General features: G+C 50.8%; 55 protein-coding genes (2 of these 55 only partly in view). 20 read left to right on the top strand and 35 right to left on the bottom strand.

Features of this window, described 5'->3' with window-relative positions:
- On the top strand, positions 1 to 1002 hold the 3' portion of the coding sequence (locus SAQUA_RS24050; protein WP_380674226.1) for a glycosyltransferase family 9 protein. Its footprint begins 96 nt before the window's first position; 1002 of the gene's 1098 nt are visible here — the last part of the coding sequence; its start codon lies off the left edge, out of view; it ends in the stop codon at positions 1000 to 1002.
- Positions 1003 to 1195: 193 nt separating this feature from the next.
- Here the strand turns inward: SAQUA_RS24050 and SAQUA_RS24045 are convergent, their stop codons facing one another.
- Genes SAQUA_RS24045 through rfaD form a run of 5 tightly spaced genes read right to left on the bottom strand, consistent with a single transcriptional unit; the run spans position 1196 to position 6308 of the window.
- Entirely contained in the window at positions 1196 to 2407 is a 1212-nt protein-coding gene (locus tag SAQUA_RS24045) for an O-antigen ligase family protein (RefSeq protein ID WP_380674227.1), read from the bottom strand.
- Positions 2395 to 3318, bottom strand: coding sequence for a glycosyltransferase family 2 protein (locus SAQUA_RS24040; RefSeq protein ID WP_380674228.1), 924 nt, complete (start codon positions 3316 to 3318; stop codon positions 2395 to 2397). Before SAQUA_RS24040 ends, SAQUA_RS24045 begins: the two co-directional genes overlap by 13 nt.
- A 2-nt stretch (positions 3319 to 3320) precedes the next feature.
- A complete protein-coding gene (gene rfaC, locus SAQUA_RS24035) occupies positions 3321 to 4304 on the bottom strand; it encodes a lipopolysaccharide heptosyltransferase RfaC (protein ID WP_380674229.1) in 984 nt (327 codons plus the stop codon).
- A gap of 2 nt (positions 4305 to 4306) precedes the next feature.
- Complete coding sequence (gene rfaF / locus SAQUA_RS24030; protein WP_380674230.1) at positions 4307 to 5353, bottom strand: ADP-heptose--LPS heptosyltransferase RfaF; 1047 nt, start codon at positions 5351 to 5353, stop codon at positions 4307 to 4309.
- A gap of 22 nt (positions 5354 to 5375) precedes the next feature.
- A complete protein-coding gene (gene rfaD, locus SAQUA_RS24025) occupies positions 5376 to 6308 on the bottom strand; it encodes an ADP-glyceromanno-heptose 6-epimerase (protein WP_380674231.1) in 933 nt (310 codons plus the stop codon).
- A 239-nt stretch (positions 6309 to 6547) separates the two neighbouring features.
- Between rfaD and kbl the strand changes: the two genes are divergently transcribed.
- A complete protein-coding gene (gene kbl, locus SAQUA_RS24020) occupies positions 6548 to 7744 on the top strand; it encodes a glycine C-acetyltransferase (protein ID WP_380674232.1) in 1197 nt (398 codons plus the stop codon).
- A gap of 9 nt (positions 7745 to 7753) precedes the next feature.
- The gene (gene tdh / locus SAQUA_RS24015; protein WP_380674233.1) at positions 7754 to 8779 is read left to right on the top strand and encodes an L-threonine 3-dehydrogenase; all 1026 of its coding nucleotides are present in this window, start codon (positions 7754 to 7756) and stop codon (positions 8777 to 8779) included.
- Positions 8780 to 8968: 189 nt separating this feature from the next.
- On the opposite strand, the gene SAQUA_RS24010 is transcribed toward tdh, so the two are convergent.
- Genes SAQUA_RS24010 through gpmM form a run of 3 tightly spaced genes read right to left on the bottom strand, consistent with a single transcriptional unit; the run spans position 8969 to position 12816 of the window.
- Positions 8969 to 9925 carry a divergent polysaccharide deacetylase family protein gene (locus SAQUA_RS24010; protein WP_380674234.1) on the bottom strand — a complete coding sequence of 319 codons (957 nt, stop codon included), beginning with the start codon at positions 9923 to 9925 and terminating at the stop codon, positions 8969 to 8971.
- Between the two features lie 2 nt (positions 9926 to 9927).
- Positions 9928 to 11262 carry a murein hydrolase activator EnvC gene (gene envC / locus SAQUA_RS24005; RefSeq protein WP_380674235.1) on the bottom strand — a complete coding sequence of 445 codons (1335 nt, stop codon included), beginning with the start codon at positions 11260 to 11262 and terminating at the stop codon, positions 9928 to 9930.
- A gap of 9 nt (positions 11263 to 11271) precedes the next feature.
- Complete coding sequence (gene gpmM, locus SAQUA_RS24000) at positions 11272 to 12816, bottom strand: 2,3-bisphosphoglycerate-independent phosphoglycerate mutase (RefSeq protein ID WP_380674236.1); 1545 nt, start codon at positions 12814 to 12816, stop codon at positions 11272 to 11274.
- A 302-nt stretch (positions 12817 to 13118) separates the two neighbouring features.
- Here gpmM and SAQUA_RS23995 point away from each other — a divergent pair, with 302 nt between their 5' ends.
- The 7 genes from SAQUA_RS23995 (at position 13119) to SAQUA_RS23965 (ending at position 18508) form a co-directional block, all read left to right on the top strand.
- The gene (locus SAQUA_RS23995) at positions 13119 to 13553 is read left to right on the top strand and encodes a rhodanese-like domain-containing protein (RefSeq protein WP_380674237.1); all 435 of its coding nucleotides are present in this window, start codon (positions 13119 to 13121) and stop codon (positions 13551 to 13553) included.
- Between the two features lie 27 nt (positions 13554 to 13580).
- A complete protein-coding gene (grxC, locus tag SAQUA_RS23990) occupies positions 13581 to 13829 on the top strand; it encodes a glutaredoxin 3 (protein WP_380674238.1) in 249 nt (82 codons plus the stop codon).
- Between the two features lie 95 nt (positions 13830 to 13924).
- Positions 13925 to 14395, top strand: coding sequence for a protein-export chaperone SecB (gene secB, locus SAQUA_RS23985; RefSeq protein ID WP_380674239.1), 471 nt, complete (start codon positions 13925 to 13927; stop codon positions 14393 to 14395).
- Entirely contained in the window at positions 14395 to 15414 is a 1020-nt protein-coding gene (gene gpsA / locus SAQUA_RS23980; protein WP_380674240.1) for an NAD(P)H-dependent glycerol-3-phosphate dehydrogenase, read from the top strand. The genes secB and gpsA overlap by 1 nt, the downstream gene beginning before the upstream one ends.
- Before the next feature lie 112 nt (positions 15415 to 15526).
- On the top strand, positions 15527 to 16348 hold the full coding sequence (cysE, locus tag SAQUA_RS23975) for a serine O-acetyltransferase (RefSeq protein ID WP_380674241.1): 822 nt from the start codon (positions 15527 to 15529) through the stop codon (positions 16346 to 16348).
- A gap of 44 nt (positions 16349 to 16392) precedes the next feature.
- A complete protein-coding gene (locus SAQUA_RS23970; RefSeq protein ID WP_380674242.1) occupies positions 16393 to 17910 on the top strand; it encodes a PLP-dependent aminotransferase family protein in 1518 nt (505 codons plus the stop codon).
- 139 nt (positions 17911 to 18049) lie between these two features.
- Positions 18050 to 18508 carry a GNAT family N-acetyltransferase gene (locus tag SAQUA_RS23965; RefSeq protein WP_380674243.1) on the top strand — a complete coding sequence of 153 codons (459 nt, stop codon included), beginning with the start codon at positions 18050 to 18052 and terminating at the stop codon, positions 18506 to 18508.
- A gap of 78 nt (positions 18509 to 18586) precedes the next feature.
- Here SAQUA_RS23965 and rhaM read toward each other — a convergent pair whose 3' ends face one another.
- From rhaM to rhaB, 5 genes are all read right to left on the bottom strand, one after another.
- Entirely contained in the window at positions 18587 to 18901 is a 315-nt protein-coding gene (gene rhaM, locus SAQUA_RS23960; protein ID WP_380674244.1) for an L-rhamnose mutarotase, read from the bottom strand.
- Between the two features lie 16 nt (positions 18902 to 18917).
- Positions 18918 to 20066: a lactaldehyde reductase gene (fucO, locus tag SAQUA_RS23955; protein WP_380674245.1), complete on the bottom strand. Its 1149-nt coding sequence runs from the start codon at positions 20064 to 20066 to the stop codon at positions 18918 to 18920.
- 66 nt (positions 20067 to 20132) lie between these two features.
- Positions 20133 to 20957 carry a rhamnulose-1-phosphate aldolase gene (gene rhaD / locus SAQUA_RS23950; protein ID WP_380674246.1) on the bottom strand — a complete coding sequence of 275 codons (825 nt, stop codon included), beginning with the start codon at positions 20955 to 20957 and terminating at the stop codon, positions 20133 to 20135.
- A 6-nt stretch (positions 20958 to 20963) separates the two neighbouring features.
- On the bottom strand, positions 20964 to 22226 hold the full coding sequence (locus SAQUA_RS23945; protein ID WP_380674247.1) for an L-rhamnose isomerase: 1263 nt from the start codon (positions 22224 to 22226) through the stop codon (positions 20964 to 20966).
- On the bottom strand, positions 22223 to 23638 hold the full coding sequence (gene rhaB / locus SAQUA_RS23940) for a rhamnulokinase (RefSeq protein WP_404413225.1): 1416 nt from the start codon (positions 23636 to 23638) through the stop codon (positions 22223 to 22225). The genes SAQUA_RS23945 and rhaB overlap by 4 nt, the downstream gene beginning before the upstream one ends.
- 378 nt (positions 23639 to 24016) lie before the next feature.
- Here rhaB and rhaS point away from each other — a divergent pair, with 378 nt between their 5' ends.
- Positions 24017 to 24838 (top strand): HTH-type transcriptional activator RhaS, encoded by an 822-nt coding sequence (rhaS, locus tag SAQUA_RS23935; protein ID WP_380674249.1) that lies wholly within the window; start codon positions 24017 to 24019, stop codon positions 24836 to 24838.
- An 86-nt stretch (positions 24839 to 24924) separates the two neighbouring features.
- On the top strand, positions 24925 to 25764 hold the full coding sequence (rhaR, locus tag SAQUA_RS23930; protein WP_380674250.1) for an HTH-type transcriptional activator RhaR: 840 nt from the start codon (positions 24925 to 24927) through the stop codon (positions 25762 to 25764).
- A 1-nt stretch (position 25765) separates the two neighbouring features.
- Here rhaR and SAQUA_RS23925 read toward each other — a convergent pair whose 3' ends face one another.
- The 5 genes from SAQUA_RS23925 to cpxR form a co-directional block, all read right to left on the bottom strand.
- Positions 25766 to 27187, bottom strand: a complete 1422-nt coding sequence (locus SAQUA_RS23925) for an arabinose isomerase (protein WP_380674251.1) — start codon at positions 27185 to 27187, stop codon at positions 25766 to 25768.
- Between the two features lie 10 nt (positions 27188 to 27197).
- Positions 27198 to 28232, bottom strand: coding sequence for an L-rhamnose/proton symporter RhaT (gene rhaT / locus SAQUA_RS23920; RefSeq protein WP_380674252.1), 1035 nt, complete (start codon positions 28230 to 28232; stop codon positions 27198 to 27200).
- 230 nt (positions 28233 to 28462) lie between these two features.
- Positions 28463 to 28936, bottom strand: coding sequence for a tRNA (uridine(34)/cytosine(34)/5-carboxymethylaminomethyluridine(34)-2'-O)-methyltransferase TrmL (trmL, locus tag SAQUA_RS23915; RefSeq protein WP_380674253.1), 474 nt, complete (start codon positions 28934 to 28936; stop codon positions 28463 to 28465).
- Between the two features lie 57 nt (positions 28937 to 28993).
- Complete coding sequence (gene cpxA, locus SAQUA_RS23910) at positions 28994 to 30364, bottom strand: envelope stress sensor histidine kinase CpxA (protein ID WP_380674254.1); 1371 nt, start codon at positions 30362 to 30364, stop codon at positions 28994 to 28996.
- Positions 30361 to 31059: an envelope stress response regulator transcription factor CpxR gene (gene cpxR / locus SAQUA_RS23905; protein WP_380674255.1), complete on the bottom strand. Its 699-nt coding sequence runs from the start codon at positions 31057 to 31059 to the stop codon at positions 30361 to 30363. Before cpxR ends, cpxA begins: the two co-directional genes overlap by 4 nt.
- Positions 31060 to 31207: 148 nt before the next feature.
- Here cpxR and cpxP point away from each other — a divergent pair, with 148 nt between their 5' ends.
- From cpxP to SAQUA_RS23890, 3 genes are all read left to right on the top strand, one after another.
- A complete protein-coding gene (gene cpxP, locus SAQUA_RS23900) occupies positions 31208 to 31702 on the top strand; it encodes a cell-envelope stress modulator CpxP (RefSeq protein ID WP_380674256.1) in 495 nt (164 codons plus the stop codon).
- Between the two features lie 580 nt (positions 31703 to 32282).
- Entirely contained in the window at positions 32283 to 33125 is an 843-nt protein-coding gene (locus SAQUA_RS23895; RefSeq protein WP_380674257.1) for a class I SAM-dependent methyltransferase, read from the top strand.
- 21 nt (positions 33126 to 33146) lie between these two features.
- The gene (locus tag SAQUA_RS23890; RefSeq protein WP_380674258.1) at positions 33147 to 34409 is read left to right on the top strand and encodes an MFS transporter; all 1263 of its coding nucleotides are present in this window, start codon (positions 33147 to 33149) and stop codon (positions 34407 to 34409) included.
- A 115-nt stretch (positions 34410 to 34524) separates the two neighbouring features.
- Here the strand turns inward: SAQUA_RS23890 and SAQUA_RS23885 are convergent, their stop codons facing one another.
- From SAQUA_RS23885 to SAQUA_RS23850, 8 genes are all read right to left on the bottom strand, one after another.
- A complete protein-coding gene (locus SAQUA_RS23885) occupies positions 34525 to 35436 on the bottom strand; it encodes a LysR substrate-binding domain-containing protein (RefSeq protein ID WP_380674259.1) in 912 nt (303 codons plus the stop codon).
- 244 nt (positions 35437 to 35680) lie between these two features.
- Positions 35681 to 36358, bottom strand: a complete 678-nt coding sequence (locus SAQUA_RS23880) for a LuxR C-terminal-related transcriptional regulator (RefSeq protein WP_380674260.1) — start codon at positions 36356 to 36358, stop codon at positions 35681 to 35683.
- A gap of 251 nt (positions 36359 to 36609) precedes the next feature.
- The gene (locus SAQUA_RS23875) at positions 36610 to 37692 is read right to left on the bottom strand and encodes a hypothetical protein (protein ID WP_380674261.1); all 1083 of its coding nucleotides are present in this window, start codon (positions 37690 to 37692) and stop codon (positions 36610 to 36612) included.
- Positions 37693 to 37766: 74 nt separating this feature from the next.
- Positions 37767 to 38288, bottom strand: coding sequence for a fimbrial protein (locus tag SAQUA_RS23870; RefSeq protein WP_380674262.1), 522 nt, complete (start codon positions 38286 to 38288; stop codon positions 37767 to 37769).
- A gap of 17 nt (positions 38289 to 38305) precedes the next feature.
- Positions 38306 to 38983: a hypothetical protein gene (locus SAQUA_RS23865; RefSeq protein ID WP_380674263.1), complete on the bottom strand. Its 678-nt coding sequence runs from the start codon at positions 38981 to 38983 to the stop codon at positions 38306 to 38308.
- Positions 38952 to 39644, bottom strand: coding sequence for a molecular chaperone (locus tag SAQUA_RS23860; RefSeq protein WP_380674264.1), 693 nt, complete (start codon positions 39642 to 39644; stop codon positions 38952 to 38954). The genes SAQUA_RS23865 and SAQUA_RS23860 overlap by 32 nt, the downstream gene beginning before the upstream one ends.
- A gap of 44 nt (positions 39645 to 39688) precedes the next feature.
- Positions 39689 to 41944, bottom strand: a complete 2256-nt coding sequence (locus SAQUA_RS23855) for a TcfC E-set like domain-containing protein (protein WP_380674266.1) — start codon at positions 41942 to 41944, stop codon at positions 39689 to 39691.
- 317 nt (positions 41945 to 42261) lie between these two features.
- The gene (locus SAQUA_RS23850) at positions 42262 to 42759 is read right to left on the bottom strand and encodes a CS1 type fimbrial major subunit (protein ID WP_380674268.1); all 498 of its coding nucleotides are present in this window, start codon (positions 42757 to 42759) and stop codon (positions 42262 to 42264) included.
- Between the two features lie 1354 nt (positions 42760 to 44113).
- Here SAQUA_RS23850 and pfkA point away from each other — a divergent pair.
- A complete protein-coding gene (pfkA, locus tag SAQUA_RS23845; RefSeq protein ID WP_380674270.1) occupies positions 44114 to 45076 on the top strand; it encodes a 6-phosphofructokinase in 963 nt (320 codons plus the stop codon).
- 187 nt (positions 45077 to 45263) lie between these two features.
- Positions 45264 to 46253, top strand: a complete 990-nt coding sequence (locus tag SAQUA_RS23840) for a sulfate ABC transporter substrate-binding protein (RefSeq protein ID WP_380674340.1) — start codon at positions 45264 to 45266, stop codon at positions 46251 to 46253.
- A 63-nt stretch (positions 46254 to 46316) separates the two neighbouring features.
- Here SAQUA_RS23840 and tpiA read toward each other — a convergent pair whose 3' ends face one another.
- Both tpiA and SAQUA_RS23830 read right to left on the bottom strand, forming a co-directional pair.
- A complete protein-coding gene (gene tpiA / locus SAQUA_RS23835; RefSeq protein ID WP_380674272.1) occupies positions 46317 to 47084 on the bottom strand; it encodes a triose-phosphate isomerase in 768 nt (255 codons plus the stop codon).
- Positions 47085 to 47249: 165 nt separating this feature from the next.
- A complete protein-coding gene (locus SAQUA_RS23830) occupies positions 47250 to 47837 on the bottom strand; it encodes a DUF1454 family protein (protein WP_380674274.1) in 588 nt (195 codons plus the stop codon).
- Between the two features lie 197 nt (positions 47838 to 48034).
- Between SAQUA_RS23830 and SAQUA_RS23825 the strand changes: the two genes are divergently transcribed.
- Entirely contained in the window at positions 48035 to 48454 is a 420-nt protein-coding gene (locus SAQUA_RS23825; RefSeq protein ID WP_380674276.1) for a DUF805 domain-containing protein, read from the top strand.
- Between the two features lies 1 nt (position 48455).
- Here the strand turns inward: SAQUA_RS23825 and fpr are convergent, their stop codons facing one another.
- Together fpr and SAQUA_RS23815 are read right to left on the bottom strand one after the other, a co-directional pair.
- Positions 48456 to 49202: a ferredoxin--NADP(+) reductase gene (gene fpr / locus SAQUA_RS23820; protein ID WP_380674278.1), complete on the bottom strand. Its 747-nt coding sequence runs from the start codon at positions 49200 to 49202 to the stop codon at positions 48456 to 48458.
- 4 nt (positions 49203 to 49206) lie between these two features.
- Positions 49207 to 49830 carry a helix-turn-helix transcriptional regulator gene (locus SAQUA_RS23815; protein ID WP_380674280.1) on the bottom strand — a complete coding sequence of 208 codons (624 nt, stop codon included), beginning with the start codon at positions 49828 to 49830 and terminating at the stop codon, positions 49207 to 49209.
- A 287-nt stretch (positions 49831 to 50117) separates the two neighbouring features.
- Here SAQUA_RS23815 and emrD point away from each other — a divergent pair, with 287 nt between their 5' ends.
- Complete coding sequence (gene emrD / locus SAQUA_RS23810) at positions 50118 to 51302, top strand: multidrug efflux MFS transporter EmrD (RefSeq protein ID WP_380674282.1); 1185 nt, start codon at positions 50118 to 50120, stop codon at positions 51300 to 51302.
- A 166-nt stretch (positions 51303 to 51468) separates the two neighbouring features.
- On the opposite strand, the gene glpX is transcribed toward emrD, so the two are convergent.
- From glpX to SAQUA_RS23795, 3 genes are all read right to left on the bottom strand, one after another.
- Positions 51469 to 52479: a class II fructose-bisphosphatase gene (glpX, locus tag SAQUA_RS23805; RefSeq protein ID WP_380674284.1), complete on the bottom strand. Its 1011-nt coding sequence runs from the start codon at positions 52477 to 52479 to the stop codon at positions 51469 to 51471.
- A 175-nt stretch (positions 52480 to 52654) separates the two neighbouring features.
- Positions 52655 to 54163: a glycerol kinase GlpK gene (glpK, locus tag SAQUA_RS23800; protein WP_380674286.1), complete on the bottom strand. Its 1509-nt coding sequence runs from the start codon at positions 54161 to 54163 to the stop codon at positions 52655 to 52657.
- Positions 54164 to 54203: 40 nt separating this feature from the next.
- On the bottom strand, positions 54204 to 55049 hold the full coding sequence (locus SAQUA_RS23795) for an MIP/aquaporin family protein (protein WP_380674288.1): 846 nt from the start codon (positions 55047 to 55049) through the stop codon (positions 54204 to 54206).
- A 589-nt stretch (positions 55050 to 55638) separates the two neighbouring features.
- Here SAQUA_RS23795 and zapB point away from each other — a divergent pair.
- Positions 55639 to 55878: a septal ring assembly protein ZapB gene (gene zapB / locus SAQUA_RS23790; RefSeq protein WP_380674290.1), complete on the top strand. Its 240-nt coding sequence runs from the start codon at positions 55639 to 55641 to the stop codon at positions 55876 to 55878.
- Positions 55879 to 55938: 60 nt separating this feature from the next.
- Here zapB and rraA read toward each other — a convergent pair whose 3' ends face one another.
- Positions 55939 to 56424: a ribonuclease E activity regulator RraA gene (gene rraA, locus SAQUA_RS23785; protein ID WP_380674292.1), complete on the bottom strand. Its 486-nt coding sequence runs from the start codon at positions 56422 to 56424 to the stop codon at positions 55939 to 55941.
- 414 nt (positions 56425 to 56838) lie between these two features.
- Positions 56839 to 57393 carry the 3' portion of a 1,4-dihydroxy-2-naphthoate polyprenyltransferase gene (locus tag SAQUA_RS23780; protein WP_380674294.1) on the bottom strand. It continues 363 nt past the right edge of the window, so only the last 555 of its 918 coding nucleotides appear in the window; the start codon falls outside the window, past its right edge; the stop codon is at positions 56839 to 56841.

The following is a 57393-nucleotide window of genomic DNA, read 5'->3' as shown; positions in this document are numbered from 1 at the left end:
TACCCGTTCAAACGGATTGTGGTGTATTCCACGACCGCGCTGGGGGATTTTATGTTCAACACCCCAGCCATGCGTGCACTGCGTGAGCGTTATCCTGAGGCACATATCACCCTGGTGGCTGGTACCGTTAATTACGGGATGGTGAAAGACTACGCCTGTTTTGATGAAGTGATTTTCTGGAACAATAAATTCAAGGACATGTTATCAGCGGTATATAAACTGCGAAGAAACCGACCTGAACTGGCTGTGATCCTGCATGGTCACTTGCCTTACGATATTATCAGTGCGGTTTTGGCGGGCTGCCAATATATCCTGAGAGACAATTACCTTACTTTGCCAAAGGGAATAGATTCCTGGGTGATCAGTTGTTCACTGAATTTTGATGGTCACTTGATCCAGCGTAAGCTGGATCTGATGCAATTTTTGGGTGGTGACCGCTCCAAAATTGAGATGGAAATTCCTTGTACGTTCGAGAAATTAGCCAAACCTGCCGGGCGGACAAGGATTGGCTTCAATATGGGAGCTTCTACCCGTGAACGTTGCTGGCCAGTGGGATATTTTACCGAGTTGGCCAAACAACTGATCGATCGTTATGACGATAAGATCGATGTAGTGGTTATTGGTTCTAAAGCCGATCAGGATCTGATCGATACGTTGACTGCTGAACTGGATAGTAGCCAACAGCAGCGGCTGATTAGTTACGTGGGTAAAACGACGTTGCCGCAATTAGTTGGCGTCATTGATTCGCTGGATGTATTGGTGACTGGTGATACTGGCCCACTCCATTTGGCCGTAGCGCTTAAAGTGCCGACCATCAGCCTGTTTGTGACGGTTAATCCAAAACATACCGGCCCTTATCAGGATAAAGAAATACATCAGATAATCGATCTCACCGGTAGCTATGATAGTACATTGGAAGGGGAACAGCCGTTGTCGATTATTTCCGTAGCGCAAGTGTACGGTGTATTAGAGAAAATGCACATTATCCCGGTAACAGAATAACCCTTGAAAAGCGAAAGGGTAAAATGAAAATTGTCATTGCAGGATATGCATTGTGGGGTTATGGAAGGAATAATATTGTTCAACTTCTTTGTTGAATAGATAGATCATACTTTAAGTAATTCTAGTTACATGGTCAGCATATCTCTCACAGAGGGCCATTTTAGTATCCCCCTGCAGCACAGGGGGATACTTATTAACAGTTTTTTGTGGAAATTTGTTTCTTAAACAGTGCGATACACACTAAATAGAAAATCACTGACTCTGGACTGGTTAATAATACATCTGTTAAGCCATAAACAATCATGCAACAACCGATCATCAATAGCGGTGTATTTTTATCCACTAACGATTTCATCGTGATATAACCATAGAAAAAAAACACTGTCAGCAAGCCAACCACACCTTGCAGCGAGGCTGCTTCAAGCAGTTCATCATGTAAGTGCACGTTAATATAAGTCAGGGCTGTTTTATTTTGCGGAGCTTTGGCGATGATTTCTGCTGCTTGTGCGTAGCGTGCTTCAACGGTATTGCCGAACGGATGCTGCAAGAATATATCAAATCCGACCTTCCATAATGAGAAGCGAGAACCGAGTGACGAGAGGTCATCTCCTTTCTGATATAGCATAATCTCTTCGCTGGTTTGTTCGATCTTGGGCTTGATATATTTACTGTAGGTTGCCATACCCACCAGCCCTAACAATACCAGAACGATCAGAATCGGTTTAAGATGGATCCTGCGGAAGTGGAATAATATCATCAGCAGCATGAGAAATAGATGTGCAAGCACTGCGGCACGGGTTCCAGTCATGATCACAATCAGAAAGGAAATAATAATTACCGCAGCGGCTGCCACATAGTAGCTGGTGTTTTTTTTGAGCTTGATGAGAAGGTAGACAAGCAGAATTGAGAGCGTTGAGTAGATATAAGCCGCGACGGTTGCACGGTTGGTACTAAAATCGATGCGCTCAATGCTATGGTAAACCTGATAGATGCCGTAACCTGTTGCCAGCACAAAAGCCAGTGCAAATCCGGTGAGTAAATACTGGCGATAATTGAACGTGGTTAAATAGTGAGAAAAGTAGTTGAGATAGAAAACTAACACACCACCGACAATCAATTTTTTACCTGAATCCAGTTGAGGACCAGCCAAACCATAATCCGGCATGTGACGATAAAGCACCAACGTCCAGATAATTTTTACCAGACCTATCAGAATGATAGCATAAGAAATATCCATTTTTGGCAAGCGGATATTCTTCCTTTCAACGAAAAGCCCAATCATGGCAATGTAGAAAGAAAAATAGAACAGCTCCCTTTGTCTACTGGTCATCATCAAGGTAAGTACGATAGCAGAAATGGCCAGTAAAAAACTGACAAAATATAATCTTTGCTCTATTTTTTCCATAACAGTTTTGCCGCTCTTTTTTTATAACTGAATCTGACTTTCGGGTTTAAAAAAAATCTGAGACTGCAGGTTTCATGCGCTTTTTTATTGAGTATATCCAAGTGCTCGTCTAGCGTGATCCATTTTTTCTGCTTCAACTCGATGTCCAGCCAGTGACACAAAACCAGATCGTGAAAATTTTCGCCAAAAAGAGAATCCATTTTCTCGGTACATACAAAAAGATTTTTTATCCTTTCTGCCGAGGGAGAGTTCGACAAGCTAGAGCTGCGTTTTATATACAGATAATGACTCTCGCGAGAATAAATAATACTCTGGGATTGTGTCAGGAGTTGCGGAAAAATATAGAAGTCCTCGTAGCAGCTAAAGTCAGGGATTGGGTTAGCCTGAAGCAGCGATCTTTTGATAAACTGACCAATCAGATGTGCTTGGAAATCTTTATGGATAAGGAAACGCGTTATTGCTTCATTTTGGGTCAGTAATTCCGTTTTTAACCCTTTCCAGTTTTGATCTACATCGGTAATTTCATGTACTTCATGCAGCTTGGTTAGCAGCAGGTCAGGCTTGTTCTGGTAGAGAAAAGAGGATATCTCATTAAGAGATCCTTTTTTCAGCAGATCGTCACTGTCGAGCATGGTGATATATTCACCATGACTATTAGCAATGGCAAAGTTACGCACCTTGCCAATGTTTTTGAATTCAACATTGAAAGAACGTGCTTGAGGGTGAGTTTGGGTAAACTCGGATAACACCGCTTCAGTGTTATCGCTGGATGCATCATTGATGAGAATGATTTCGCAATCAGTGATGCTCTCGCCTAGGGCGTCAAGCAGGCTCTGCAAGGTTTCACGTAGATAATTACCGCTGTTGTGGGCGGCAATTATCACGCTGAGCAGGATATTTGGCTTGGGCATACTTAATAAAGCTCCTCATTGGTCAGAAGCGGTGCTAATAATCCCATCACCCGTTCGGCACTGATATCCGCCATGCGAATCCCCGTATCAGGGCAGCAAACATGTTGATTCCGCCCGTAGCCCCCAATCAACCCAGGATCGGTTGGGCCGAAAAGGGTAATGTTTGGGCGATCCAAGGCGGCGGTCAGGTGGCTGAGTCCGGTATCGACCGAAACCACCGCTTTTGCCCCTGCCAGCACTTCTGCCACCTGTTGCAAACTGAGTTTTGGCAGCACTTCAACATGGGAAAACCCTTCCGCCAGCCTTAAGGCCCGCTGGTGCTCATGTGTTGCACCCCAGGGGAGTTTGACTCTCATCCCAGTCGGGGCGATCAACTGCATCAGTTCGCGCCAGTTTTGCTCTGGCCAGTGTTTTTCATCACGCGTAGTAGCGTGAAGAAAAACCACATATTGCCCTGCATCCGCTGGGGGATGGCTGAGGAAATGGCTGGCAATCGCGTAGTCACCCTTATTCTGCGGTTTTTCATAACCCAGGCTTTTGGCGAACAGTTCACGAATGCGTTCTACGGCATGTTGCTGCTTATCAATCTCGTGGCGATGATTGTAGAACCAACTGGCAAATGGCTCACGTGCACTTTTACAATCCGGGCCGTGCTTGCTGCCACGGGCAACGCGCGTCACCAAGGCTGCACTCTTCATCAAGCCTTGAGCATCTATCACGATATCATAGCTGCGTTCTTGCACTTTGCGCTTGAAATCACAGCGCTGTTGGCGCGTTTCTTCACCAAACCAGTTTTTACGCCAGCGGCGAATAGCGACCGGGATCACGCGCTCGACTGCCGGATGCCAACTAGGGATTTGGCTGAACCCTTCCTCTACTACCCAATCGAAACGAATGCCGGGGATGGCGAGCATGGCGTCGGTCAAGGCAGGCAATGTATGCAGTACATCCCCCATCGAAGAGGTTTTAACGATCAGAACTTGCATGGTTATTCCTCGCTGGCGGCAAGTAATGGCGTCAGCGCGTCTAACACCTGTTGCGGTTGGATATCGATCAGACTTTGGTGATAGCCCTGATCGGCATCACCTTTACGAACTTTTTGATAGCCACTGATCAAACGGATCACTTTGGCCTGGTTGGACAATGGTGGCGTGAAATCCGGGCTGCTTGGGCCATACAATGCGATAAGTGGTTTATTCAACGCAGCGGCAATGTGCATCAACCCGGAATCATTACTTACCACGGCCCGGCAAGACGCTAATAGGATCACTGCCTGTTCGAGCTGGGTTTCCCCGGCCAGATTGAAACAGAAATCGCGTGCGCTCTCTGCCAAGGCCGAGCGGATCTGTTCACCGGCTTGGTTGTCTTTGGCCGAGCCAAAGAGGGCGATTTGGTAGCCAGCGTCGATCAACATTTGCGCCAGCGTCGCGTAGTGGTAGTGCGGCCAGCGCTTGGCCGGGCCAAATTCGGCACCAGGGCAAAAGCCGATAATTGGCCGATGATCGGTGAGGTTAAACGCAGAAGTGGTTTCGGCAATTTCTTCATCGCTGACCCGCAATTGCGGCCAGAGCAGCGGTTGGGGGAGATCTTCAGCGCGTTGTATGCGCTGCCTATCGTAAGCCAGCGCCACGTAGCGTTGCACCATCAGCGGAAAAGCCGCTTTATCCAGCAAACGCATGTCGTTAAGCAGACCGTAACGCATTTCACCGCGCCAGCCGATACGTTGCGGTACGTTGGCGAAGAATGGCACCAAGGCCGACTTGAAAGAGTTGGGCAGCACATAGGCGCGATCGTAACCGTTGGCGCGCAGCGTGTGGCCCAGACGGCGGCGTTCGCCTAAAGCCAAAGCGCCATGGCCTAGTGGCATGGCCAATGCCTGGTTGACTTCAGGCATACGTGCCAGCAGAGGACGGCACCAGGCGGGAGCCATGACATCGATTTCTGCTGACGGGTACTCGGCCTTCAGGGTGCGGTAGAGACTTTGCGACATCATCATATCGCCAACCCATGAAGGGCCAATGACCAGTATTTTCATACCGTTAACAGTTTCCTTCGGCTTAAGCGGTACGGTTTAACCAGGCCATGTATTCTTTAACGCCTTCGGCTACCGTTTTGAACGGAGCATCATAACCGGCTGCGCGCAGATTGGTCAGGTCGGCCTGGGTATAGGCCTGATAGCGACCTTTCAGTTTTTCAGGGAATTCAATGTATTCCACCGCGCCTGATTGATGGTAGTCCACCACCGCATCAGCGACCGCCTGGAAGGTTTCTGCACGGCCAGTACCGCAGTTGAAGATGCCGGAGACGCCGCTCTTCCAGAACCACAGGTTGACTGCTGCTACGTCGCCAACGTAGATAAAGTCGCGCTTAAAGCTTTCGCTGCCAGCGAACAGTTTTGGAGCCTCACCACGGTTGATCTGGTTATTCAGATGGAACGCCACGCTGGCCATGCTGCCTTTGTGGCCTTCACGTGGGCCGTAAACGTTGAAGTAACGGAAACCACACACCTGTGAATCCGCTTCTGGCAGGATCTCACGCACATACTGGTCAAACAGGAATTTAGAATAGCCATAGACGTTCAGCGGCTGTTCGTACTGGCGCTCTTCGATGAAGTTATCGGTACGGCCACCGTAAGTGGCGGCGGAGGAGGCATACAGGAACGGGATTTGACGGTCGAGGCAGAAGTGCAGGATGTCTTTGGAATATTGATAGTTGTTGTCCATCATGTACTTGCCATCCCACTCGGTAGTGGAAGAACAGGCACCTTGGTGGAAAATAGCGTCGATCTCACCCAAATCATCACCGGCCATAATGCTGGCGATGAAATCTTCTTTGTCCATATAGTCGGCAATATCAAGGTCGACCAGATTGACAAATTTGGTACCATCTTTCAGGTTATCTACCACTAGAATATCACGATATCCGTTATCATTCAGTGCCTTAACGATATTGCTGCCAATCATGCCAGCGCCGCCAGTGACGATAATCATTGGGTTTACCCCTGTATTCTTCCCGGTGGTGCACGATGCCCCACCCCTATGCCACCTATAATAGCATTTCATGCCATTGGGAACATCGGAATGGCTCTTAATATCCTGCCCTGCTGAAAAATGCCATAGTTTGCCGTGATATCTGCTACAACTTTCATATTCTCTGCTTTGCATTGTCGTCAGTTTGCCAACAAATCAGTAAAATATGCCGAAAATGTGCCTATTTTGGAGATTACCGAATGTCCTCTTCCTTTTACCAGCAACTGGAACAACAGCTTGCTACCACTCGTGCCGAAGGGCTGTTCAAAGAAGAACGGATTATTACCTCTGCGCAACAGGCTGATATTGCCGTTGCGGATGGCCGTCACGTCATTAATTTCTGTGCCAATAACTATCTGGGATTGGCCAATCACCCGGCACTGATTGCGGCAGCAAAGGCAGGGATGGACAGTCATGGTTTCGGTATGGCTTCAGTACGCTTTATCTGCGGCACGCAGGACAACCACAAGCAGCTGGAGCGAAAGCTGGCTGATTTTCTGGGAATGGAAGATGCCATTCTCTATTCCTCTTGTTTTGATGCTAACGGTGGGCTGTTTGAAACCTTGCTCGGCCCGGAAGATGCCATTATTTCAGATGCCTTGAACCATGCTTCGATCATCGACGGTGTTCGCCTTTGTAAGGCTAAACGCTATCGTTATGCCAATAATGATATGAACCAACTGGCCGAACAGTTGAAGCAGGCCAAAGCCGAGGGTGCGCGTCACATCATGATCGCCACCGATGGCGTTTTCTCAATGGATGGTGTGATTGCTAACCTGAAAGGCGTGTGCGATCTGGCCGATGAATACGACGCACTGGTGATGGTTGATGACTCACACGCGGTGGGTTTTGTCGGCGCTAACGGCCGTGGGACCCATGAGTACTGCGAAGTAATGGGCCGCGTCGATATCATTACCGGTACCTTAGGCAAGGCGTTAGGCGGAGCATCCGGTGGTTATACGGCGGCGAAGAAAGAAGTTGTGGAGTGGCTGCGTCAGCGTTCACGTCCTTATCTGTTCTCCAACTCGCTGGCACCGGCGATTGTTGCGGCTTCCATTGAGGTATTGAAACTGCTTGAAGACGGCGATGCAATGCGCGAGCGTCTTTGGGCCAATGCCCGCCTGTTCCGCGAAAGAATGACCGCAGCAGGTTTTACTCTTGCAGGGGCCGATCATGCCATCATTCCGGTGATGTTGGGAGAGGCCAAACTGGCGCAGGACTTCGCCAATGCATTGCTTAAGGAAGGCATCTATGTCACGGGGTTCTTCTACCCGGTGGTGCCGCAAGGCCAGGCGCGTATCCGTACCCAGATGTCCGCCGATCACTCACCGGAACAGATTGAACGTGCGATTGAGGCGTTTATCCGCATAGGTAAAACGCTTGGCGTAATTGCGTAAGGTAATTTCATGAAAGCATTATCTAAATTGAAAGCGGAAGAAGGCATCTGGATGACCGATGTTCCCCAGCCAGAATTGGGGCATAACGATGTCATGATCAAGATCTGCAAAACTGCAATCTGCGGTACTGATGTACATATCTATAACTGGGACAATTGGTCGCAGAAAACCATTCCGGTACCTATGGTGGTGGGCCATGAGTATGTGGGTGAAGTGGTGGCGATTGGTCAGGAAGTCAAAGGCTTCAATATCGGTGACCGTGTTTCTGGTGAAGGGCATATTACCTGTGGACACTGCCGTAACTGCCGTGGTGGCCGCACTCATCTGTGCCGGAATACCACCGGTGTGGGTGTTAACCGTCCAGGCGCATTCGCTGAGTACTTGGTGATCCCGGCGTTTAATGCCTTTAAAATCCCGGACAATATCTCTGATGAACTGGCTTCGATTTTCGACCCGTTTGGTAATGCCGTGCACACTGCATTGTCTTTCGACCTGGTTGGGGAGGATGTGCTGGTTTCTGGTGCGGGCCCGATTGGCATCATGGCAGCGGCAGTGTGTAAGCACGTCGGCGCGCGCTATGTGGTGATCACCGATGTGAATGAATATCGGCTGGAACTGGCGCGTAAGATGGGTGTTACCCGTGCGGTGAACGTCAGTAAGGAAAACCTGAACGATGTGATGGCCGAACTGGGCATGACGGAAGGGTTTGACGTAGGTCTGGAGATGTCTGGTGCACCACCGGCATTCCGTACTCTGCTTAATGCCATGAACCACGGTGGCCGGATCGCGATGTTGGGTATCCCACCATCAGATATGTCGATCGACTGGAATCAGGTGATTTTCAAAGGGCTGTTTATCAAAGGGATTTATGGCCGTGAAATGTTTGAAACCTGGTACAAGATGGCCGCATTGATCCAATCCGGTTTGGATCTGACACCAATGATTACCCATCGTTTCTCTATTGACGAGTTCCAGCAGGGTTTTGATGCCATGCGTTCTGGACAGTCCGGGAAAGTTATTTTGAGTTGGGATTGATGTAACAGGCGGAACTCTGGTTCCGCCTGAGGTTGATGACAAAGTCGCCTTCTGACCCGAGATACCCGGGCCTAGCGCACCGAGGGGCGCTCCGACGGCTTACGCCGTTACGACCCCATCGGCACGCTCTCCCTAATAACGGGGTTTGTCAGCAGTCTGAGGTGGAAAACTCTGGTTCCGCCTATTCACTCAACCCTTTGGCTTGGTTTGCGCCAAGTCTATCCAGTGCTGCCAATGGTGCTTGATCAACGCCACTACCGGTGATTGCGTCAGACTCTCTCCGATGACGCTCATTACCTGGCCTGCGTTCACGCCTTGTTTTGGCAATTTGACCTTGCACTGCTTGATTGCGCCAGTAAACGGATTTTTCGGCTTGGTCTTGTTCGGCTTGAGCGGTGGAACATAGCTACCGCCGCTTTGTTGTGGTTCATTGAGCAGCGAACTGGGTTTCACCAGCACGATATCACCGGGTAATGTCGCCAACATTTGTTGCAGTACTTTGACCGTGGCAGGTCGCGGGTGGCCTATGGCGATTGCTGAGCCGTTACGGCGGGCCAACTCAACGGCACGATTGAACTGACGACGGATATCGTCCGGGTTGGCGGTATCGTCAAGGAACACCTTGCGTTTAATCACCTTCACCCCGGTGCCTGCAGCTGCGCGTGTTGCCTGACTGTTACCGATAGTCATACTGTCAAGAAAGTAGAGCTGGTAGCTCTCAAGAGCATGCATCACTTTCTGCATACTTGGGAGGCTGGAGGTCATGGCACTACCCATGTGGTTATTCATCCCCACCGCATAAGGCACGTTATTCACCGCGTTACGGATGATGCGTTGTACTTCTTCGCTGCTCATGGAGGGTTGCAATGTATCGCGCTCAAGCGATTGTTTACTGAGCGGGGCCATTGGCATGTGGATCAACACTTCGCGCCCCTGGCTATGCGCTTTGGTGGCCATCAGGTGTGCATGTGGCGCATTGGGCAGCACGGCAACGGAGATTGCTACCGGCATTTGCAGTACGGCGTTCTCCTCATGCGGGCGATAGCCCACATCATCGATGACAATCGAGAGTTTTCCTGCCTGCGCTGTGCTTGCCAACAGTAAAGAACTCCACAATAGGGCAGTACGCATTTTGGGATAGAACAAACCTACCTTCCTAACCACGGCAGTGGGTTAACGGCCTGACCCTGGCGACGGATTTCAAAATAGAGCGACGGCGTTCCCCGGCCACCACTGGTGCCGACCAGTGCGATGGGCTGACCAGCCCGCACCTGTGCACCGACGTTGACCAAGGCACTCTGGTTGTAACCATACAGGCTCATATCACCTTTACCGTGTTCAACCACGACTACCAGGCCATAGCCTTGCAGCCAGTCGGCAAGCAGCACTCGTCCATCGGCAATAGCCTTCACTTCGCTGCCTTCGGAGGCGGAAATAACCATACCCTTCCAGCGTAACTCACCTTGCAGTTGTTCGCCAAAGCGGTGTTCAATGCGGCCGCGTACCGGCCATACGGCTTGCCCTTCTGGCCTGCCCAGACCACCGGTTCGTGCCATCAATGAACGTTCACCTTCGCTGGGTTTATAGCTGGTGCCGGTTTTCTTCGCCTGCTGCTCTTTCGCCTTGACCTGCTCACGGACTTTTGCCGCCTCACGAGCTTCACGCTCGGCACGGGCCTTGGCTTCTCGCTCGGCGCGGGCGATTTGATCGCGCAAACGGGTTTCGTTTTGACGCAGCTCAACCAAGCGCTGTTGATCTTTCTCCAGTGACGCTTCTAGTGCTGTCAGGGTTTTTTTACGTGCGCTGCGCGCCTGTTCCAGCTTCTGTTGCTGGATCTGCTGCTCGCTGAGTAGTGATTTCTGTTGGCTCTGTTTGGTGACAAGCGAACTCTTCTGTTCCGCCAACTGGGCTCGGGTTTGCTTCAACTGTTCAATGGATTGCTGACGCGCTTCATTCAGATAGCCGAAATAGGCCAGAATGCGTTCACTGCGTTGACTCTCTTCGCCGCTGAGTATCAGTTGCAATGCACTGTGCTGCCCCTGCCGGAAAGCGGCATCGAGTTGCTTGGCGAGGATCTCTTGCTGGGTGGATTGCTGTTGTTGCAGTTTGGCGATTGAGGTATTCAGGCCCGAAATATCTTTGCCCAGTTCAGTCAGTGAACCTTGGGTATCATGCAATGCACGGCTGGCTTGCGCGATGGTTTTTTCCTGCAGTTTGAGCTGATCCTGCAGTGAACTGCGCTGTAGCTGTTGCCGCTTAACCGCTTTCTCTTTTTCTGCAATGCTCTGTTGAACGTCTTTGAGTTGGGATTTGTTGTCTTCCGCAGCGGTGCTGGTTAGCGGCAACAACAGTGCGCCAGCGAAAAAAACGCTGGCGCAGACGGTGGTTAACTTGCTAGGCGCAGAGCGTTCAGGCAGCGGTTGGCTGCCTGAGTTTGCGCTTCGGGTCACCCTTGATAGTGCAAAATTCGCCTTCTCCCTCATGGAGAAGGATTATTCCACGATGAACAGCGGCTTACCAGTCATCTCTTGTGGGATTTCCATGCCCATCAGTGCCAGCATGGTTGGTGCGATGTCCGACAGTTTGCCGCCTTCAACTGCTTTAGCAGGTTTGCCGATGTAGATCAGCGGTACTGGCAAGCTGGTATGCGCGGTATGCGCCTGGCCCGTTGCCGGATCGCTCATTTGCTCGGCATTACCGTGATCGGCGGTGATCAACAGTTGGCCGTCAACGGCTTTAACGGCATCAACCACTTGCGCAATGCAATTATCTAGTGTTTCGACTGCTTTGATCGCTGCTTCATATACGCCAGTGTGGCCAACCATATCACCGTTCGGATAGTTACAGATGATGGCATCATATTTGCCGCTGTTGATAGCCGTCAGCAGTTTCTCGGTCAACTCAGCGGAACTCATTTCAGGCTGCAGGTCGTAAGTGGCAACTTTAGGTGAGTTGATCAACACGCGCTCTTCACCTTTGAATGGCTCTTCAACGCCACCGTTGTAGAAGAAGGTCACGTGGGCGTATTTTTCGGTTTCCGAGATGCGCAGCTGTGTTTTGTCGTGCTTCATCAGCCATTCACCAAAGGTGTTGGTCAGTGATGCTGGTGGATACGCGCAGGCAGTCTTAATGTCGGCAGCGTATTCGGTCAACATCACGAAATCACCGAACTTGACGACTTTGCCACGCGGGAATCCATCAAAATCCGAATTGATGAAGGTGCGAGTGATCTGGCGCGCCCGGTCAGCACGGAAGTTCATAAAGATCAACGCATCGCCATCGTTCATTTCAGCGTTGGCTTCACCTGCAGCCTGAATTACGGTCGGTTTGACGAATTCGTCGTTTTCATCACGGGCATAGGCAGCTTGCAGGGCGGCAACGGCGTTATCCGCCGTGTATTCACCTTTTGCCTGGGTCATCAGATCATAAGCTAATTGCACACGATCCCAGCGATTATCACGATCCATCGCATAGTAACGGCCAATGACTGAGGCAATGCGCCCGGCACCCAGTTTGGCAAATTCGTCACTGAAACGTTTCAGTGAATTTTCAGCACTACGCGGCGGAGTGTCACGCCCATCCAGGAAGGCATGGAGGTAAACCGCTTTGGCGCCACGCTGAGCGGCCAGCTTGATCATCGCCAGAATATGGTCTTCATGGCTGTGCACGCCACCAGGGGACAACAGGCCCATAATATGAACCGCTTTGCCTGCGTTCACTGCTTTATCTACTGCGGCGGTCAGGGTTGGGTTGGCGAAGAAGTCACCGTCTTTGATCTCTTTATCCAGACGAGTCAGGTCCTGATACACGATGCGGCCAGCGCCTAAATTCACGTGGCCAACCTCGGAGTTGCCCATCTGTCCATCAGGTAGGCCGACATCCAGGCCTGAAGCCGCAATCAGAGTATGTGGCTGTTGTTGCCACAGGCGGTCCATGACCGGCGTTCTAGCGTTCAGGATGGCGTTATCCTGCTGTTCTTCCCGGTGGCCATAACCGTCCAGGATCACCAGAACCATGGGCTTTTTCGTGCTCGACATTGCAGTAACCTCGTTATAATCGCTTAAGTTGTGAATAGCCATCAGCCTGCTACTGTGGGATTGATGGCTATTCACCCTCCAAAACCGAACGATTCTACAACGAAACGGGCTAAAAAGAGCCCAGAAAGATCAAAGTTGCGTTGTACGGTGCAGACTTTCCAGACACCATTGAGGTAATTTTTCAGCGCACTGCGCAGTTTATGCATTCGCGTTTGCTTATTGGCTGTATTTGCTTCATTCGGCAGGTATACTCTGAAACCTTGACTTATTTTTCCCTTAACTGACGGGAGTTGTTACACCCCATGCTGCAAGAAATTATGCAATTTGTCAGCCGGCACCCCATACTTAGTCTCGCTTGGATTGTACTGCTGGTTGCCGTGATCGTTATGACCTTCAAGAGCCGTTTTTCCAAGGTTAAGGAGATCGCTCGCGGTGAAGCTACCCTGTTGATAAACAAAGAAGATGCTGTGATAGTTGATACCCGCAGCCGGGACGACTTCCGCAGAGGCCATATTGCCAACGCCATCAATCTGACGGCGAGTGAGCTCAAAGGCGGTAGCTACGGTGAGTTGGAAAAACACAAGGCTCAGCCGGTCATCGTGGTTTGCGCCAATGGCACAACATCCCGCGAACCGGCAGAACACCTGAGCAAAGCGGGTTTCGAAAAGGTTTATACCCTGAAAGACGGCGTTGCCGGCTGGAGTGGGGAAAACCTGCCATTGGTTCGTGGCAAGTAATTTTTTACTGTTTTTGAGGGAGGTTCCATGGCTAACATTGAGATTTACACCAAGGCAACCTGCCCGTTCTGTCATCGCGCTAAAGCGTTGCTGAACAGTAAGGGCGCCGCGTTTAGAGAGATCGCCATTGACGGTGATAACGTTAAACGTGAAGCAATGATTGCGCGTAGTGGGCGAACCACCGTGCCTCAGATTTTCATCGACGGCCAGCACATTGGTGGTTGCGATGATTTACATGCACTCGATGCTCGTGGTGGCTTGGATCCACTGCTTTAAGCAGGCAGTTATACCTCTCCCGCTTTTTTCTTATTGGGAAAGGTGTTCCGGTTACTGAGTGTCAATAAGGATATTTAACCAAGGGTACTAGACAAATGTCAGAACAAAACACCACAGAGATGGCTTTCCAGATCCAACGTATCTATACCAAGGATATCTCATTCGAAGCGCCAAACGCTCCGCAGGTATTCCAGCAAGAATGGCAACCAGAAGTTAAACTTGATCTTGATACGGCTTCCAGTCAATTGACTGATGATGTGTATGAAGTTGTACTGCGCGTGACCGTAACAGCAACTCTGGGTGAAGAAACCGCGTTCCTGTGCGAAGTTCAGCAGGCCGGGATTTTCTCTGTGGCTGGTATCGAAGGTACGCAACTGGCCCATTGCCTGGGCGCATACTGCCCGAACATTCTGTTCCCGTATGCGCGTGAGTGCATCACCAGCCTGGTTTCACGCGGTACATTCCCGCAGTTGAACCTGGCACCGGTAAACTTTGACGCCCTGTTCATGAACTATCTGCAGCAGCAGGCGGAAGGCGAAGGTGCCGAACAACATCAGGATGCCTGATGAATACCGTCAATGCTTCAATGACTGTAATCGGTGCCGGCTCTTACGGCACCGCATTGGCCATTACGCTGGCGCGTAATGGCCACCCGGTAGTGCTATGGGGGCATAACCCCGAACAGATTCAGATCATGCAGCGCGATCGCTGTAATCAGGCGTTTCTTCCTGACGTTGCCTTCCCTGATACGTTACTGCTCGAAGCCGATCTGGCCTCTGCGCTAGCGGCCAGCCGCGATGTGCTGGTTGTCGTTCCCAGCCATGTCTTTGGCGACGTATTGCGTCAGTTAAAACCCTATCTGCGCCCGGATGCCCGTATTGTATGGGCCACCAAAGGTCTGGAAGCGGAAACGGGGCGGCTGTTGCAGGATGTTGCTCGTGAAGCGCTAGGGGATATTATTCCGCTTGCGGTAGTCTCTGGGCCAACGTTTGCCAAAGAACTGGCAGCCGGTTTGCCAACGGCAATTGCCTTGGCGGCAACTGATGAGCAGTTTGCTGACGATCTTCAGCAACTATTGCACTGTGGTAAAAGCTTCCGCGTCTACAGTAATCCTGATTTCATCGGAGTACAGTTGGGTGGCGCGGTGAAAAACGTGATTGCCATTGGTGCGGGGATGTCTGACGGTATCGGTTTTGGCGCAAACGCACGTACCGCACTGATCACCCGTGGCCTGGCGGAAATGAGCCGTCTTGGCTCCGCACTGGGTGCCGATCCCGCGACGTTTATGGGGATGGCCGGGCTGGGAGATCTGGTCTTGACCTGTACTGACAACCAATCACGCAACCGGCGTTTCGGTATTATGTTGGGGCAGGGTTTAGGGGTTCAGGAAGCGCAGGACAGTATTGGCCAGGTAGTTGAAGGCTATCGCAATACCAAAGAGGTGTTGGCGCTGGCTAAACGCCACGGTGTAGAAATGCCGATTACCGAGCAGATCTATCAGGTGTTGTACTGTGCGAAAAATGCTCGAGAAGCCGCGTTAAGCCTGCTTGGACGCACCAGGAAAGATGAAAAGCACGGTGCTTGACCTTGTTAGCGTTTAGGTATTGAACCCGTGGGCGCGATTCAATAAGTAGATAGATTAAGCCATCTTGCTGGAGTTTCGCGGGTGGTTCGTTTGCTATGCAGGGAGGAAGGTAATGTCGTCAGAAGAGTTAGAACAGGTTTGGAGCAGCATTAAATCAGAAGCGAGAGCACTGGCTGATTGTGAACCGATGCTGGCTAGCTTTTTCCATGCGACCTTGCTCAAGCATGAAAATCTGGGTAGTGCACTCAGTTATATTCTGGCAAACAAACTGGCTAATCCGATTATGCCAGCAATTGCAGTGCGCGAAGTTGTGGAGGATGCGTACCGTTCCGACGCGCAAATGATCGTCTCTGCGGCGCGCGATATACTGGCCGTCCGGCTACGTGACCCTGCGGTCGATAAATATTCCACCCCGCTGCTGTATCTGAAAGGCTTCCATGCCTTACAGGCTTACCGTATTGGTCACTGGTTATGGATGCAGGGCCGCCAGGCTTTGGCGATTTACCTGCAAAATCAAATCTCGGTAGCTTTTGGCGTGGATATCCACCCGGCTGCGACTATCGGCTGCGGTATCATGCTCGACCACGCCACGGGGATTGTGATCGGTGAAACTGCCGTGGTGGAGAATAACGTTTCCATTCTGCAATCGGTCACCCTCGGTGGGACCGGCAAAACCAGTGGCGATCGCCATCCTAAAATTCGTGAGGGTGTAATGATCGGCGCTGGGGCTAAAATTCTCGGTAATATCGAAGTGGGTAAAGGGGCCAAGATCGGTGCCGGTTCCGTGGTGCTACAACCCGTTCCCCCGCATACCACTGCGGCAGGTGTGCCCGCCCGTATTGTCGGTCGCCCTGAAAGTGACACCCCGTCGATGGATATGGACCAGTATTTCAATGGTGTTAACCAAGGGTTTGAATACGGCGACGGTATCTGAGTAGCTTCTCTGCAGCAATTGTTCTCTCTTAACGGAGTTGTCCTTTGAACAGACTGACTGAACATCAGCTCCGTTATCTTTTGCTGCAAAAAGAACTCACCAAGCAAGTGAGCCCAGAGGTTTCATTAGCCACGGCCTTGGCAGGCGCATTTAAGACCATGATCCAGCAAGGTGAGCTTGTTGCAGGGCAGTGTTTGCCTGCAAGCCGTGTGCTTGCTGCGTCAATGTTGCTATCCAGAGGCACCATCGAAAGCTGTTACAGCTCATTGGAAGCCGAGGGGTATGTATCCAGAGAGGTTGGCCGGGGGAGTTTTATTTCTCAAAGGCAGCAACCGTTGCTTGGTTTGATGAGTGAGCGCGAAGTCAGGTCATCCGGACGCGTCACTTTAAGTCGAAGATCATCACAACATGCCAAGTCGGAACCAAACAACGTGTTCCAGTACCGGGCATTCAGCCCCGGTACGCCAGAAACCCGCAACTTTCCAATCCACACTTGGGTGGATCTCTATCAGCAAACCATCAAGGAGGAGGGATTATATGCAACTAACGGGAATAATTTGCAGGGTAACATTCATCTGAGAGAAGCGATTTGCGATTATCTTCTTTCAGAGCGAGGGGTAAAAGCGCAAGCCAATCAACTGCTGATTGTGAGCAGTACGCAGCAGTCACTTTCCCTATGCGCACAGGTATTAGCGGATGCTGACGATAGCATCTTTATTGAAAATCCGGGCTATCCTGGCGCCATTAGGGCCTTTCTGGCGGCTCAGTTAAAACTTGTGCCGATTGCCGTCGATGACCAAGGGATCTGCGTCGATGAAATTATTCGTTCTCAGGCCAATGCCCGGTTTTTATACGTTACCCCTTCCAATCAATATCCGACCGGATATGCACTTTCCCTGGAAAGACGTTTGGCTTTGATTGAAGCCGCAAGAAATCGTGAAATGTGGATCATCGAAGATGATTATGACAGCGAATTTCACTACAAAGGCATTGCGACGGCATCATTGCAAGGGCTGGATCCCTACCAACGGACTATTTATTTGGGGACTTTCAGCAAAACGTTATTTCCTGACTTACACGTATCTTATATGGTTCTACCGCTATCACTGATAAACCCTATGATAGCCGCACGGGCAAATACAGACAGCCAGACATCAGGAATAACACAGCGCACGTTAGCGAAATTTATTATGCAAGGACATTATAGAGAACACGTGCTAACGATGAAGAAAATATACTCATTCCGTGCCGAGCTTATTATCAATGAAATAAAGAAACAGTGTAGTTCAAAGGTACAAGTGATTAAACCCAATTGCGGTTTACAGATACTTTGTCTGGTGGAAAGTAAAAAAATTGAGCAATACGTTACGCACCGTGCCGAGCAGTATAATTTAACGCTTAAGGGGTTATCTGAATTTTGTACTCAAGAGATCGCCTTATCAGGCTGGCTAATGGGGTTTGCAGCACTGGATCCTATGGAGATAGCTAATAATATCAAAGCGTTTTCTCACCTTCTAACGTTATGTTTGGATGAAATGGATAGTTCTGCTTCTTGCCAGTAATAAAATAGACCAGGCACCGGCTTTTTCTTTTAATAATTGGTCTAGTGAAGAACTTGGATTGGTCTATTCACAGCACTTAATAATATCGATTACACTTTCCGCAATCGAACCTGGTCCCAGGTTAATGTGAAGGTGGAATATGATAAATACTAAAGATGAAGTTATAATAAGGAATATATTAGCGGCTGATAAACAGAGCTGGGAAAATTTATGGCAACAATATCTGCATTTCTATCGCGCAGATATCACGCCTGAAATTACCGAAAAAACCTTTGTGAGACTGTGCCAAGGGGACTCACTTTCTGGTTTGGTCGCCGTTAATCATGATGGGCAGGTGTTAGGGTTGACGCATATCGTTTATCACGCTTCAACCTGGAGCGAAAAAGATTATTGTTATATCTCGGATTTATTTGTTGATAAAAGTGCGAGAGGAAAGAACGTTGCGGAAAAATTATTTAATGCAGCCTATCAACAGGCCGACTCAAGAGGCGCGAGTAAAGTTTACTGGATGACTCAGGAGTTTAACTCCTCTGCGCGTTCGCTGTACGACAAAATTGGCCAAAGAACCTCTTTCGTTATCTATCAGAGAAAAGAGTGACTCCTGAGCATCATGCGATAGCGCAGTCGTGACGCATATATCGATAGGCGACGGGTATCACCGCCGCCTTTCACTCTTTTATGCCAGATAAAACACTTCGCGCAGTGGTGAACTGACCGGGCTATTGTCCGGATTGCTTGGCATCACGTCGCTCATAAATCGCCACCAACGCTGGCAGGCAGCAGTATTGGCTACGGCATCCCAGCGCTCTTCTGACTCGATCTCGACAAACCCGAACAACAGGTTGCGTTCTTCATCCAGGAAAATGGAATAGTGGTTTGCGCCGTGCTCTTTCAGTACCTGTTCCAGTTCAGGCCAGATAGGGTTGTGGCGCTGCTGGTATTCTGCATGAGCATCCGGGTTTACCTGCATCACAAAAGCTTTACGGATCATGTGGGCTCCTCAGGGGTCACAAGGCTTCTAAATACAGCGCACGAACCTGCTCGCGATCTGCCGTGCGTGGGTTGCAGGGGGCACAGGGATCGGCCAGCGCTTTATCCAACCAGCCCTCAATATCGGCTTCTTTAATACCCAGCGTCGAGAAACCGGCAGGAATTCCCACGCGCAAGGAAAGAGCACGAATGGCGGTAATCGCCTGATGGCTGGCCTGTTCTTCACTCATGCCGGTGGTATCTACCCCCAATGCCAGCGCAATGCGTGCAAAGCGTGCGACGGCATTCGGGCGATTGAACGCTTCGATCACCGGCAACAGTATGGCGTTACAGACGCCGTGGGGCAGGTTGTGAGTTGCACCCGGTTGGTGAGCCAGTGCGTGCACCAGACCCAGACCGGCGCTATTGAATGCCATGCCTGCCAAATATTGGCCGTAAGCCATCATTTCCCGCGCTTGCAGGCTCTTACCGTCTGCCACGGCAGCGGGTAACCAGGTACTAATCAGGCGAATGGCTTCCAGTGCCGAGTGATCGGTCAACGGGTGAGCACCCACAGAAACGTAGGCTTCTACCGCGTGAGTCAGCGCATCCATACCGGTAGCTGCTGTGACGCTGGCAGGAATATTCAACATGACCTGCGGATCGTCCACGGCAATATCAGGGATGATATTGGTGTCGATAATCACTTCTTTAACCTGACGTTGGCTGTCGATGATCACCGCATTACTGGTCATCTCGGCCGCAGTGCCCGCGGTGGTATTGATGGCGACCAGGGGAACGCCAGCCTGCTTGACTTTACCCACCCCAGAGTAAGCGGTGGAAGGGCCGGGGTTGCCGCTGAGGATCTTGATCGCCTTGGCGGTATCGATAGGGCTGCCGCCGCCAAAGGCAATCAGGTAGTCACACTGGTGCTGTTGGAACGCTTGCCAGCCTTGTTGCACCAATGCTTCTGTAGGGTTGGGGAAAACCTCACCGAACATGGCATAGGGCATGGCATGTTGCTGCATGGCGTTCAATAGCCCTTCCAACAGACCGAGCTCCACCAATTGGCCGTCGGTGACGATCAGTGCTTTACCCCACTGCTTTTGTACCAGTAGCTTGACCATATCTTCAATAGCGCCGCTGCCGTGCAAACTGATTTTTGGTAATGCCAGCATGAAACTCATGTTATTGCTCCTGAAGTGGGAACCGTTGTGATGCGCCCGCCGTAGCGGACGCAGGGCATCGACATCTCAATCTTTTAGCGCGGCGGCCAGTGGCGTTACGCCAAAACGTTGAGCCAATGCACTCAACTGGCTACTGGAAATGGTTTGTCTCTTGCCACCCATCGACAGCACTTTCACCATGATTTCGGCAGACTTCTCCGCCGTGTCGATCAGACCGAAGGCATCATCCAGCGTGGGGCCAGTGCCAAAGATGCCGTGGAATGGCCACAGTACCAGGCTGTGTTGACGCATCTGTTCGGCGGTTTGCGTGCCGATGCCGTCGGTGCCCGGCACCATCCATGGCACAATGCCGATGCCGTCAGGGAAGACCACCAGACACTCGGTGCTGCCTTCCCATAGCAAGCGGGTGAAGCTGCCATTATCCAGTTCCTGCACAAAGCTCAGTGCAATCAGATTGGTCGCGTGGCAGTGCATGATGACGCGATCGCTGCCCCCGCTGACGTTCATACGCACAATGTGTGACTGGAAATGGGCGGCCAGTTCTGAAGTCGGCACACCACCTTGTGAAAGCCCCCAGTGGATGTGATAGGCGGTACCGTTGTGGTTTAGTTGCAGCAGCACCAGATTCTCTTCGGCAGCCAGTTGCACATTACGGAAGAATTTCCCTGAACCGGTAACCAGGAACCAGCAGTTGGCCAGTTCGCTTGCCGGTTGCGTCAGTTCTACGCAGCGTGGCTCGGCAACGAAGTCGCTGCGGAAGGGTTCCACATCCTCTGCGGTTAATCTCAGACTGACGTTACCGCCGTTGCGTTCGTCCCAACCTTTGAGCCACATATCGCTGGTGGCTTTGATCATGCCTTGGATAAACCAGGAAGAAAGTATGTGTTGCATGGCGATTTATCCCTTACGTTGGCTGAGGATCTGTTGTTCGTAATTACGTACATTTTCCAGCCAGCTGGCATCGACTGGAACATCGTTACGCTGGCAGTAGGTTTCCCACACGGCCTGCCATGGCAGTGATTTCTGCTCCTCCAGCAATGCCAGGCGTGCGGTGTAGTCGCCACTCTGTTCCACTTTGCGCAGCATTTCGGTCGGTTCCAGCAGTGCCCGCAGCAGGGCTTTCTTCATGTTGCGTGTACCGATCACCCAGGCGGCGATGCGGTTGATTGAGGCATCGAAGAAATCCAGACCGATATGGACACGATTGAACAGCTTATGGCGGACGATCTCACCGGCAATCGCCTGTGTTTCATCATCGAGCAGCACTACGTGATCGCTGTCCCAGCGGACCGGGCGGCTGACATGCAGCAACAGACGTGGCACATACAGCATGGCGCTGGAAATCTTGTCGGAGATCACTTCTGTCGGGTGGAAGTGGCCGGCATCCAGGCACAGTGCGGTTTGACGGCTGGTGGCATAACCGAGATAAAATTCGTTGGAACCCACGGTGTAGCTTTCTGCACCAATGCCGAACAGTTTGCTTTCCACTGCGTCGATGTGGTGTGCCGGGTCGAGTTTTTCAGCAATCACCTCATCCAGTGCACTCGTTAAGCGCTGACGCGGCGCCAGACGATCGATTGGCGTGTCTTTCATGCCATCGGGGATCCAGATGTTCATTACCGAAGGCGTACCGAGCTGTTCGCCAAAATAGGCAGAGATACGGCGGCTGGCCTGGCAATGTTCAATCCAGAACTGACGGATCTGCGGATCGGCATGAGATAGGGTAAAACCATCGGCACTCAACGGATGTGAGAAACAGGACGGGTTGAAATCTAGCCCAAGATGCTGCTGCTTCGCCCATTCCACCCAATTTTTAAAGTGGCGGGGTTCAATTTTATTGCGTGCCACCGGCGTTTCTGACTCAAGATAAATCGCGTGCAGGTTCAGGCGCTTCGGGCCTGGGATCAAGGCCAGTGCCTGTTCCAGATCGGCTCTCAGCTCTTTGGCATTGCGCGCTTTGCCGGGGTAGTTGCCGGTTGCCTGAATACCACCGGTTAATGAACCTTCTGGGTTTTCGAACCCCGCTACGTCATCTCCTTGCCAACAGTGCATCGACACAGGCAGGGTTTCCATTGCGTCAATAGCGGCGTCAACGTCGACACCAACGGCAGCAAAGCGCTGTTTCGCCAGTTCCCAGGCTTGATCGATAGAGCTTTTCATATGCAAAGTTCCTTAGATAATTGACTCAACGACTGAAATTGCGACCAGTGGGCGGCAAAGTCTGGATTGTCGCGAGGAGTGAAATGTTGCAGCGGGAAATTCCGCGCCACGATACGGCGGAATTGACCAATGTCTGTGACGGCATCCAATGCCATCAACTGGCAACCGACGTTGCCTAACGTAGAGGCTTCGATAGGCCCTGCACTGATGGTCAGCCCGCAGGCATCGGCACATAACTGATTAAGAAAATGGTTTTGGCTACCGCCACCGACAATATGCAGATGGCTGAGTGGGCGGCCATGCATCGCTGCCAGCTCTTGGGCAACCTGGCGATAGAGCATGGCGAGGCTGTCGAAGATGCAGCGAACCAGTTGAGCCGCGTTTTCCGGCACCGGCATACCCTGTTCACGGCAGCTGTCTTTGATGGTTTGGCACATATTGCCCGGGTTGATAAAGCGTTCGTCGTTGGGGTTAACCAGGGAACGGCAGGCAGGCTGCTTTGCCGCCTGGGCAATCAATGCTGGCAGATCGCGGATCTCCAGTTCCTGAGTGGCGCGTTGCAGTAGCCACAGGCCCATGATGTTTTTCAGTACCCGATAGCCCGTTGCACCACCTTCGTTGGTAATGTTTGCCGCCAGAGCCTGTGTGTGAACCACAGGAATCGGGCTTTCAATACCCATCAGCGACCAGGTGCCGGAACTGAGGTAGGCGGCATCGGCATCTTGTAATGGCGTGGCGAGCACCGCGCTGGCGGTATCGTGGGTGGCGACGGCGATCACCGGGATCTGCTGGCCGCTGGCACTGGTCCAGAAGCCTACTCGGTTACCCGGTGGGGTCGGTTTACCGAACCAGCCAGCGGGGACACCCGCCCAGGCCAGCAGTTCCTCATCCCACTGATCGCTTTCAATATTCAATAACTGTGTGGTACTGGCATTGGTGTATTCCCAGTTCAGCTCCCCCGTCAGGCGGTAGTGTAGATAATCCGGGATCATCAACAGATGAGCGACTCGCTCGATCAGTTCAGGCTGCTGCTCGCGCAAAGCCCGCAATTGATACAGGGTATTGAAAGGTAAGAACTGAATACCGGTACGTTGATAGATATTGCTCCGGCCAAGCGTCTGTTGTGCCTGAGTCATCAGCCCGTGTGTGCGGGCGTCACGGTAAGAGACGGCTTGCCCAACCCGCTCTCCTTGAGCATCCAGCAGGACGAAATCTACTCCCCAGGTATCGATGCCGATACTATCGAGGTGGATGCCTTCGGTATCGAGTTGAGCCAGTGCCTGGCGGATATTGTGTTCCAGTGCGTCCAGATCCCAGCAGTCTTGCCCGGCACGATGCTGTAAACGATTGGTGAAGCGGCTGACTTCGCGTAGCTGGAGTTGCTGCTGTTCAGGTTGATAGCTGGCCAGCATCACGCGCCCGCTGGAGGCCCCAAGATCGATGGCGACAATATTGCGTAGAGTCATGAGAGAAAGCCCGTTATTGCTTGATGGTGAGCAGTGTAGGAAGTTGCTGGGGGCTCAGCCTTCTCACCACTGCCAGCGCGGGAGGTGGATTGGCAAAATGGCAAAGGTAAAGGTGAAGTCGCTCACAGTTTGCCACTCCAGCCATTTTTCTACTGGTTGTGACCTTGCACGCATTTCTCAACATTGCTGCGGCTTTCTTAAAAAATGCACAGCTTTAGCGCGTTTTTGGGTCAAGAGTTTAAGGTTTCTTCCTCAGTGCTTCTCTTACTATCAGTAACCGACGTTGCGCGGTAATCCTGCCGTGTCAAAGCCTCGCGGGGTAAGATGAATCTATTGCACAGTAGTGATTTTTTCCCTTCCTGCAGCGTACCCGTGGTGATCGAGCCCCGTGAACCGCAGCAGGCTTTTCCAGAACATCATCACGATTTTTACGAAATCGTTATTGTTGAACAAGGGGCCGGTGTTCATGTCTTCAACGGTACCCCTTATAGCCTGAACAGCGGTTGCGTCTGCTTTGTTCGCGATCACGATCGTCACTTGTTTGAGCAGACCGATGGCCTGATTTTGACCAATATCCTGTTCCGGGCACCGGATGCCTTCCGCTTTGTTTCCGGTATTGAGCAATTCCTGCCGAGTGAACGCGATGGGGTATATCCCGCGCATTGGCGTATCAATCAGCAGGTTCTGCAACGGGTCAAGGGGCTGATGACCTTGCTGCAGCAGGCTCCCACAGGGGAACGGCCCGAAGATATTGCGCTGCATGAAAGCGTGTTTATGCAGCTCGTGGTGCAATTATGGCAGGGGTGCCTGGCAAGGCAGGAGAACGATCAGGAAGGACGTTTGCATCAACTATTGGATTGGTTGCAGAACCACTATGCCGAACAGGTCGAATGGCCGGAGTTGGCAGAGCGTTTTGCCATACCGCTGCGCACGCTACACCGGCAGTTGAAGCACCATACCAATATGACGCCACAGCGTTACCTGACCCACCTACGTTTGCTGCAGGCACGCCATATGTTGTGCCACAGCGACAGCAGCATTACCGATATCGCATTTCGTTGTGGCTTTGGTGACAGCAACCATTTTTCAACCCTGTTCAAGCGTGAGTTTACCTGCCCGCCACGGGCGCTACGTGGCTCGGGTTAGCGGGATGAAAATCGCGATTACGTCAATTTTCCTCGAGTTACGTTCGGCAATAATGCTATGCCGGAATAAATAGCAAAGGTGTGTGGATGAGGGAGACATTACTGTTAGAGAGCCGCGATTATCTGCCTTCTGAGCAGATGCCTGTGGCCGTCGCGGAACGTTATCCCCAGGAGGGATTTGCCACACATACTCACCAGTTTTGCGAGATCGTTATCGTCTGGCGTGGTAACGGCCTGCATGTGCTGAACGATCGCCCTTATCGGATCACCTGCGGGGATATTTTCTATGTGCAGGCCAACGATTGCCACAGCTACGAGTCAGTGAACGATCTGGTGCTGGATAATATTATCTACTGTCCTGAACGCTTGCAGTTGAATGCCCAATGGGAAAGTTTACTGCCGTCGTTTGACAGGTCGAGCGAGCACTACTGGCGACTCTCAACCCAGGGCATGGCGCAGGCAAGGCCGATTATTGCTCAACTTTCGCAGGAAAGTCGCAAAACCGATTCGCTATCGATTCAGTTGACGGAAGCGCTGCTGTTACAACTGGCGATTGTACTCAAACGCTATCGTTATGCGGTGGATAATGCCCATATGCTGCCGGATGGTGAACAGTTGGATTTATTGATGGCGGCCTTGCAGAGTGGTATTGACGGGCATTTTGAACTGGCGGCATTCTGCCAGCGTCATAATCTGACCGAACGGGCGTTGAAGCTGTTATTTCGTCAGCAAACCGGTATGACCATTAACCACTACCTGCGGCAGATACAGTTATGTCAGGCTAAACGCCTGCTGCGTCGCAGTGAATACCGTATCAGTGATATCGCGGCCCGGTGTGGCTTTGAGGACAGTAATTACTTTTCTGTGGTATTTACACGCGAGGCCGGTATGACCCCGCGCGAGTATCGTCAGCGGTTTTTCGCCTAGGTTAGGCGATCCGCCGCGTGCGGATGTTTAACACCTGTGCGATCTTTTCCAGTTGGTCTCCCTGATGTCCGATGCCAATAGCGCAGTGATGTGCGGGGCCGCCCAGCGACCAGTTGCGGGTAAAGGTTCGGGCATCCAGTTTAAAACGGTAGCGACTATTGGTATTGCCGATGTCGAGCGTTTCCCCAGCTACTGAAGTGCCTTCGGCATACTGCAGCAGCACCTCGCCATTGCGCTCTTCAATCACCGAAAGAAACGTAACTGGCCCATTTTTTACCGACATCTGAATCGAAATGCCACATCCTGGCTTGCCGTGGTACACCGGTAACGGTACCAGGCGTACGTCACCTTCAGCCATCAGCGGATGCGCTGGTCCATCATGGCCCCAGAGCACTGCGTCATCTGTAAACTCAATACCATAAGGTTCGGAGAATGAGCCGCCAGCCCCCAACAGGGCGAAGATTTTCATCGCGATCACGTTTTTGACTTCATATTCCCCGGCGATCGGAATACCTTTTTGGGTCAACAGGGTGCTGCCGGCAATCACGGAAGTGACAATATTCTCGTAATCATTGCCGTTTTGTCCTTCGTAGTAGTACGCCATAGCTCCCAGCCGATGCCGTTCCACCAGTTGATCCAGTGCACAGGCGGTATGAGCGGCACGCTGCAATTCGGTCTCAGAACAGCGTTCATCCACAACAAAAGTACGGTGCATTTCATCGCGCTTAGTATGGATCTGTACTGCCGTGCTTTGTTGTCGCAGGGCGTTCAGTTCGCACATTTCCAGAGGTTTGAAACGCACACCAAGCCGAGCAGAAAGATTGGTCAGGTTGCTGTAAACATCTACCATCCCGTCATAGTAGTGGCCAAGCAGGCCGATCTGCGTTGTGCGTAATGCGTTACGAAGCGCGAAAGCGTTCAGCCAGTTGTCCAGTTCCTGCCAAACCTGCGCATCGCCTTGTAATGCCCCCACCAGTAACTGGTAATCAATGTTGGCACGATTGAAGACGTTGGCCAGTTCTGGCGCACTACATGCCTGGCAATGAGCCAGCCATTCACCGGTGCGATCGCCACGATCCGGCAGAGAGCATATTTTCTGATAGGGCAGGCCGACTTCTGGTTGCAGGGCCAGTACCAGCAACGGTTTGCCCAAGCTTTGTACCAGCGGCAATACTGTGGCGCTGAGTGCATAGGTACTGATGTAGAGTATGATGACATCCACTGGCTGTTGGCGGGTTTTAGCCAGCAGCGCATCAGCAGCCACCACCGAATCCACCAGCCCACCATGCTGAACCTGATGGTGGGAAAGGCGTGCGGCGATCTGATCCAGGTAGCTTTCAAGACGGGGCTTAAGGCCGCTAAACTGCGGCCAGTAAGTGTCAAGCCCGATGCCGAACAGCAAGATATTCAATGGTTCTTTCATTTTTCAGTCCTCAGGATGCCATTCCCAGGCCTACAATGTTGGCTGCCAGGATGATCACCAGACAGCCAAGGGACAGTACCGCCACCGGTTTTCTGGTGCCACATTTCCACTCTTTCAGCAACAGACCGACGATACCGCCACACAGTACGTAGAAGCTCATGTGGAGCATCCAGCTCATGTAATCGTACTGGGCTGGGATTTTGGCATGTCCCCAGGCGTAGAAGAAGAATTGCAGATACCACATCAGCCCGGCGAGCATGGAGAACAGGACGTTGGCGACCAGCAGTTTCTTCGGCAGAGAGAAGTCGGCTTTGACCGACAGATTTTTCAGGGTTGCCAGCCGCAGGAAGCAATACCCCAGGTTTATCAGCGCACCACCGCCCATAATGACCACATAGCTTGGCAACGCGACGTACAGCGGATCGATACCCAGCGATCCAGCAGTTTCATGCATGGGTTTGGCTGCGTCCATTGCGAATGACATCCCGGCAGAGAAAATGCCACACATCACCGCCAACGCTAGCCCTTTCTTGAGGTTGAACTCTTCGGCACGGATGCCCATTGCCCGCTCTTTCAGTAAGCCTGCATAGCTGACGATCACCACGCCGATCAGTGCAACAAATACCCCCATCAGCGACATACGGCCACCAGCGGTGCCGAACAGGAGTTCAAAGCGGCCTTGCAACAGTGGCGTCATCAAGGTGCCGATGATCAAGGTGATACCGATAGCGATACCAATTCCCATCGACATGCCAAGATAGCGCATGGTCAGGCCGTAGTTGATGTTACCAATCCCCCACATGGCACCGAAAAGAAATACCGGCAGCAGGGTAGATGCGCTGAATGAGCCATAGTATTGCCAGAAATCAGGCAACAGCATGTAGCTGATTGCCCAAGGCAGGATTAACCACGATACGAAGCCACCAACTGACCACATGGTCTCCCAGGACCAGTTCTTTACCTGCTTGAAGGGGGCGTAGAAGCAGGCTGCGCTGGCTGCCCCTACGAGGTGCCAGAGGATCCCTAGCAGAATAGCGTTGTTCATCTTGTTATCCTTCGTTGTTGTTGACGTGGAGGCATGGAGCGCTGAAACCACGGATGAACAGGAAGTCTAAAGAGACACTAAAAAAGGAACCTTCGGTTGGCTGCCGGATGATTAGCGAGCATGGCAAAATTCAGCGGGTGGGTATGTCGACGATCACAGTTCCGGCGAGAATGATTTGGCCCCGCTGTAATCGGGCGATACCTGATGGGCAGAGCATCACCCGGCGGGGGTTAATCCTTGAGGAGTGCTCCGGCATAGCCGAGCTGTCGCCAGGCCTCGTAAACCACCACTGACACGGCGTTTGACAGGTTCATGCTGCGGCTCTGGGCCTGCATGGGGATACGGATTTTATGCTGTGCGGGTAACGCGTCCAGAATGCTGGCCGGTAAGCCGCGGGTTTCCGGGCCAAATAGCAGGTAGTCGCCAGCCTGATAGCTGACCCCACTATGTGCAGGCGTGCCTTTGGTCGTTAGCGCAAACAGCCGCTGCGGATTTTCTTGGCTGAGGAATGCGGCATAATCTGCATGGCGCTGGATACTGGCGAATTCATGATAGTCCAAACCGGCGCGGCGCAGGCGTTTGTCGTCCCAAGGGAAGCCCATCGGTTCGATCAGATGCAACTGGAAACCGGTATTGGCGCATAGGCGAATGATGTTACCGGTATTGGGTGGGATTTCAGGTTCAAATAAAACAATATTCAGCATGTCTCGGGCCCCTCATGAAGAGGAGCGCAGGATAGCAAAATCTTTTCTTGCTGGCGATTAGCGCTGATGCAGTGGCAGCCACAAAACCAGGCGTAGCCCACCCAACGGACTGTCTTCTGCTCTTACCCAACCGCGATGCTGCGTGACGGCGGCTTCCACAATGGCTAACCCCAATCCAGTGCCACCGGATTGGCGATCGCGTGCTTCATCGGTGCGGTAAAACGGCCTGAAAATCTGTTCACGATCCTCTGGGCTTACACCAGGGCCATCATCGTCGACTATGATCGTGATCCCCTGATTATCTGCGTTGAACGACACCGCTATGTGCGTATCAGAGTAGCGAAGGGCATTACGTACGATGTTCTCTAGTGCGCTGTCTAAGGCGCCTGAGTTGCCGTAAATTGTCCAAGGGCCGGGAGGAGAAGTGATCACCAACTGTTTGCCCATTTGTTCGGCTTCGAAACTGGCGTCATTCAATACGTCCGCCCACAGCTCATTGGCCTTCAGCAACTCCCGTATCAACTCGCTTTTTTGTTGCCCGCGAGACAGCACCAACAGATCGTTAATCATTGAATCCAGCCGCTGCGCCTCGGTTTCAATCCTTGCCAGTTCATGGCCTTCGCCATGTCGGCGGCGCATAAGGGCTGTCGCCAGTTGCAAGCGTGTCAGCGGAGTACGTAACTCGTGGGAAATGTCGGAAATCAACCGTTGCTGGGCGGTCATCATCCTTTCCAGAGCGCTCACCATCTGGTTGAAGCTGGCACCGGTGGCGAGGAACTCCTGCGGCCCGGATTCCAGTTCTGGATGTTGTTTCAGGTTACCTCGCGCCACATCATCGGCAGCATTTTTCAGCTTGCGGGCAGGCTTGGCCAGGCTCCAGGACAACCATAGCAATAGTGGTGCACTGATCAACATGGTGACGATCAGCAACAGCAGAGGCCGGTCAAACATCAGGTTGATAAAATCGGATTGTGGGCTATTTGCAGGGCGGATCAGGTACAACTGGTAGTTATCTTCACCATCGCGAACTGAAAAGGGGCCAACCAGTTCAACGCGGCCATATTTTTTCTTTTTCGGATAGTCCGCGTTATCAGACTGACCAATAAAGTTGCGTACAATCTGCATTTCGTTGCGCTGCGCACCGATCACTCGCCCTTCGCTGGTGACCAGCAGTAGGCGTTGACCCGGCGGTGCCCATTTTTCGATGGCGCGAAACAGGCGGCGCCACCACATCAGATCGTTGGCTGGGTCGTTCTGCAGTTCGGCTTCGACATGTTGTTGCAGCATCAATCCCTGACGCTGTTCGCTGTCTAGCAGCGAGGTCATTTGACGGGAGTCAAGTTTGGGCACCATCAGCACCAACATCAGCACCAGAGCCAATGTGAACCAGAAAATGGCGAAGATACGTGCCGTCAAACTATTAATCATGTTGCAGATACCATCAGGTAGCCTCGCCCACGCAGGGTTTTGAACCACGGGTGGCCGTCTTTACGATCCGGCAATTTGCGTCGAAGGTTAGAGATATGCATATCAATGGCGCGATCAAACGGCGTCAGCCGCTTGCCCAGTACTTCCTGGCTTAATAATTCACGTGAGACTACCTGACCGAGATGCTGTGCTAACAGATACAGCAAGGTAAACTCAGTGCCAGTCAGATCGAGCACTTGCCCATCGAAACTGGCTTCCTGACGGCCAGGGTTCAGTTGCAAGCCGTCAACGTCGAGACTTGGCGCGCTGTTGTCTACGCTCTGCTGTTGTTCGCTCCAATTGGAACGGCGCAGAATGGCGCGGATACGAGCAACCAGTTCACGATCGTTAAAGGGTTTCGGCAGATAATCATCGGCACCTAGCTCCAGACCAAGCACGCGGTCCAGTTCACTGCCTCTGGCGGTCAACATAATCACAGGGGTCTGGTGGTGTTGACGTAATTCTTTCAACGTATCGATGCCATTTTTCTTCGGCATCATCACATCAAGCAAGAGTAGATCGATAGAACTGTCCAACAGCGACAGCGCCTGTTCACCATCGTATGCGACAACGATATTAAAGCCTTCCATTTCAAGCAGTTCTTTCAGTAGCGAGGTTAGCTCGCGGTCGTCGTCAACTAACAGAATTTTATTCATTATGATTTACCTCCTGACGCAAAATACGCCATCAACTGTCGGCATTCCATGACTTTACGTAGTTTTACATGCACTGACGCATGTTTGCAGGTGCAGCAGTACACTGCTCCTCGTTGATTCGTAAAGTGAGAAGGCTCGGGGAGTAAAAATGGTTAATGTAACCGCGGTAGTTATAGCATCAATGTTGGCAATGGGTTCTTCCTCTGCCTTCGCTGCTGATACTACACCGGAAACTGTCCAACCTCCTGCTAATGATGTGCCGCAGGGCATACACGCCCAACAGCACATGTTCGACGGCGTCACTCTAAGCGTACAACAACGTCAGCAAATGCGAGATTTAATGCGTCAGGCCCGCCACCATCTGCCTGGTGATAATGTAGTTGAAATGGAAACCATGCATAAACTGGTTACCGCAGATAAATTTGATGAAGCCGCCGTTTATGCTCAGGCGGAAAAGATGGCTCAGGAACAGGTTAAGCGCCAAGTCGAAATGGCCCGAGTGCGCAATCAAATGTATAACCTGCTGACGCCAGAGCAAAAAAGTGTTTTAGATCAGAAGCATCAGCAGCGCATGCAGCAGATGGAGCAACAGATTTCTGGTTTGCAACAAACTTCTGCCCAGAAGTTAAGTATGAATGAGTAATCTCCTGTTTTTTCCTTGCCATAGACACCATCCCTGTCTTCCCCCCTCATGATGAGGGGGTTTTTTTTATCCCCTTATAATTATGTTAGCCCTCCTTTCTGCGAACAGTCTAAGTCTTCTCCAAACGGTAACGTGCTGGATATTGGCGTTCCTGGTAAAGATCTCAAGCCGATGCACAGGTGCTTTGATCTTGCCCATCCACCTATCGAGAGGCCTATTTGTTGATTTACATCAATCTATTAGCCTGTTTTTTGCTCAGTGACTACTGTATGCTCCTAGCCCGTAAATACCCTTCATTTTAATAAGGTTAATGTTTGGAAATAGTGACTAATCAGTAAATCTTTCTGCCGCCAATGGCGTAGAAAAACGTTGCGTTTCCTGCTTTGCGGCATGAAAGGTACGTTATTGATTGCCATGAAATTTCAACACATGAACTTTGCCGCTATTTATTGGCGTTATTTAGTCAGCTAACCGGGTTTTCTCCAGTTGGGTCTTTTGCGTCTTCCCTGTGTTGAGTTTCGTTTTTTGCTTTTGGTGTTGACACTGATACCAAAGGGCTGGCTTTAAAAGGAAATGAAGAATGAAATTCACAGATATTATTGATAAATCTCGGCCATTTAGCGCTTGGTTGGATGCAGAAAAAATCCCCTGGAATGAGCCACTGTTCAGTGAGCGCATGCTGCAGAATCATCTGGCGCAAGAGCACGACTGGGCCAGCCGCCGTTTTGCGATTATCGACCAGCATGTTAACTGGATCGATAGCCAACTCCCCGCAGAGGGACGGATCCTGGATATCGGCTGCGGCCCCGGCTTCTATCTACAACGTCTAGCGCAGAAAGGTTTCCAGTGTACTGGGGTTGATTTCTCCCCGGCTTCTATTCGCTATGCCCGGCAACAGGCGGCAAGCGCAGGGCTGGATATCAGTTACCATTGTCAGGATATCCGCCAGTTTAAAGCTGAAGCCACCTATGACTTTATCATGATGACCTTTGGTGAGTTCAACGTCTTCAGCAAGGCTGAGAGCCTGGCGATACTTAACAATGCTGCGAACTGGCTGAAACCTGGTGGTCAACTCATTATCGAGGTTCATACCGAGGACGAAATCAAGCGTCAGGGCGAAAGCGAAAACCATTGGGGGGCACACCAGCAAGGTTTGTTCTCAATTCGCCCGCACCTGTTACTGACGGAGAATGCCTGGGACGAGCAACAGAGAGTTGCTTCAACAGCCTGGTGGGTTCTGGAGCAAGATGGCGAGGTTTCGTTGTTTGCCAGCCATATGCAAGCCTGGAGCAACGAAGAGTACCGGCAAAGCCTGAATGACCAAGGTATTGGTAGTATCACCCAACTGACTGACACCGCCTGGCCTGCCGGTGAGATTTTTACCGGAAAGCTTTTTGTTCTGCATGGTGTTAAACATCCATAATGCTACAAGCATGGAGGTAGCATGAAAGAAGTCGAACCATCACAGGGCCATGGCCGTTCCGTCGCTTTGCTGTTTCCACTTTCGTTAATGCTGTTTGAATTTGCCGCTTACCTGACCAACGACATGATCCAACCCGGCATTATCGATGTCGTCAGAGAGTTTAATGCCGACGTCAGCCTGGCCCCCGCGTCGATCAGCATCTATATGGCGGGTGGAATGGTGTTGCAGTGGCTACTTGGCCCCCTTTCCGATCGAATTGGCCGCAGGCCGGTGTTACTGAGTGGTACGTTGCTGTTCATATTGAGCTGCGTTGCCACCCTGTTCACCAGCAATATGGAACAGTATCTTCTGACTCGCTTTATTCAGGGGACCAGCATGTGTTTCATCGCCACCGTCGGTTACGTGGCGGTGCAAGAGGCTTTCGGTGAGAAAGATGCCATCAAAATGATGGCGTTAATCACCTCCATAACCCTGATTGCCCCGATTATTGGTCCGTTGGCCGGTGCGGCTTTTATCCAGATAGCCCATTGGAAGGGGATGTTTGCTTTGATTGCCATTCTGGCATTGGTGGCTTTACTGGGACTGTGGCGCACGATGCCTGAAACGGTCATGAGACAAGGTACTTCCTTTAGTTTTGGGGGAATTGCAGATGATTTTAAGCAGGTCTTTCGTAACCGCTGTTTCTTGGCAGGCGCGCTGACGATCAGCTGTGCTTATATTCCATTGATGGCTTGGGTCGCAATCTCACCCGTTATCCTGATTGATAATGGCGGGCTGACATCGTCACAGTATGCTTGGACCCAGGTTCCGATCTTTGTGGCAGTGATCTTGGGTAACCTGACGGTAGTGAAGCTGGTGGGCGATAACCCTTCCGACCGTATATTGTGGGCTGGTGCCCCTATCCAGCTCACTGGGTTGTGTTTGGCGGTGCTTGGCAATCTGCTTGCACCGCATATCTGGCTGTGGTCGGTGGCTGGGATCAGCACATATGCTTTTGGCACCGGGATGATCTTTCCTATTTTGTTCCGGCGAACGCTGTTTTCCAGTTCTTCCCCCAAAGGTACTGTCTCCGCTACGCTCAATATTATCGTGCTAAGTAGCATCGCACTGAGTATCGAAGTCGGTAGATTGGTCTATCAGTACGGTAATAAAATGCTATTCCATGCCCTCGGTCTGGCTGCTGGTGCGTTGAGTCTGATGTTTCTGATGCGTTTCCTACAGGCGCTGAAAGTCAATGGGAGCACTCAACCACTGGCTCCCTTGTTAGAAGATATTCAGGAGTGAGGTAAGCCTTAAGAACGCCGATTGCAGCGGTTATTCGGCCTACGTCTGGGCTGAATAACTGCAGCCAACACCCATGCAGCTTGAAGGGCGACGGGTATACATCGGAAGTGTTGCTTTAATCCCACTTATAATTTTGACACTCACGCCGGAACTCATCCATTAAGCATCTTGCCGCTGAGGTTAATGGCCTCTCTGAAGAGTAAATGAGGCTGAATTCGGCTTTTGGCAGAGGTTCCTTTACAGGGATAGTACAAAAATTCTGTGCCAGAAAATGTGAGCGTGCCAAGGACTCGGTAGCAATAGTAAGATAGTCCGCATGTAAAGCCATTTGTATGGCAGCACTGCCTGTTCCACGCATTACTGTTTTACATTGACGATTTATAAATTCGGATAGTAATGAGTCGATATTATTTTTATGCCCCATTGTTGTGACTGGTAAAAACCAGTCGGCGCCTTTTAATTCCTCTAGTGAGGTACAGTTTGCTAATTGATGTCCTTTGCGTACATATATGGCATATGACGTTTTAAATAGCGGTTCCAGTACAATTCCACTGAGATAATCAGAGGGTATATCAACTCCCATAATAAAGTCTAACTTGCCAGTGCGCAGTGCAGGGAGTAATTCTGATACTTGCCCTTCCATGTTGGTAATATTTGATTTTGGATGTTTTCTTCTGAATTTCTTTACTGCCTCCGGGTATACTGTAAAAAGGGAAAGTGATGATACTCCCATTACTACAGTTCCTGAATTCGAGTGGTTAAACTGTTCCAGTTCATCCAGAGCTCGCTCTAGCTCATTTAATACTAACTCAATACGAGCATTAAATAATCGGCCTGCCTCAGTGGGCATAACTCCACCCCCACCTCTGATTAACAACGGGGTGCCTAATATTTGCTCCAACTCACGTAAACTACGTGTTATTCCTGGCTGTGATTGTTCAAGTGCTTTAGCTGCCGCACTGATGCTGCCGTGAAGTATTACCGACTGAAATGCCTGGAGCTGTTGGAGTTTTGGTAAATATCTCATGATGTCTCTTTTTTATTTGTTTTAGTAATATTTAAGGTGCAGGCGTTCTGGTTTTACTTTTCGTCACTACATGACTATCATTTGTAACATTGAAACTTGTTGAACCCCCCCTTGAGTTTTTCTTCTTCATGAAAATATATATTTAAGAGTAAAAAATAGTTTGGTATAGTTTTTTAGTTAAGTAGTTTATTGGTTAAGTTTTAATTTAAAATCCTTGCGTGTGTTTTTTGTTAACTGATAGGAGCTAAACTATAAATCCATTCCTGGTTTCTATGTTCTCACTTTTAGCTATATTGAAAACTATTTTTTTGTGTGAGCGGTTAATCATTAGTGGTTGATATTTTCTAATGCCGAGTTTTACCATCGCTGAGCGTTTATAAAAACTGATGGTTTTTGGGCTGAGTTGCAAATCTCCTGCTATGTGCATCATTTTTTCCCCTTCCAGGAGTCTCACTAATACGGTGACTTCGCGCAGAGAAAGAGACCTCGAGGCAGTATAATTTAATTTTTTCATACCGTTATGCGGGTTAAACACCCCAAGCAACTGCTCTTGCAATACCTGTAGAGGATTCGATGTATCAAGAACATCCAATACATTTTCAAGGCCACACAGATAGCGGGCCATCGCATCAACGGACATCATGTCAGCAATCAGCACTATCTTGGTATCGGGATGCAGCAACGGTAAATATTCACCGAGGATATGTAGTGTCGCTATCGGGCTAGCAACTGCACTACTCAGCGTTAGCAACAAAATATCGATTTTAGGTTGTGTTCTTAAATATTTCCCACACTCGCCAAGCTCACTGAAGCTAACGGAAATTTCACATTTTTCAGAGAATTGCATATTTTTCAACACGGTTTCAATGCCTATGCGAGTGTAATGACATGGGCATTGAATGATTGTTTTTTTCTTAGACATGTTTATCTCTTTATAATAGGGGTAAAATAAGCGTGCCTGTTGTATTTTGGGGCACAGATATATTGGCTCATTCCTTCAGGGTCACCCATCCCTGGGTTTAATCCCTATATACCCTTCATACTTCAAGTTGCTTGGGTGTTGGCTGCCTTCGTTCACCCTAGTCACATAGCTTATCTATGCTCCTAGGGTTTCACTCAGTTGCCGCCTACAAGCAACTCGAATTATTTTGGGTATAGAATAATTACCTTCCTTTATGCCTTCGGGATAATAATAAAGTTCAACGTGTCCGTATGCATTCCAGCACCAGTGGATGCATTTTTGAATAAGTTAATTTTAGGCGTCCAACACATTTCACTGCGATTAGCCACACTGCTTGCGGTTTGTGATAACGTAATATATTTAGCTGCAGCAGCAGGGAAACTAAAGTTATTACCTGTCACCCCGTCGTTGCTAGTCAGTTGAAGATTATAAAATAGCTGGCTACCAGGACCTTGCAGTGTAAACAGACTGTGTCCTCCTTGTGTACTGGAGCCGTTGCTTACACTTAACGCATAAGTATTTTTTTTAACCCCTGCACTTACATAGCTGACACAGAGATTATTGCTGGCGACATTCTTAATTGAGGCGGTGTAGCTACTGCCTGCCGCTGCGACGTCGGGTAAATCAGCCACGTCTAGCGTATTTAGCTCCCAAACCGAAGATGTCAGAGTGAAAGCTGGCTCGACCGGGACAAGCTCCTCAATTGGCGGTGCAGTTCCTGGTGCACCTCCTCCGCCACTCTGCGTTCCAGCGCAGGCTCCATTAGTTATCGTCGGAATAAACCAGTACCATCCCCAACCAGCAGCAGCACTAGTTGTTGTAAATGTTGGAAAAACGCGTGCTGCGGGATAGGCACCATTACCTTTGGTTGAGAAGGTAAAGGCGACATTGCCAGACGTAGTGATCAGCAATGAACCGTCTGAGTTGCCAACCACAACTTCATCCCCTGAGGCAGGGCGGTTGACAAACCCTTTTGGCAATGGCTCGAACGTCAGAAACGGAATGGGATTGGTAAATCCATTGCTCGATGTATCAACATGAATGCCATCAGCCTTGAGTTTTGGGATCTTGATTCTGAAAAAATTGGTTATACCATTTGGATTGTTATCGCTTGTTAAGGGAATAGTTTCCCAAGTGAAGCTTACACGCCATAAGTTGTCACCAACGTTCTTCATAAAGCAGTTGCTCAAACGGAAATGATATTCGGTTCCTGCTGCCGCTGACTGAATACTACCGCATAATATCGCTAATACCGTTACCGATAGAGCCAGCAAAGATAGACCTTTTTTATACATGATCCCTTATTCCTTGATGTATTCCATTTGCGCCGGAGGGCAACTATTACCACCGGGCTGCTATTAAGATGTGGCTATACTTTCACCTCAAACAACAGCACCAGTTGGCCGAGGTAATTGCCGGAAATAGTGCCTAATACCCCCAATGGCTGACGTGCTGATACCGAAAGCAGATAGCTACCCGTTGAGGTATCTCCGGTTGCTGGCGGGTTACTGAAATCTACTGGTGTTGCGCTTAGCGCCTGCAACTGGCCGTTAGTGCTGCCAAAACCAACCATTTCTGTAGTGAATGTTAATGATGGGTTGGCCGTATGAGTCAGCACCAGCGGATTGACCAGTGACACCTGGAAGTTATGTTCATTGCGAATACTTACCTGCACCGGCACTTGAGCCTGGTACCGGGTTACATCGCTGCCCGTACTGTTGCTCAGCGTCATTGTGTCGTACCAGCCACCGCCCGGTTTTTCTACCGTGATTTTCGGTAGGTTAGTCAGCGAGATGCTCACCGGTACCCCCCCTAGAGCAATTTCGGCCGTACTCGCCACGCTGCACCAGCAGAGCAGCATGGTGCCTATAATCTGTTGCCACATCCTCATGTGTTGACTCCTTTTACTCATGACCCGGCTCCACACTGCAGGCTGAAAGGTGTGTTATTGGCCTTGCCGCTTAAGCGCTGAGCCACAACCCGACGGGGCGTGCCCGGATAAACGTTAAAATCTTCCGCGGTTTGGCTATCCTGCTGCAATTCGCTGAACACCACCCGTACCGTGCCGGTGGAGGTTAGCGTTATCCCCTGCGTTTCACAGTGGTGCTGCCAACTGACGACCTTTTTTTCTGGCAACTGGCGGACTAGCCCCAAATACCCCAGGTTCACCAGCATGAGGTTATTCTGGGTACCGTTGATACGTGCTTGCTGTTGCGGGATCACCGCCAGCCGGTAAACCTTCTCCTTTTCCGGCGTTTTCAGCGCCTTCAGATGGATTGTTTTTTCCTGACGTGGCCCCAGGGAAAGTTTGAACGGGCTGGCGTACAGGTAAGGCTCTCTGACTAAACCCAGCGGTATCCGTTGCTCCTCGTCCGGTGCAACGCCTGGGTTGCTAAGCTCGAACAGTGTGATGTCGACAAATTCAGGCTTGTCGCCGGTGTTAGTGATATAAACTTCGGCCCGATCCTTGGATATCTCCAGCACTTTTGGGCTGATATCAATCACCGCCTGTGCGGCATAAGATGGCAGGATGAGCAGCAACAGCACGGTCACCTTATGGGCAACGCACATCAAATGGCTTACCATCGGCCAGTCCTTTCAGTGCGGTGATCGGGAATAGCTGCGGCGTGCCGGGGAACACTTTCTGCTCTTTGGGCAGCTTACCTGCTGGCGTGGTCTGCAACTGGCTGAACAAAGTATGTACGTTGCCAGACGTGGTTAGCTGTAATCCGCCAGTGGTGCATTGGTGGCTCCAACCGTGATATTGCCCCGCTGTAGGGGGTAAATGATGTACCACCACACCGTAACCAACGCCAAAAGTGAGTGGGGCGGTGATTTTGTCTTTACTATCACTCCCTACCACCTTGATGCTGGATACAGGCACGATGTAAAGCCGGTACAGGGTTTCTCTGGCCGGAGCCTTCAGCGCAACCAGGTTGATATCCCGTTTCTGGCCTGGGCCCAAGGTCAGTTTGGCCGGGTTGGCCATCATCTCCGGCAGCGTAATTTCGCCAAGGTTGGTCTTGTGCTCCGGGTTTTCACCTGGGTTATCGATACGCATCAGGTCAATTTTCAGATACAGCGGTTTATCACCCAGGTTACTGACCTGTACGGTGCGGTTCAGTTTGCCTTCCACAATGCTGCGTGCGGGCATCACCATCAACTGGCCATCGGCCTGTGCCGCGCTGCCAAAGGCCAGAAGCCCTGTGCCAAGGGTGACACGCAGGAAGTTAATAAGATGTCTCATGGTCTTTCTCGCGTTAAGTCGTTAATGGTGGACTGTTGCGTGGCTTAAAAAGCCACGCAGCGGTAATGGTCATCTTTGGGTTTTGTCAGGTCACAGCGGTAGTTCCCCTGCTTGCCGCTGACGGTAACCTCTTTGAGCAGAGTCGATGATGCCAGTGAGAACAGGCCATTCGGGTAGACAGTGTCACCGGTTTCCTGGAGTGTCCCACTGACCGGGCCACCGTTGCTGTTTACCAGGAAGCCGTTGTACAGCAGGTTCATTTCAACGTCGGCTTTAACCGGGTAGACCTGACCTGGGTGTGCGCGTACTACGTTAGCTGGCAGCCGGATATTCATATCCATACCGGTGTCAACAGCCTGGACCCTGGCGAATGTCACGTCCTGATAGCTGGCCAGTGGTACCGCATAGGTACCCCCTCCGGCCACTGGGCTACCTTCAACCCGGAAGCCGTATGGCACATCGCCCAGTTTTGGTGTGGTCACCAACATCGCTGACCCGCTGGGACTGGTACGCCCAAGAGCGATGCCGTCTTTGCCGGCTGCCAGCATGCCGTTATAGTTAAAACTACCGTTGGTGATGCGATCGTCTGACCCGACTCGGATCGAGGCATCACCGCGAGTGCCGCTGCGCCGTGCGTTAAGGCCGAGCGCATTGGTGCGGCCCAGATCGCTGAAGTCCAGGCCAGCAGAGGTTGTGCCTGTATTGTCTTCAAACTCACGGGTATAACTGCCGCCAGTATTAAGCTTGCCATTGTTATATGCTGCGTTCAGCGTACCGGTATTGCGGTCAAGCATGATGGTGGTGTTGAGGTACAAACCATAATTGTTGCTACCATTGTCATAGCCACCTTTCTGCAACCCGGCAGAAATCACCGCCCAGACCCCGTTGCCGTGCCAGTTCCAGGTGCTCTGTAACTGGTGACGCTCGCTACGGGCATAGCGGTTGTAGTTATAGCCTATGCGTGTCGGCCCGAATTGACGGCTATAGGCCAGTGAGATGCTGTTGCTGCCCTGATAAAAATCGGATACCGAGGTATTCTGATACTTTGAGGCACTCAGGTAGCCCAGTAGCTGGTTGCCAGCGCTGAGGCTGGCGTAGCCACCCACTCTCTTTTCACCGGCGATGACACCCAGAGTTGGCGTGACGTCTATATTGGCCACCTGCATCGGACGGGTGAGATTATGTTCCATGGCCCAGGCACGGCCAGCGCCTTTGAGCAAGGCACTGCTGATGGCAAACCAGTTGGTCTGGAAGTTGGTACCGAGATTAGCCAGGCTGCGTTGTGTATCAAGCTCTTTGCCCACTGTCAGATACCAACCGCTACCACCGCCATAGCTGATGTTGGCAATCTGTTGGTTTTCGCGGCTGAGTACCTGCCCATTGCGGTTGACCAGGCGGATCTCCAGGTCATAAAAACCGCCGGGCAACTGGTTATAGTCAATTTCGTTGCGTCCAATCACTGCTGGCAGGCGGCGGATAAGGCGCCCATCGCGATAGAATTCATAGTCGCCATCGGCGCTGGCGAATAGCACCAGCTTGCCGGCGGACTGGTTATCGCGCAGCAGGTTACCTTGGCTACCGAGCGTGACGAACTGGTCAAAGCTCGGGTTCAGGGAGGTACTGATACTGCCTGCGGCGTTATCACGGCTGTCCTGACGACCACTACGCAAGTAGGTTGAGGCGAAATTTTTCTGCAGATACCAGGTACTGACGCCTTGGTCGGTGGTTCGGGTATCAAAATTCCTGCTGTCGTTATAGAACCAACTGATATAGCCGTAGCTTTGTGCTGGTAACCCCAGGTAACCCTGGCCGTAGGCTGAGACGGCTCGATATTCATTTGAAGCGGTACGCACATCCAGAGACTGGTTGTGAATAAAGCCCATCATTGTCTGGGGTTGCACGTAACGCTGTTTACCATCGGTAATAGTTAGTGACTGTTTGACTTTGTCTAGCGATACGGTCTGACCGCTGACGGTATAATCACAACCATTCGGGCAGACTGCGTAGGGGATTTGCGTCAATACTTTATTCAGCAGCACGATCTGTTCAGCGGATACGCCATTCTGGCGATACAGCGTTTCATCAAAGATGAGATGATTTTTTTGTGCCGACCAGATAATCGGGCCTGGCAAAGCCTTGCCGTCAAGAGTGGCTAGAAACTGCATGGACTTATCCTGCTCGGCTTCGGAGAAGCCCGCAGGAACCTGATATTCAATCTGGGTATTATCTGCTGCATAGGTGACGGCTGACGGTGCCAACAAAAATAAGCTGGCTGCCCATCCTGGGATAATCTTGGCCATGTAGAGTCCGTTCCATAAATAGAGTAAACAGTACTACCAATAATTAATGCACGAATAATAATTCTAAGTACATGATGAATTTTCTCAGGTGCTTATTGATTTTTTTAACCAGCTTCGCCCTTTTCGAGGCTTATAAAAAATGCTTTATAAAGCAAGGTGAATAATAGGGTTATACGGGATAACCCTATTTTAAAATACTTGCAATACTTCAAGTTACATGTTGGCTGACAGCAAAAATCCAGTTAGATACATTATTTTTTCATGTATCTAATGTTTTTTTTATTGTCATTTTTATATAACTTGAATTATTTAGGTTATTAGAGCTTTGGCTCAAATAACATCACCAGATCACCTTGGTATTGGCCATTGGTACTGCCGGTAGCGTTAGTAGGGGCTTTGGCATCAATCTTCAGGGTATAGGTATTATCATAACCACCCGGTGCAGCCGTAGTCTGGATCACTTGAGTCGGAGTGCCTGTTACGACAGCTTTGCCGGCAAAGCTCACTGCTACGTTGCTCAGTTGAGCACCATCAGCACGGGCTACGGTCAGCGGTTGAACCAAAGACACATTGACTTCATTATCAGTGGTGTAAACACGAACTGGCAGATCTTTAGAAGCAAATTCAGTTTGTGTGTAGTCCTTGGCAAATAATTCTTCTTTATCATACCAAGTGCTACCGTCTGGTTTAGAAACAAAGATAGCATCGTTAATAGTGGCAACGATGGTGATCTCTTTTTTTACTCCATCAGCAGCTTGTGCTTGACCGGCAGACAGAATGGTAGCGGCGATTACAGACAGAAGAATCTTTTTCATTGTTACTTTCCTTTTTAAATTGACACGACGTCCCTATCATTAAGAAACGTCTCCAATGTTTCCGTATAACTCTGAACATGATGCAAATAACCCTAATATAAAAGGTTATTTGTATTTTATTCAAAATATAATTCAGATTCGAGATAGGTGTTCGGTTTTCAATAATCGATTATAAACAACCCAATAACCTATTCGCAACTATAAACACTATAAGATTTTTCTTTGCTATATGGAAGATTCATTTTTCTATACACCATGCTAATTTGTTATCCTTCAAATAAGAATTTCCTTAATAAATAAATGTTATATACATTGATTATTGATAAAGTCATGTTGAAAACGATCATCTTGATCGTGGTTGATGTTTCTTTTTTTGGATAATCCACCCTATTACTCGTTATACTTTAAGTTATCCGTGTGTTGACTGCTTTCGCTCATCTGGCTTGATCTATTTAGAACATAACTGCTCCCATCTCCTTGGATATTTTCCTGTGAGGCTCCTATTATTTTATTCGTTGATTGATACTCATAATGCATTCATGGAATCAATGGAATATATCCAATTATCCCATATTGCATGCGCATTGGTTCTCGTCTGTTACTCGGACGGTCTCTGGACAAGTTGTCACAGATTTATCGCTTTGGGGTGCGGATGATTTCTTGGATTATTTTGGTATAGAGTGTGGCAACATTAAAAGTGCCTTGCCCAAAAGTCCCCCGTTCTTGGCTTGTCTTTTGATTGCGCACCAACGCCGTGAGTGGATCCAGTAACTGTTACGGTTGTTTTGCTAACCAACCTGCTGGTGGTACCCTGTTTGCCTCAGTCTGCAGAGGAGAGGGGGCGGTTACGGCGCCGCTGCAAGTTTAAGGTGCGTAGCCCATCGAAAAGTTTATTCCTTTCTTGCTCTGTACTGTTTGCCTTGGACATTGTGGGCTATATTCTCGTCAGTGTTCTTTGTACTGGTTGTAGGGCATGCGGGGTAGACTGGCGAGTTCTGCTGTTGATGCTGGTTTAAAGCAGGCTGAGCCGGCTCTGTTCTGCCTTTTTCCCTTTGTGGCTGCGGTCTTCCACTTGGTACTCTGTTTGGTTTTTTCCACAGGGCGACAAGGCTATTGGGAACTATAATCAGGTAGCATAGGTCAATGCATTGCGGGGAGAATTCCGAGTTAGCTCAGCGTGCCATTTGCCATTTTTACCTGGATATTGCGTGACCTGAATCAATTCAGCTGAATATTTTTGTTATAATATCCAGCAATAAAAGCCGTAAAGCTGGTATTCGCCGTCAAAGAGGTGCCAGGGCAATCGGTGAATACAGAATTTTAAAAAATTGCATTTACAAGTTCAGAGGTAGTCATGATCAAGAGAATCGGTGTACTGACGAGTGGCGGTGACGCCCCAGGTATGAACGCTGCCATTCGTGGTGTTGTGCGTGCTGCGCTGTCAGAAGGTCTGGAAGTTTTTGGTATTTACGATGGCTACCTTGGTTTGTGCGAAGATCGAATGGAGCAATTGGACCGCTACAGCGTGTCTGACATGATCAACCGTGGCGGCACCTTCTTGGGTTCTGCGCGTTTCCCTGAATTCAGAGATGAAAACGTACGTGCCAAGGCGATTGAAAACCTGAAGCGTCGTGGTATCGATGCGCTGGTTGTTATCGGTGGTGACGGTTCCTACATTGGGGCAAAACGTCTGACCGAAGAGGGCTTCCCTTGTATTGGCCTTCCAGGCACCATCGATAACGATGTAGCAGGTACTGACTACACAATCGGTTACTTTACCGCGCTGGAAACTGTTGTTGAGGCGATTGACCGTCTGCGCGATACCTCTTCTTCGCATCAACGTATTTCTATCGTGGAAGTCATGGGGCGCTATTGTGGCGATCTGACACTGGCTGCCGCGATTGCGGGTGGTTGTGAGTTTATCGTACTGCCTGAAATAGAATTCAGCCGTGACGATCTGGTAAATGAAATCAAAGCTGGTATCGCTAAAGGTAAAAAGCACGCCATTGTGGCTATCACAGAGCACATCTGTGACGTCGACGAGCTGGCGCGGCATATCGAACAGGAAACCGATCGCGAAACGCGAGCAACCGTATTGGGCCACATCCAGCGTGGTGGTTCACCGGTTGCCTATGACCGTATTCTGGCTTCTCGTATGGGTGCGTATGCTATCGAGCTTCTATTACAAGGTTACGGTGGGCGTTGCGTGGGTATTCAGAACGAGAAGATGGTACATCACGATATCATCGACGCCATCGAAAATATGAAACGTCCGTTCAAGGGCGACTGGCTGGAAACGGCGAAAAAACTGTATTGATCCTTCGCCTGTTTGTTGCCTTAGAGCCTCCTTTTTTTAAGGGGGCTTTTTTATATCTGAAGTTGCTTTATTCCATAATGGTCTAGCCCAACATTTTTTATTCTTTAATTGCGAGAAAAGTTTCTGGCAGGCTTTGATGCTCAATCAACCGATTGAGATTGCCACCATTATTCCAGGGGAACTTGCAATGCGTAAATTGGGTGTGGGTCTGACTTTATTGCTGCTGGCATCGGGCGCCGTAGCAAATGATATTCAATTACTGAACGTCTCATACGATCCAACGCGTGAGTTTTATCAGGAATACAATACGGCATTCGGTAAATATTGGCAGCAGCAGAGCGGGGATAAGGTTACTGTGCGCCAATCACACGGAGGCTCTGGTAAGCAGGCAACTTCGGTCATCAACGGTATTGAGGCTGATGTTGTCACGCTGGCACTGGCTTACGATGTTGATGCCATTGCCGAGCGTGGTCGCATTGATAAAGATTGGATCAAGCGTTTGCCAGACAACTCAGCACCTTATACGTCGACCATCGTGTTCCTGGTCCGTAAAGGTAATCCAAAGCAGATCCACGATTGGAATGACCTGGTGAAACCTGGCGTATCGATCATTACCCCGAATCCTAAAACCTCCGGTGGTGCTCGTTGGAACTACCTCGCTGCCTGGGGCTATGCACTGCACCACAATAATGGCGATAAAGCCAAGGCACAGGAGTTCGTTAAAGAGTTATACAAGAACGTTGAAGTGCTGGATTCAGGCGCTCGTGGTGCAACCAATACTTTTGTCGAACGCGGAATCGGTGATGTGCTGATTGCCTGGGAAAACGAAGCGTTATTGGCGGAAAAAGAGTTGGGTAAGGAAAAATTCGAAATCATTACCCCAAGCGAGTCTATCCTGGCCGAGCCGACGGTGTCGGTTGTCGATAAAGTCGTCGATAAGCGTGGGACTCGCGATATGGCTACGGCTTATCTAAAATATCTGTATTCAAATGAGGGCCAAACAATTGCGGCCAAGAACTACTACCGGCCACGTGATGCAGCCGTTGCCGCTAAGTTTGCTGAGCAGTTCCCCGAACTTAAATTATTCACCGTGGATGATACGTTTGGCGGCTGGGCAGAAGCGCAGAAGGTACACTTTGCCACCGGTGGTGTATTCGACGAAATCAGTAAGCGCTGATTGCCGAACAGTAGAAACAATAAATCCCGGCATGCCGGGATTTATTGTTTAACACAACAGATATCAGGCTTTTTTCGCTACGGCTGCTGCTTTAACAATCACCGAGAAAGCGTCAGCTTTCAAGGAAGCTCCGCCAACCAATGCGCCGTCAATGTCCGGCTGCGCAAACAGTTCAGCAGCATTTTTATCGTTAACTGAACCACCGTATTGGATAATCACTTCAGCAGCGACTGCAGCGTCTTGCTTAGCGATATGATCACGGATAAATTTGTGTACTGCCTGAGCTTGCGCAGGCGTTGCCGATTTACCAGTACCGATAGCCCATACGGGTTCATAAGCGATGACGGTGCCTTTAAACGCTTCAGCACCCTGAGTTTTCAGCACGGCGTCGATCTGACGAGCACAAACTTCTTCGGTTTTACCCGCCTCGTTTTCTGCTTCTGTTTCACCAATGCACAGTACTGGGATCAGGCCGGCAGCTTTCAGCACAGCAAATTTCTCAGCGATCGCTTCGTCGGTTTCTTTATGATAAGTGCGGCGCTCAGAGTGGCCGATGATGATATATTGTGCACCCACATCTTTCAGCATGGTGGCAGAGACTTCGCCAGTGAATGCGCCAGACAGGTTGATATCAACGTTCTGTGCACCCAGGGCGATGAGGCTACCACCCAGTTGGTGCTTGGCCAGGTCCAGATACATGACCGGAGGCGCGATAGCAACGCCACAGCCGTCAACGCCGCTCAGTTCTTTGCGCAAGCCTGCGATCAGTTCGTTAACCATATGAACGCTGCCGTTAAGCTTCCAGTTACCCATAACTAATGGATGACGCATGTGTTTTCCTCCAACAAGGGGACGCGAGAGTCTAAATAACAACTGCCGGACTGGCAGTTTACCTGCCCAACAGTATAGAGATGAATAAGCGCAAAGGCTTTGCTTTTTGTCATTAATTACCGGGCTGCGTCTCTTGATTGCAGATGAGCAGCATAGTCTGGAGTGTCAGGGTTCAGCTAGTGCTAGCTTAATCGGTTCAACTGCGAAGGTTATCCCTTTATCGCCGTTATCTGCCACAACATAGCGGATTGCGCCCACCTGTTGCTGGTAAAAGTTTGCGCCCTTGCCTTTAGCCAGCAGGTTGTTCACCTTGGTAATGCTTTCTTCCACAGTAAGCGCCGGTTCGAACTGGCGCATCAGGGCTGCCATATAGTTAACGGCAACGGCACGTGCGGCCTTTTCTTCGTTGCCCTGCAAGGGGAGGTGGGTGATTTGTAGAGTTTTGATTTTACCCGTGCCTTTTTCCAGCGCGGTCGATGCATATAGGTTCTCGTTAAGTTTACTGGCGGCGCGGGTTAGCAAAGGGGAATCGTCTTCCTTGGAGGCGACAACACGGAACTCACCAATCTGCAATGTCGGGTTGTCGCGGTTGTACTTATCGCGAAATTTCACCACTGTCAGATCGAATGTTGGTGCTCCCGCCAGCAGATAAGGTGCATTTGGCAGAGTTTCGGTTGCAGCATCCGGCGTAACGGCCCGAACGCAGCTGATGCCAGAGAACAGGCAGACAATAACAAAAATTTTTCTCAGCATAGTAAACGGCATCGGTAACAAAGATGACTACGATTAAAACGATAACCAAGGGGAAATGTCAAAAATTCCGCCTGATTATTGTTCGCTGACAGACAAAAGGTACGCTGCCCCGCATTCTGCCGGGTGAGTAACTCAACCCGATACCACCATGTTACACTGCGGCGAAGAATATGGGCAGGCAAAGAGTACAAGGACAAATGACTTTACAGCAGTGGTGTTTTTCATTTAAAGGCCGGATAGGTCGGCGTGATTTCTGGATCTGGATGGGGACCTGGGTGGTATTGATGGCGGCGGCTTTTACGTTGGCCAATTACGATCTGGTGGCGATCCAATCCATTGCCTTTTTTATAGTGGCTCTGTTGTGGCCAACGTCGGCAGTGCTGGTCAAACGTTTGCACGATCGTAATAAAGCAGGGTGGTGGGCGTTGCTGTTGATCCTTGCGTGGATGCTGGCTGCTGGTAATTGGCAGATGCTTGCACCTGTCTGGCAGTGGGGGATAGGGCGATTTATTCCTACGCTAATCATTGTAATGATGATGATCGACCTAGGGGCTTTTGTCGGTACCGAGGGCGATAATCGGTTCGGCCCTGAGGCCGAACGAGTAAAATTTCGCTGAGTTACCAGTAATGTTCGCTGGTGATATGCCCGGGTTTTCGGCGCAAGTGTTTGCGCATCTGGCGGTGTTCTTTCAGCGTGTGCTGAGTGTCGCGCACCATCTGCGGGTTGCCGCACAACATCACATGGCTGGTTTCAGCATCAATTGTCAAACCGACTGCTGCCTCCAACTGCCCACCTTCAATCAGCGCCGGGATCCGCCCGGCCAACGAGCCGTCAGCCTCTTCGCGGCTGACCACGGTTTGAATACGTAGCTTACCGCCATAGCGTTGTTGTAGCAGTTGCATCAAAGGGAGGTAGTTGAGATCGCGAGCGTGGCGTGCGGCATGGACCAGTACCAGATTGTTGAACCGTTCCAGATCCTTGCCCTCTTGCAGAATGGAGAGGTAGGGGCCGATCGCGGTGCCAGTTGCCAGCATCCATAGCGTGTCGCAATCCGGCACCTCCTCCAGCACAAAGAACCCAGCGGCATCTTTGGTAACCAGCACTTCAGAGCCCGGTTGCAACTCGCGCAGCTGCGGGCTGAGTTTTCCTTCAGGCACGGTGACCAGGTAAAACTCCAGCTCAGGGTTGCTGGGCGCGTTGACGTAAGAATAAGCGCGTTGAATGCGCTCCCCATTAATTTCCAGTGCCAGCTTGGCAAACTGCCCAGCGGTAAAATTGTCGATCGGGGCGTTGACGACGATACTGAACAACCCATCTGTCCAGTGCTGTACTCGTGCCACTTTGCCACTAATCCATTCAGCCATACTTTCAATGCTCCCGTGGTTGGATCAAAAAAGCACAATGTCTTGAGCCGGACATGGTATGCGCGGTGCGTTTTATCCGGTAATCGTTGCCAAATAGGCGATGAAAAAGTTTCAGCTCAGAATTACATAAGCTGCCGCAGGTGTTGGCAGCGACACCTATGGGGCAGTGATTCTCTACCAGAAGCATCCCCTCTGGATGCTCCAGCAGCTCCGCCATGTAGCCATCATGCTGGCGCAGGCGAACCAGGCGGGTTAGCCTAGCATAATGATTTTCTTCTGCGGCAAGTTGCTCGGCATAGTGACGATACAGCCTGTCCTCCCTGGAGCGAATCAAATTTTCCAGGCCTTCAGGGCCAAACAGGTCATGTGCTGACTCCAACAGAATTGCCGAAAGCTTGTCGTGGCCATCCGCAAATTGCGCATGGCCTTGTCGGGTAAGTGACCAATAACGTGTCGGCCGCCCCACAGAGATACGCGTTTCCTCGTAACAAACCAGCTCACGTAGTTTAAGGGATTGCAGATGTTGGCGGACCCCCATCGGCGTGATTTCAAGTCGCTCTGCCAGCATTTTTGCAGAATGGGGACCCAAGGTTTTTAACTGCAATAAAATCAACTCTGGTGTTTTCATAAGCCAAATCCCTATGGAGGTATCTTATTTCAAGCTGATGATAATAATTATCGATTAAATGCTAAAATTAAACTCATGCAAGTTTATCATTTTTCAATCTTTATGATTACACGTACAGTTTAATTTACGTAGCTGGCTGTGATTACTTCCAGCAGTAAGATGGGCTATATCGGCCGGAAACTCGCTAAAAAAAACAGATTTGTTAGCTTATTCCGCCAGAGATGGTACACCTCCGGTTTACGGACCGTAAATGCGTACTGTGATAGCCGAATACGTTAGCGAAGATAATGAGAAAAATTGATAATTTTCACCTGCTGGTGCTGTTAATCCTGCTTGTCGCCGTCGGTCAGATGGCACAAACCATTTATGTTCCCACCATTGCTGATATTGCCCACGATCTTTCAGTGCCAACCGGTACCGTTCAGCGTGTCATGGCGGCTTACCTGATGACTTACGGTCTTTCGCAGTTAATCTACGGGCCGCTTTCCGATCGGATCGGCCGCCGCCCGGTCATCCTGGCCGGTATGATGATTTTTATGTTGGGGGCATCGGCAGCGCTGCTCTCCACCAGCCTGGTGCTGTTGGTTGCGGCAAGCGCAATTCAGGGCATGGGTACCGGTGTGGCAGGCGTGATGGCCAGAACCATGCCGCGCGATTTGTATGCTGGTAAGACATTGCGCTACGCCAACAGTCTGTTGAATATGGGGATCCTGGTAAGCCCACTACTGGCACCGATTATTGGCGGTGCGCTGGCGATGGTGTTTGGCTGGCGCGCCTGTTATGCCTTCTTATTTGTGTTGTGTGTTGGGGTAGCATTTGCCATGTACCGCTGGATGCCAGAAACCCGGCCGCAGAAAACAGAGAAACGCCGTATGCTTTCCTGTTTCCGTCAACTGCTGGCAGATGGCACTTTCAGTTGCTATCTGGTGATGCTGGTTGGCGCATTGGCTGGGATTGCTGTATTTGAAGCCAGCTGTGGCGTGTTGATGGGGGGAGTGTTGGGGCTGAGTGGGGTGGCAGTGAGTATCCTGTTTATCCTACCGATCCCGCTGGCGTTTTTTGGCGCATGGTATGCGGGCCGAGATGGGAAATCATTCCATACTTTGATGTGGCATTCGGTGATCAGTTGCCTGTTGGCTGGGGTTATGATGTGGATCCCCGGTTGGTTCGGCATAATGAACATCTGGACGCTGATCGTGCCTGCGGCGCTGTTCTTCTTTGGTGCCGGTATGCTATTTCCATTAGCAACTACTGGCGCGATGGAGCCATTCCCTTATCTGGCGGGTGCCGCTGGTGCGCTAGTGGGCGGTATGCAGAATATCGGGTCCGGCCTGGCGACCTGGCTCTCAGCCATGTTGCCGCAAACCGGGCAGTTCAGCCTTGGTTTACTGATGTTTGCCATGGCATTGCTGATCCTACTGTGCTGGTGGCCATTATCAAGCCGTATGCAACATCAAGGGCACACGATTTGAGCGAAAGCAGGGCTCAGCATGCTGAGCCCTCAGACGGCTGACAAACCCCGTTATTAGGGAGAGCGTGCCGATGGGGTCGTAACGGCGTAAGCCGTCGGAGCGCCCTTCGGTGCGCTAGGCCCGGGTATTTCGGGTCAGAAGGCGACGTTGTCATCAACCTCGGGGCTCAGAGCAGGAATTCGTGCAATGCGGCGTCTTTACGATCCAGATAATGGGTTGAACGGATGCGGCGGATGGTGCGTGATTTACCGCGAATCAGCAGCGTTTCGGTGGTGGCCATATTGCCCTTGCGGCTAATACCTTCCAGCAGATCACCCTTGGTGATGCCAGTCGCCGCAAAAATGACGTTATCGTTGCGGGCCATCTGGTCCAGTGCCAATACCTCTCCGGTTTCGATGCCCATTTGTTTACACCGAGCCAGCTCTTCTTCACCAATGCGGCGGTTTTCCTGGCTGTCTCCTTTCACCAGATGCCGAGGCAGCAGGCGGGCTTGCATGTCGCCATCTAGGGCACGGATCACTGCTGCGGATATCACGCCTTCTGGTGCGCCGCCAATGCCGTACATTACATCCACCTCGCTTTCAGGCATGCAGGTCAGGATTGAGGCCGTGACGTCTCCGTCAGGAATGGCAAAAACTTTCACCCCAAGTTGCTGCATTTGTGCGATCACCGCGTCATGCCGGGGTTTGGCCAGTGTGATCACGGTAAGCTCGGTTAATGGCTTATCCAGACAGGCGGCGATGTTGATCAGGTTTGTGGCCAGTGGCAAATTGAGATCGATAGCGCCGCGAGCTTGCGGGCCAACGACCAGTTTCTCCATGTACATATCGGGAGCGTGCAGGAAAGCACCGCGATCGCCCACTGCCAAAACTGCCAGCGCGTTAGATTGGCCCATGGCCGTCATCCGTGTGCCTTCGATCGGATCAACGGCAATATCGACCGCATCCCCTTGCCCGGTTCCGACGTTTTCGCCGATATACAACATAGGTGCTTCATCAATTTCACCCTCACCGATCACGATACGGCCATCGATATCCACTTTGTTAAGCATAATACGCATGGCATTGACGGCGGCACCGTCGGCAGCGTTTTTGTCGCCGCGCCCTAACCATTTATAACCCGCCAGGGCGGCGGCTTCGGTAACGCGGGAAAACTCGATGGCTAATTCACGTTTCATGGCAAACCTGTCTGAGCTAAAGGGAATAAAGTATACCCAAAGGATCTCGAGCAACGTTGCATCTTGAAGAACCTAGGGTTGGTAAAGTTTACCACAGGGCAACGGGGGCTGGGCGAGGCAAAAAAAAGCGCTGCCTGTCAGGCAGCGCATGCTTAGAACGAAACGGTAAGTTTGCTTAGTCGTGATCTTCCCAGGCTTGTGCCCGGGTAACAGCTTTCTTCCAACCGCTGTAACGGAAATTACGCTCGGTTGTTTCGATGCCAGGGCGGAATTCACGTTCGATGTTGGCTTTGCTTTTCACTTCATCCAGATCGTTCCAGTAACCCACCGCGAGCCCTGCCAGGTAGGCGGCCCCCAGCGCTGTGACTTCACGCACTTCAGGACGCTCGACACGGGTTCCCAGAATGTCGGACTGGAACTGCATCAGGAAGTTGTTGGCAACGGCGCCACCGTCCACTCGCAGTGATTGCAGGCGGGTATTGGCATCGGCCTGCATGGCATCCAGTACATCGCGGGTCTGATAAGCGATAGATTCCAGAGTGGCACGGATAATATGGTTACTGTTGACGCCGCGAGTCAGGCCGAAAATGGCGCCACGAGCATAGGGGTCCCAGTACGGTGCACCCAGGCCGGTAAAGGCTGGAACCACGTACACACCGTTGCTGTCTTTTACCTTGGTGGCAAAGTATTCGGAGTCGGCGGCATCGCCGATCAATTTCAGCTCGTCGCGCAGCCACTGGATGGATGCACCACCAATAAACACCGCACCTTCCAATGCGTAATTAACTTCGCCGCGAGGACCACAGGCGATGGTGGTCAGCAGGCCATGGTTAGAACGGACCGCTTCAGTACCGGTGTTCATCAGCAAGAAACAGCCCGTGCCGTAGGTGTTTTTTGCCATGCCCGGCTGGACACACAGCTGTCCATACAACGCCGCTTGCTGGTCACCAGCAATCCCGGCGATAGGGATACGCGTACCGCCTTTACCCCCAATGTTGGTTTGCCCATAAACTTCTGAGGATGGTCGAACTTTTGGCAGCATGGCACGTGGAATATCCAGCTCTTCCAGCATGCGCTCATCCCAGTCCAACTGATGAATGTTGAACAGCATGGTACGCGAGGCGTTGGTATAATCGGTCACGTGCACACGCCCTTGGGTCATTTTCCAGACCAGCCAGGTATCTACGGTACCGAACAGCAGCTCTCCACGCTTGGCACGTTCGCGAGCACCTTCAACATGGTCGAGGATCCATTTTACCTTGGTTCCAGAGAAATAAGGGTCGACCACCAGGCCGGTGTTATGGCGGATATATTCTTCCAGACCATCACGTTTCAGCTTCTCGCAGATGTCAGCGGTGCGGCGGCACTGCCAGACGATAGCGTTATAAATGGGTTTGCCGGTTTCTTTTTCCCAAACGATGGTGGTTTCGCGCTGGTTGGTAATGCCAATTGCGGCTATTTGATCGGAACTGATGTCAACTTTGGCCAAGACTTCAACCAGTGTGGAACTCTGTGATGACCAGATTTCCATCGGATCGTGTTCCACCCAGCCAGCTTTCGGGTAGATTTGCGTGAACTCACGCTGCGAAACCGCAACAATGTTTGCATCGTGATCGAGCACTACGGCACGTGAACTGGTAGTTCCTTGGTCGAGAGCAACAATATATTTTTTTTCGATTGTCATGGGTTTAATCCTGCTGTTGTAAACCGTTAAACGGTGTCAATCACGCTTTACGCTGCTCTGAGTTGACGGCGGCTTGATCTTCCTCGACGCAGACATCGCAAGGCAAGTGGCGGCCAATCAGTGCACGGTAGCCAAAAGCACCCAAACCGGCACCAACGATTGGGCCGAAGATAGGTACCAAGAAATAAGGAATATCGCGGGCGCCAGTCAAGGCAACGTTGCCCCAGCCTGCCAGATAGGCGAACAGCTTCGGTCCAAAATCACGCGCCGGGTTCAGTGCAAAGCCGGTCAATGGCCCCATGGAGGCACCGATAACGGCAATCAGAATACCGATCAGTAATGGTGCCAGAGGGCCACGGGGAATGCCATTACCATCGTCGGTTAACGCCAGGATCAGGCACATCAGAATGGCGGTGATTACGGTCTCAACCAGGAAGGCTTGGCCGACAGAAATATGCGCGTTCGGATAAGTAGAGAAAATACCGGCCAATTCGAGGCTTTCTTTACTGCCACGGACCATCTGGTGCGTGGTTTCAAAATCGATAAACAGGCTGTAGTACAACCCATAGACCAGCGCAGCGGCACAGAATGCCCCGGCAATCTGCGCAACGATATAGGGGAGTACTTTGCGCCCGTCAAAGCAGGCGAACAGCCACAGTGCGAGTGTTACTGCCGGATTAAGGTGTGCACCGGAAATAGCAGCGGTCAGATAGATAGCCATGGCAACACCCAGGCCCCAAATGATACTGATTTCCCACTGGCCGAAACTGGCTCCTGCCAATTTCAACGCCGCAACACAACCTGCGCCAAAGAAGATCAACAGGCCAGTGCCGAGAAATTCTGCTATGCACTGGCCTTTTAAGGTCGGACTGGTGATTTGGCTCATAATTTTTTTGTCCTACAGACGGCGGTTATTGGTTCATACCTTAAACAGGTATGTAGGCTCGGGCGGGCGCCTTGGCCTAAGGGTACTGTTCTTTTCATTTCGCCCACTTATCAACTGCGGACGTGGTGTGAATTTATCGTTAACGAACATAAACGAGAAATAGCGAAATCAAAATGTGTGTACCTCGTCATAAAAATGAGCGAATTCGAGTGATTATGTGTCCTTTATGCACGAAAAAACTGTGATCCAAGCGATCATCTGCTCGTCATTAATTAACCACTCTGTTAACACCTGTGGGGATTTTCGGTTTTTACCGATGGTTGCAGCCTGAAAATTGCAACAGACTACGCGTTGGGTCGGTATGTTGCTAGACACTGAGAGGCAGGCTACTTACAATCGTTGCTATTGAAGAAGCGTTTTATCAAGACAGGCGCATTTTCCATTTACCCTATTGATTTCAAGCAGCAGCTTGAAGGGCGATGGGGATAAGAGCGTATGTCACTTGGCGCGAGCATATTCGCAGTGGCTGCAACCGATGTTGTGGCACTACTTATGGATGTACGCCTTGCTATCATGAGGGGACTGAAGAATGTCATTTGAAGTATTTGAAAAACTGGAAGCAAAAGTTCAGCAGGCGATCGATACCATCACGTTACTGCAGATGGAAATTGAAGAGCTAAAAGAGCAGAATAATTCGCTGTCTCAAGAAGTTCAGAACGCAACAGCAAACCATGAATCACTGGTGCGTGAAAATCAGCAACTAAAAGAAGAGCAGCATGTCTGGCAAGAGCGCCTGCGCGCATTGTTAGGTAAAATGGAAGAGGTTTGATCTCCGCTATTTAGCTATGATCGAAAAGGGCGCCGAGGCGCCCTTTGTCATATTCTGTGATTACTCTATGTCGAGCGGGTCTTCAGAAAGTATAATGCCGGTATTGTCGGCATACAGGTGATCGCCAGAGAAGAAGGTGACGCCGCCAAAATTAACGCGAATATCACTCTCGCCAATGCCCTCACTTGATGCCCCCACCGGTATTGCTGCCATCGCCTGAATACCGATATCCAGTTCCTCTAGGTCGTCTACCTGGCGAACGGCACCGTAAACCACAATACCTTCCCATTCGTTCTGGGTTGCCAAGCGTGCCAATTCCGCGTTGATGAGTGCGCGGCGCACAGAACCACCACCATCGATCAGCAACACACGGCCTCGGCCATTTTCTTCGAGCAGTTCAAACAGCAGGCCGTTATCCTCAAAGCATTTCACTGTAGTGATTTGCCCGCCAAATGAAGTACGCCCGCCAAAATTAGAGAACAGAGGCTCAACTACGTTGACCTCTTCCTGATAGATATCGCAGAGTTCGGAAGTATCGTATTTCATAGGATTTTACGTCTGTTTGCCGCTGGAATAATCAGTATATCCCTTTATCCGCCCTGTTGGCAAAATCATCAGTACCAGGATGTAACTCCATGGCAATGCGGTATCTCTTAATCACCCTGACGATCATTTGAACACTTGGCCGCATTGCTAGGCTGTGTCCCTTAATTGCCCGTGGTGCCGTCGCAGACCCCAAAGCCCGTTATCAAGGCGGAGGGTGAAGGGCAGCGTGGCCCTCTGTTCAAGCCCGACAACACAGAGAACGGGCTTTTGGGGCGCGACCCTTCGGGCTGGGGCCATTTGCGCGCATTGCGGCGTTGTTCGCCGCTTATTTGGTCTACCAAACCTCGCGGCTCACGCCTTGCCCTGTGCGCAAATGACCGCCAGCGGCGCTCGCGTGCAATTAAGGGACACAGCCTAGCTGAGCACTACGCCAGCGGCGAATAACACGTTGGCCAATAACGCCGCCTTTACCATATGTTCCAGCATTGGGCGCATACCGATGGCTGTTGGGTCACGCAACACGCGCAGACCATGCCTGAACAGCAATGGCGTAGCCAGAAGAAACAGCCAGCCCCATAGGCTGTGCAGATTAAGCAGGGCAAACAGAGCGAAGCACACTACGGCGGCGCTCAGCAGAAATACGTGATAATAGCGGCCATTCTTTGGGCCAAGGCGGACTACCAGAGTATTTTTGCCGTTGGCTCGATCGCTTTCAATGTCGCGCAGATTGTTGATATTCAAAACCGCAGTGGCTAACAGGCCACACGCTGTCGCTGGCAGCATGATGATGCTGTCAAAGGTATGTGTTTGCAGATAGTAGCTACCCGCCACACTGAGCCAACCAAAGAAGACCAGCACCGAAATGTCACCCAATCCCAGATAACCATAAGGCTTGGCACCTACTGTGTAGGTGATGGCCGCAATAATCGCCAACCCACCCAATACCAGGAAGCCAACTACATCGCCGGG

The organism is Serratia aquatilis, from assembly GCF_044865145.1.
GTDB lineage: Bacteria > Pseudomonadota > Gammaproteobacteria > Enterobacterales > Enterobacteriaceae > Chania > Chania aquatilis.
The sequence above is the reverse complement of the archived record's forward strand: the minus strand, read 5'-3'. Positions and strand labels throughout refer to the sequence as shown.

Coding starts and splice junctions, on each gene's coding strand:
- SAQUA_RS24045 (WP_380674227.1), bottom strand. CDS start 2,407: ATGGAAAAAATAGAGCAAAGATTATATTTTGTCAGTTTTTTACTGGCC.
- SAQUA_RS24040 (WP_380674228.1), bottom strand. CDS start 3,318: ATGCCCAAGCCAAATATCCTGCTCAGCGTGATAATTGCCGCCCACAAC.
- rfaC (WP_380674229.1), bottom strand. CDS start 4,304: ATGCAAGTTCTGATCGTTAAAACCTCTTCGATGGGGGATGTACTGCAT.
- rfaF (WP_380674230.1), bottom strand. CDS start 5,353: ATGAAAATACTGGTCATTGGCCCTTCATGGGTTGGCGATATGATGATG.
- rfaD (WP_380674231.1), bottom strand. CDS start 6,308: ATGATTATCGTCACTGGCGGCGCTGGCATGATTGGCAGCAATATCGTT.
- kbl (WP_380674232.1), top strand. CDS start 6,548: ATGTCCTCTTCCTTTTACCAGCAACTGGAACAACAGCTTGCTACCACT.
- tdh (WP_380674233.1), top strand. CDS start 7,754: ATGAAAGCATTATCTAAATTGAAAGCGGAAGAAGGCATCTGGATGACC.
- envC (WP_380674235.1), bottom strand. CDS start 11,262: ATGAGGGAGAAGGCGAATTTTGCACTATCAAGGGTGACCCGAAGCGCA.
- gpmM (WP_380674236.1), bottom strand. CDS start 12,816: ATGTCGAGCACGAAAAAGCCCATGGTTCTGGTGATCCTGGACGGTTAT.
- SAQUA_RS23995 (WP_380674237.1), top strand. CDS start 13,119: ATGCTGCAAGAAATTATGCAATTTGTCAGCCGGCACCCCATACTTAGT.
- grxC (WP_380674238.1), top strand. CDS start 13,581: ATGGCTAACATTGAGATTTACACCAAGGCAACCTGCCCGTTCTGTCAT.
- secB (WP_380674239.1), top strand. CDS start 13,925: ATGTCAGAACAAAACACCACAGAGATGGCTTTCCAGATCCAACGTATC.
- gpsA (WP_380674240.1), top strand. CDS start 14,395: ATGAATACCGTCAATGCTTCAATGACTGTAATCGGTGCCGGCTCTTAC.
- cysE (WP_380674241.1), top strand. CDS start 15,527: ATGTCGTCAGAAGAGTTAGAACAGGTTTGGAGCAGCATTAAATCAGAA.
- SAQUA_RS23965 (WP_380674243.1), top strand. CDS start 18,050: ATGATAAATACTAAAGATGAAGTTATAATAAGGAATATATTAGCGGCT.
- rhaM (WP_380674244.1), bottom strand. CDS start 18,901: ATGATCCGTAAAGCTTTTGTGATGCAGGTAAACCCGGATGCTCATGCA.
- fucO (WP_380674245.1), bottom strand. CDS start 20,066: ATGAGTTTCATGCTGGCATTACCAAAAATCAGTTTGCACGGCAGCGGC.
- rhaD (WP_380674246.1), bottom strand. CDS start 20,957: ATGCAACACATACTTTCTTCCTGGTTTATCCAAGGCATGATCAAAGCC.
- SAQUA_RS23945 (WP_380674247.1), bottom strand. CDS start 22,226: ATGAAAAGCTCTATCGATCAAGCCTGGGAACTGGCGAAACAGCGCTTT.
- rhaB (WP_404413225.1), bottom strand. CDS start 23,638: ATGCTGGCCAGCTATCAACCTGAACAGCAGCAACTCCAGCTACGCGAA.
- rhaS (WP_380674249.1), top strand. CDS start 24,017: ATGAATCTATTGCACAGTAGTGATTTTTTCCCTTCCTGCAGCGTACCC.
- rhaR (WP_380674250.1), top strand. CDS start 24,925: ATGAGGGAGACATTACTGTTAGAGAGCCGCGATTATCTGCCTTCTGAG.
- SAQUA_RS23925 (WP_380674251.1), bottom strand. CDS start 27,187: ATGAAAGAACCATTGAATATCTTGCTGTTCGGCATCGGGCTTGACACT.
- rhaT (WP_380674252.1), bottom strand. CDS start 28,232: ATGAACAACGCTATTCTGCTAGGGATCCTCTGGCACCTCGTAGGGGCA.
- trmL (WP_380674253.1), bottom strand. CDS start 28,936: ATGCTGAATATTGTTTTATTTGAACCTGAAATCCCACCCAATACCGGT.
- cpxA (WP_380674254.1), bottom strand. CDS start 30,364: ATGATTAATAGTTTGACGGCACGTATCTTCGCCATTTTCTGGTTCACA.
- cpxR (WP_380674255.1), bottom strand. CDS start 31,059: ATGAATAAAATTCTGTTAGTTGACGACGACCGCGAGCTAACCTCGCTA.
- cpxP (WP_380674256.1), top strand. CDS start 31,208: ATGGTTAATGTAACCGCGGTAGTTATAGCATCAATGTTGGCAATGGGT.
- SAQUA_RS23895 (WP_380674257.1), top strand. CDS start 32,283: ATGAAATTCACAGATATTATTGATAAATCTCGGCCATTTAGCGCTTGG.
- SAQUA_RS23890 (WP_380674258.1), top strand. CDS start 33,147: ATGAAAGAAGTCGAACCATCACAGGGCCATGGCCGTTCCGTCGCTTTG.
- SAQUA_RS23885 (WP_380674259.1), bottom strand. CDS start 35,436: ATGAGATATTTACCAAAACTCCAACAGCTCCAGGCATTTCAGTCGGTA.
- SAQUA_RS23880 (WP_380674260.1), bottom strand. CDS start 36,358: ATGTCTAAGAAAAAAACAATCATTCAATGCCCATGTCATTACACTCGC.
- SAQUA_RS23875 (WP_380674261.1), bottom strand. CDS start 37,692: ATGTATAAAAAAGGTCTATCTTTGCTGGCTCTATCGGTAACGGTATTA.
- SAQUA_RS23870 (WP_380674262.1), bottom strand. CDS start 38,288: ATGAGGATGTGGCAACAGATTATAGGCACCATGCTGCTCTGCTGGTGC.
- SAQUA_RS23865 (WP_380674263.1), bottom strand. CDS start 38,983: ATGGTAAGCCATTTGATGTGCGTTGCCCATAAGGTGACCGTGCTGTTG.
- SAQUA_RS23860 (WP_380674264.1), bottom strand. CDS start 39,644: ATGAGACATCTTATTAACTTCCTGCGTGTCACCCTTGGCACAGGGCTT.
- SAQUA_RS23855 (WP_380674266.1), bottom strand. CDS start 41,944: ATGGCCAAGATTATCCCAGGATGGGCAGCCAGCTTATTTTTGTTGGCA.
- SAQUA_RS23850 (WP_380674268.1), bottom strand. CDS start 42,759: ATGAAAAAGATTCTTCTGTCTGTAATCGCCGCTACCATTCTGTCTGCC.
- pfkA (WP_380674270.1), top strand. CDS start 44,114: ATGATCAAGAGAATCGGTGTACTGACGAGTGGCGGTGACGCCCCAGGT.
- SAQUA_RS23840 (WP_380674340.1), top strand. CDS start 45,264: ATGCGTAAATTGGGTGTGGGTCTGACTTTATTGCTGCTGGCATCGGGC.
- tpiA (WP_380674272.1), bottom strand. CDS start 47,084: ATGCGTCATCCATTAGTTATGGGTAACTGGAAGCTTAACGGCAGCGTT.
- SAQUA_RS23830 (WP_380674274.1), bottom strand. CDS start 47,837: ATGCTGAGAAAAATTTTTGTTATTGTCTGCCTGTTCTCTGGCATCAGC.
- SAQUA_RS23825 (WP_380674276.1), top strand. CDS start 48,035: ATGACTTTACAGCAGTGGTGTTTTTCATTTAAAGGCCGGATAGGTCGG.
- fpr (WP_380674278.1), bottom strand. CDS start 49,202: ATGGCTGAATGGATTAGTGGCAAAGTGGCACGAGTACAGCACTGGACA.
- SAQUA_RS23815 (WP_380674280.1), bottom strand. CDS start 49,830: ATGAAAACACCAGAGTTGATTTTATTGCAGTTAAAAACCTTGGGTCCC.
- emrD (WP_380674282.1), top strand. CDS start 50,118: ATGAGAAAAATTGATAATTTTCACCTGCTGGTGCTGTTAATCCTGCTT.
- glpX (WP_380674284.1), bottom strand. CDS start 52,479: ATGAAACGTGAATTAGCCATCGAGTTTTCCCGCGTTACCGAAGCCGCC.
- glpK (WP_380674286.1), bottom strand. CDS start 54,163: ATGACAATCGAAAAAAAATATATTGTTGCTCTCGACCAAGGAACTACC.
- SAQUA_RS23795 (WP_380674288.1), bottom strand. CDS start 55,049: ATGAGCCAAATCACCAGTCCGACCTTAAAAGGCCAGTGCATAGCAGAA.
- zapB (WP_380674290.1), top strand. CDS start 55,639: ATGTCATTTGAAGTATTTGAAAAACTGGAAGCAAAAGTTCAGCAGGCG.
- rraA (WP_380674292.1), bottom strand. CDS start 56,424: ATGAAATACGATACTTCCGAACTCTGCGATATCTATCAGGAAGAGGTC.